The following is a 57,671-nucleotide window of genomic DNA, read 5'->3' as shown; positions in this document are numbered from 1 at the left end:
TATTTCTGTTGGCCAGCAGAAAAGGCTCAAAGGATCGTGCCAAATCTGCAGTTGAATATATGCCGTTTGGTGTTTCGATCATCCTACTGGTAAAGAGTATCTGGCCTTTTTCTTTTTGAACTTTCATCTGGTTGTAAGCCAAGGCACCATAAAGATTGCTGCTTCTTCCAATTTTTGCTATCATTTCAAGGCAGTTTTTTAAGGTATTTTTCTTCAAATTCTTCTGCAATAAGAATAATTTTTTGGCATAAGGCAGCAAGTTCAGCGGTCTGTTTTTCGAGTTTGTACAGATAGGCTGACGCTTTTTTCTCCGAAAAATTGCGGTACAGCAGTTTTACAATCTGATTATAGTTCGCCCCAGCCGACCGGAACTGGCTGTAGAATGTGGTCAGCCGCATGTAAAAATCAATTGTTCCTTTGTCTAATTTAATAGTCTTCACTTCCTTTCCAAACAAAATCGATATGATAAATTTCGCCTTATTATTCATTCCTGACGATTCATACATCGATAAAAACTCAGCATTTTCGTTTTCAGTCAGACGAAAAACATGCCTGTGTATGCTGGGATCGATTTTAGGATTCCTGCCGCCTCTGTTTGCTTTACCATTATTTTCCTGTTTCATAACAAATCCATTTTGACTTCTGCAAAAAAACCTGACTTTGGAAGGTTTTTCCAGCCCCCGGCAGGGCAAGTTGTTTTGAGGCACGAACTCAGTTTCGAGTGCCTCAAAACACAACTTGCCGTGTTCTGGCGAACACAAAAATCCGCCCTTCGGGACGGATTGAAGGTAGCAGGGAAAGACAGCCTGAAGCTGTCTCTCTTTTACCGGATATTTCGAGCAGTTTCTGCATTTGCCTGTTAATAATATTCACATTGCAAAATAAAGCACTCTCGATCTAAGCATTGCAAGTGGCCACAATGCCTAAAAATGCCTCCGAGCGCCAATTGGCTCCTGCCAAAATAAATACCTATTTATCGGCATTCCTTTGTACGTGCAACAAGGTGTACGCAGGTGATTATGCCATGATATAGTTACGCAATTATGCACATAACCGAATAGCTCAAGATCTGCATATCTAAAGAAAGATATAAAGAAATCCGCTGGTACTGGCCTATTTAAATACGCGCCTGTAGACCCTTTGGTTTATGCAAGTATGCAGATAAAATATTAACTATCTGCATAGCTGCACCGATTTCTGCGCATCTGCTTACTGAGAGGCTGCTGCAGATAACAGCATGCTTGCGCACATATATGAGTCAATAACTAAATACATTAAAAATGAAAACAAACCACAAAACAGTATTTGTCGCCTTTTCCTCCCAGAAGGGAGGCGTAGGCAAAAGCACCTTTACCGCACTTGCCGCCAGTACACTGCATTACCGTCTAGGGTATAATGTAGCGGTATTCGATGCAGACTTCCCGCAGCACAGCCTGATGAAGATGAAAACCCGCGATCTATCTATGGTAATGGAAAATGATTTTTTAAAAAAGGCCGCCTTTAGGCAGTTTACCGCCATCAACAAGAAGGCCTATACTATCTTGCAGCACAAAGCGGAAGGCGTGCTTCAGGCCGCACAAGATTTCTTAGAATCTTCACCGGTTCCTGTTGACTATATCTTTTTTGACCTTCCGGGAACTGTAAACACACCCGGCATATTAAAGGCCTTGGCAGGGATGCATCATATCTTCACACCCATAACAGCAGACCGCGTGGTTATGGAAAGCACACTTGTCTTCACCCAGCTCATGAAAGATGTTATTATGAAAAAAGGAGCAACATCAATTAAAACCATCAACCTTTTTTGGAATCAGGTGGACGGCCGCGAACGCTCCCCTCTCTATGAGGTCTATAACAAGCTTATTTCTGAGCTCGGACTCAGCCTGATGGACTGCCAGATCATGAACAGCACCCGTTTCCGCAAAGAAAGCGAAGCGGATGCCCGAACTATTTTCCGCTGCACTTTGATGCCTCCCGACCAGCGGCTGATGAACTCATGCGGTATGGACCGCTTCATAAATGAATTTTTAAGAATAACCAAATCATAGGATCATGGAAAAAAACATCAAGAAAAAAAACATACCTGAGATAAACGAAGAGATGATGATGAACCTTATGGTAGACGGGGTCCGCAAAGAAGGACTTCACATACAGCCTGAAGAGGAACCAGAGGAAGTGAAGCCATCAAAGGAACACCAGACAGCAAAAGAGCGCGGCAAAATAAAGAAGGAAGGAAATCAGGATTACGAAAGCCTATTTTTCAAAAAGCCCGCCTCCAATGCCCGCGACGGTAAAACGGTATATATCCGTCCGGATTTTCATGAGAAACTAACCAGGATTGTTCAGGTTATCGGAGAAGACAAAATAAGCATTTACGCTTATCTGGACAATCTTCTCGACTATCATTTCCAGGAGTTCGGCGAGAGGATCATCAAAAGCTTCAATGATAAATACAAACCGATATTTTAATTATGGAAACGCTGATATTAATCTGCCTGCTGATTGTAATAATCCTTTTGCTGCAGGATAAAATTACCATTCAAATCACGAAAAAGGGCAAACATGCCGCAAAAGAAACCCATCCTGAACTGCCGGATTTTATGGGACAGCCCAAAACGGCAAGAAGCCTTCTAATGCCAATAAACGCCACCGCCAGCCAAGACAGAAAGCTGGGACAGGAAATAAATAATTTTGACACAGAAATCGACCATCAGCATGTCGATATAGAAATTCCGCAGGAAGAGCAGGATGACGTTTTCAGATACCAGCCCGATCTTCTGCAGGAGGAGGAAGAATGGAGCGGTTATGGAATGCTGGCAGGGAATGACGGTTTTGCCCAAGGGGTTACCTTTGAGGAACTGAGCGCTGTAGGGATGCTGCTGGAAAAAGAGAATCTGGAGCATTCCCAAAAGGAAACAGTCATTGCATTGGTTCAAAAAATACAGGGAACCGAACTATTCAGCCTGCTGGAGAATTCCATAGAAAGCGCCTCCCGGAAAATAGCCGAGCTGCTGGACGGGAGCCTTTCTTCTGAAAAAGAATCCAGCTCTTCCTATCTGCGGAAAAATGATTTGAATGAATTTGATATTGGGGATTTTGTCTGAGGATGAAAGCCCCTTTGTCATTTTAACAAACTATTCAATATGAAAAAAATACCCTCTACAATAAACATCGAAGGAACTGAATTCATCATTAACGCGGCATGAGAGGAACTATCGGAAAAAGGTGACCCTAAAAATATCATAGCTTTCAAAGACATGTTTTATCTAGGCCACGGCTATCAATTTCATTACGATACCGCCGCTAAGAATTTAGCGGGGCTGGAATCAGGCCTCAGCTTCAAGGAAGACGGCACAGTCAAAAAGATCACTATACCCAACCTGACCCAGCTGGATCCTTCCGGTATGGCCGAAAGGTATAGGACAACTGTGGAAAACATCAAGGAAAAAACAGATTTTGAGCTCACGATACAGCCTGGAAGCCTTCTTGATCTGCGATGGAACCAAAGAAAACTGCCAATTTTAAAAATTGCCGGACATCCCTTTTTTGTAGATATAGCGGCCAACAGGCTTCGCCCAAAAGACGACTTCAAATCCAAAGGCATCAGTCTTGACCAGATAAACGGCTATTACGACCGGCTTGCTCATGCCTATATTTTTCCCTATAATCCAAAAACGCATGAATTTCAGGAAATAGACCATCTGTCAATTACGGAGCTTCCTAAAGATATCATAGTGGTAAAGTTTCCTCACCTTCAGCTGCTGGACAGGGTTGGCTGGAATGTTAAATATGGCTTTGCTCCTTTCTACTGCATTAGGGAAAAGGAATTTCAGATGCAGTTTAAAGCCCAAACACTGCCTTGGGCCCAAACCAACATTCCCACCAGCATCAAGCTGAACCTTGCGCAAAAACAAATGCATCAGGAGAATGCACATCCCCGTAAAAAGCCGCCTCCTGAACCTTTGCAAAAGAAAAGGAGAAGAAAACTCTAGACCCTCATGCCTTTCGAATAAAAAATTATAACGCCGATACGCTCAGTCTCGGCGCTTTTAATACCCAGCAAATTAGGCTTGACGCTTCTGAGTGCCAAGTAATTCCATCGAATGCAGCTTTACGGCAGGCTTTCGATTTCCAAAACACCTTTGTCGCAACAGTCCGCATAGTGCGGATAAAGCAACAAATTAAAGTGTTTAGTCATGGAAAAACAAAGAAAAAAAATCCAGCTGGCAGCAATCATTGTGCTGTCATCCTTAAAGTTATCTGCACAAGGGAACGGCACTACCGGCATCACAGAAGCCACCCAGATGGTGACTTCCTATTTCGATCCCGCCACACAGCTCATCTATGCCATAGGCGCCGTGGTAGGCCTGATTGGCGGGGTTAAAGTGTACAACAAATTCAGCAGCGGTGATCCTGATACCTCAAAAACTGCCGCAAGCTGGTTCGGTGCCTGTATCTTCCTTATTGTCGCCGCTACCATCCTGCGCTCCTTTTTCCTTTAACGCTGCGATATGGATAATTACAGCATCAACAAAGGCATCGGAAGGACCGTCGAGTTCAGAGGGCTCAAGGCGCAGTACCTTTTTATTTTCGCAGGCGGACTTCTGGGAATGCTTATACTGGTCATGATCCTATATATGGCCGGGACCAGTTCGTATATCTGTATTTTTCTTGGGGCAGGCGGCGCTTCGCTGATTGTCTGGCAGACCTTTTCGCTAAACAGAAAGTACGGAGAGCACGGGCTGATGAAGATGGGCGCCAAAAAAAGGCATCCCCGCTACATCATCTGCCGCAAGCCTGTAAGACGCGGCTTAAGGTCAGCTCCTAAACCACACTCCCTATGAGAAGCACAGCCAAAACCACGACACTGGAAAGCAGATTTCCGCTGCTGGCGGTAGAAAACAACTGCATCCTTTCCAAGGATGCGGACATCACTGCCTGCTTTGAAGTGCATCTGCCTGAACTCTACACCGTAGCTTCCCCTGAGTATGAAGCCATACACTCTGCATGGCATAAGGCTGTTAAGACGCTGCCTGACTTCACGGTCGTCCATAAACAGGACTGGTATATCAGGGAGAATTACGATCCTCGTCTGGACATGGATCAGCAGGGTTTTCTATCCAGATCCTATCAGCGCCATTTTAATGAACGTCCATTCCTGAACCATTCCTGTTATCTGTTTCTGACAAAGACCACCAAAGAGCGCATGCGGATGCAGAGCAACTTCTCTTCTCTTTGCAAAGGTGTCCTGATACCGAAAGAAATCAGGGACAAGGAAACAGTCCACCGTTTCATGGAAGCCGTCGCGCAGTTTGAGCGCATTATAAACGACTGCGGACTTGTCAAAATCAGCCGCATGAGCGAAGAGGACATTATTGGATCAGAAGACCGGCAGGGACTCTTGGAACAGTACCTGACCCTTTCACGGGAAACAGGAACGCCCCTCCAGGATATCGCCTTGGGCAGCGAAGAGGTTCGTGTGGGAAACAAAAGGCTGTGCCTGCATACGCTTTCCGATACTGACGATCTGCCCCCATCGGTATCGGCAGATACAAGATATGAGAAGCTCTCGACCGACCGCAGCGACTGCCGCCTGTCATTTGCAGCGCCCGTAGGGCTGCTGCTTGACTGCAGCCACATCTACAACCAGTACCTGTTTGTGGACAGTAGCGAGGAGAACCTTCAGAAATTTGAAAAGTCCGCCCGAAATATGCACTCCTTGGCACGCTACAGCCGCGCCAACCAGATCAACAAGGAATGGATTGAACGCTATCTCAATGAGGCGCACTCTTTTGGGCTCTCATCTATAAGGGCGCACTTTAATGTCATGGCATGGTCTGAAGAGCCGTCCGAACTCAAACAGCTCAAAAACGACTGCGGGAGCGCGCTGGCCCTTATGGAATGCAAGCCAAGACACAATACGACCGATGCAGCAACGCTCTATTGGGCGGGGATGCCCGGAAATGCAGGAGACTTCCCCAGCGAGGAAAGCTTTTACACGTTTATAGGACCGGCTTTGTGCTTTTTCACCCAGGAAACCAATTACCACGATTCGCCATCACCTTTCGGCATCAAGATGGCCGACAGGCTCACTGGCAAACCCATTCATCTGGATATTTCGGACCTCCCCATGAAACGCGGCATCATTACCAACCGCAACAAATTCATACTCGGCCCCTCGGGAAGCGGCAAGTCTTTTTTCACCAACCATATGGTAAGGCAGTATTATGAGCAGGGGTCTCATGTCCTTCTGGTTGATACCGGCAACTCTTACCAAGGTTTGTGCGAGCTCATCAAAGGGAAAACCAAAGGCGAAGACGGAGTGTATTTTACCTATACCGAGGACAATCCCATTGCATTCAACCCATTCTATACCGATGACGGGATTTTCGACATCGAAAAAAGGGAAAGTGTCAAAACGCTGATCCTCACCTTATGGAAACGTGATGATGAGCCTCCTACCCGCTCTGAAGAAGTCGCACTCTCCAATGCCGTTAGCGGCTATATCGAAAAGATCAAGCACGATGATGCGTATCCTTCTTTCAACGGCTTCTACGAGTATGTCCGTGGGGATTACCGAAGCGTATTGAATGAAAAACAGGTAAGGGAAAAAGATTTTGACATAGCCAATTTCCTGAATGTCCTTGAGCCTTATTACAAAGGCGGCGAGTATGACTACCTGCTGAATTCCGACAAGCAGCTGGACCTTCTTACCAAGCGCTTTATCGTATTTGAGATTGACGCCATCAAGGAGCACAAGATTCTCTTCCCAATTGTGACGATCATTATTATGGAAGTGTTCATCAACAAGATGCGAAGGCTTAAAGGAATCCGCAAGCTTATCCTGATTGAGGAGGCATGGAAAGCAATTGCCAAGGAAGGAATGGCAAATTATATCAAGTATTTGTTCAAGACTGTTAGAAAATTCTATGGAGAGGCCATAGTAGTCACCCAGGAAGTGGACGACATTATCCAGTCGCCCATCGTCAAGGAAAGCATCATCAACAATTCCGACTGCAAAATCCTTCTGGACCAGCGCAAATACATGAACAAGTTTGATGACATACAGGCAATGCTGGGACTGACCGACAAGGAAAAATCGCAGGTGCTTTCCATCAACATGAACAACGACGCATCGCGCCTGTATAAGGAAGTTTGGATCGGGCTTGGAGGAACGCATTCTGCAGTATATGCCACAGAAGTCAGCCTAGAAGAGTATTACGCCTACACCACCGAAGAGACCGAAAAAATGGAAGTGATGCAGCTAGCCTCTGAACTTGGCGGCGATGTCGAGCTCGCCATCAAGCGGATAGCCATAAAGCGGCGCGAGCAGGAAAATCAATAATCTAAAACACTTAAAAATCAAAACAATGAAAAGAATACTATTCATGGCGTGTGCCGCAATTATGCTTTCCGGCGCGCCATCAGCAAAAGCGCAGTTTGTAGTGACCGACCCGGCCAATCTTGCCTCAGGGATCCTCAACAGTGCCAATGAAATCATACAGACCTCCTCGACGGTAAGCAACGTTGTCAAGAATTTCAAGGAAGTCGAAAAGGTCTACAAGCAGGGCAAGGAATACTATGACAAACTGCAGGCCATCAACAATCTGGTAAAAGACGCACGCAAAGTACAGCAGACAGTGCTTCTGGTAGGCGATGTATCGGAAATGTACGTACAGAATTTCGGCAGGATGCTCAATGACCCGAACTTTTCGGCAAGGGAACTCACCGCCATTGCCAAAGGATATTCGGCGCTGCTGGGAGAGAGCACCGAGCTTTTAAAAGAACTCAAGCAGATTGTCACCTCGTCCAGCCTGTCACTCAGTGACAAGGAACGAATGGATGTTGTTGACCGAGTATACAAAGAGGTAAAAGAATACCACAGCCTGGTGCGCTATTATACCAATAAAAATATTTCAGTCAGCATCCTACGGGCTAAAAAGCAGAACAGCACCAAAAGGGTTCTTGATCTCTACGGCAGCCCGAACCAAAAATACTGGTAATATGGAATTCAATAATCTTCATGAGGTCCTTCGCTCTCTGTATGATGAGATGCTGCCACTGTCCGCCGATATGGCGGCAGTGGCAAAAGGACTGGCAGGGCTCGGAGCACTGTTTTATGTGGCCCTGAAAGTCTGGCAGGCGTTAAGCCGCGCCGCGCCCATTGATGTCTACCCACTTCTGCGCCCTTTTGCGCTGGGTCTCTGCATTATGTTTTTCCCGACCATAGTACTGGGCTCAATCAATGCCGTATTAAGCCCGATAGTTCAGGGAACACATGGCATTCTGGAAGATCAGGTATTGGATCTGAACGATCTTCAGGCAAAAAAAGACCTACTTGAGCATGAAGCGATGATACGTAATCCCGAGACCGCTTACATGGTATCAGACGCTGAGTTCGACAAGAAGCTCGACGAACTGGGCTGGTCGCCCTCAGACATCGGTACTATGGCCTCAATGTATATGGACAGGCAGACCTATCAGATAGAGAAAATAATAAAGGAGTGGTTTCGCAACATGCTGGAAATACTGTTTCAAGCGGCAGCGCTCGTGATAGACACCATCCGGACTTTCTTTCTTATCGTACTGTCCATCCTTGGACCCATCGCATTTGCCATATCAGTCTGGGACGGCTTTGAGTCGACACTCACCCAGTGGATTACAAGGTATGTAAGCGTCTATCTCTGGCTTCCCGTAGCGGATCTGTTCAGCTCAATGCTGGCCAGGATCCAGTCCCTGATTATTGAAAGGGACATTGAAATGCTTGCCGATCCCGCTTTCATTCCTGACAAATCAAACACCGTGTACATCATTTTTATGATTATAGGCATTGTAGGCTATTTTACCATTCCGACTGTGACAGGCTGGATAATCCAGGCAGGCGGCGCAGGAAACTTTTCACGCAACATCCATCAGACTGCCATGAAATCCGGAAATATCGCAGGCGCCGGAGCAGGTTCCGCCGCAGGCAACATTGCTGGAAGGCTCATCAATAAATAACTATTAAAAAATCGATAAGATGGAATTTAAAACACTTAGAAATATAGAAAACAGTTTTCGCCAGATCAGGCTCTACGCCATCGTGTTTGCCGTGCTCTGTGCATTTGTGACCGGCTACGCGCTTTGGAGATCTCACCGTTTTGCTGAGCAGCAGCGCCAGAAAATTTATGTGCTGGACAATGGCAAATCACTCATGCTTGCACTTGCCCAAGATGCCTCGATCAACCGTCCCGTGGAAGCCCGCGAGCACGTAAGGCGTTTTCACGAGCTATTCTTTACCCTTGCCCCTGACAAGAATGCCATCGAAAGCAATATGAAAAGGGCATTCAATCTTGCCGATAAAAGTGCCTTTGATTATTACAAGGATCTTTTGGAGAAAGGCTATTACAACCGGATTATATCTGGCAATGTCCAGCAGCGCATTGAAATAGACAGCGTGGTCTGCAATTTTGAGACATACCCTTACGCAGTTCGCAGCTATGCAAGGCAGATTATCATACGCTCTAGCAATGTTACCAAACGCAGCCTGGTGACATCATGCCTTCTGGTCAACTCGGTACGCTCGGACAATAATCCGCAGGGCTTTAATATTGAAAAATTTGCCGTGGTTGAAAACCGGGATATAGAAGTCATCCAACGCTAAAAAAAATCTTATGGAAGCATCATATGATTTAGAAACATTTACGGGAATCCTGACTGGCAAAGGCTACAACGGCTACTTTCATACGCAGGGTGCATACGCAGGAAAGTTAAAAGACAGCATCAGCGAATACCTTGAAAACTGCCAAAAAGGGACAGATAGTCTGCCTAAAGCAGACTTGCTGCTGACAGGCTACCTGCAATGGTCGGGTGATGACAATCCAAGTGTGCAATGCATTATGTGGGTAGAATATCTGAACGGCAAGTTTTCCCTCAACAGAATGGAGGTTGCAAGGAAAGATCAATTTGGGCAGCTTCTGAAAAAATCGGAATTGACAAACCTGTCCGTGCTTTCTGCGCCTACCGCCTCGCAGACAGTCGCCCTGGTCAATGACGAACAGCAGCAGCAAGTAGATAAACCCTCCAAAGGTTTTAAACTCTGATAACACAAACAGTAAAGGTTATGAAAAAATTAAGAGCAAATATAGACCACTGTCTGGAAGGGCTTGACAGGAACTGGGACGCAATGCCGATAAAAAGGCAGCACCAGGTGATACTGTGCTTTTTTGCAGCTTACGTGCTGCTGACGGCAGTTGTCATTTTCAACGTATGCCTTGATACGGAACACGCGAAAAATAATATGGCTGTCGAGCATATCCAAAGCCCGGCACAGCCGGAAAAAGAAAATCAGGCATCTGTAAAGGACACCCTAAAGCCAATTTTAAAAAAATAGCAATATGAAAGAAACCCAAAAAAAGGTCCGTCTTCTCTCAGAAGAGGCTGGCCAGAGCAGCAGCTCATTTGTGCCTGATGAAAAGAAGACGGCTGTCGAGCGTTTTAAAAAACCGCTAATTTTCGCCCTGATGGGAATTGTCTGCATCGGCTGCATGTACTTAATCTTTAAGCCTTCGAAGGATAAAAAACAGATTCAAGATATTGGTCTGAACGACAGCGTGCCGCAGGCAAGCGGATCTGTGCTGCAGGCAGACAAACAGAAAGCGTATGAGCAGAAAATACTCGAAGACAAAGAAGAGCAGAAAAAGAATGCATTAACGGCGCTGTCCGATTACTGGAATGAGGCCAGCGCTGGTCAGGAACAATCACCGCCCGATGGCACAGAAGATCCTAAAAATCCAGCGCTGAACACCTACCGCAGTGCCCAAAGCACACTCGGCTCATTCTATCAAGAGGATGACAGCGAAACAAAGGAACTCCGCAGGCAGCTCGAGGAGATGAAGAAGGAGCTTTCGCAAAAGGAAATTCCCCCGCCTGCCACCGTTGATGATCAGCTCGCCCTTATGGAAAAATCATATCAGATGGCGGCCAAATACCTTCCTTCAAGCTCCGATCCTGTCACTGTTGCAGGCCAGAACACTACAGTGGAAATAGGGCAATCGGAAGCAAAGAGTTTTTCGGCGCTTGTTCCTGCAATAAAAAGCAAGGTTTCCGCGCTGTATCGTGCTCCTTCCGACAGCACTTTGAATGCAAAATGGAACACAGGCAGAGGGTTTAATTCTGCAGCTTCAGTGCAGGAAACACTTAATACAAAAAACAGCGTCAGAGCCTGCGTGCACCAAACCCAGACCATCATCGGAGAGGCAGGCGTATCGCTTCGATTACTTGAACCTGCAAAGGTTTCAGGCCGTATCATAGCCGCAGGTGCAATAGTCACTGCGCATGCCAGGATTCAGGCAGGACGCCTTCAGTTGAAAATCACTTCGATCGAACTTGACGGATCCATTATTGCGGCGGATATCAACATTTACGATCTTGACGGCCAGCAGGGAGTGCCTGTTCCGTATTCTGCCGAAAGAAGCGCCCTGACCGAAATGGCGGGCAATATGAGCCAGCAGTCCGGTAGCAGCCTTATGATGACCCAGTCAGCAGGACAGCAGATGGCCGCCGACCTGAGCCGCGGGGTGGTCCAGGGCATCTCGGGCTATTTCGCCAAGAAAATAAGGTCGCCCAAAGTTACCCTTAAAGCAGGGCATCAGGTCTTTCTGGTTTCCAAAAAATAATAGCAATCTCAAATAAATTAATTATGAAAACTCATTTAAAGACATTTTTGGCTATTGCCATTTTAATAACCCGCGCAGTATTTGCATCAGCGCAGGAAAATCATATTTCAAACCTGGATTTGGGAACAATAGAGCCATACGATATGCAGGTCACTTACGATAAAACTTCCCATCTTATTTTCCCCTCCGCTATAAGATACGTGGATTTGGGAAGTGACTTTCTAACGGCCGGAAAAGCTGAGGATGCAGAAAACGTCCTTCGCGTCAAGGCAGCCGTCAGGGCTTTCGAGCAAGAAACCAACTTTTCGGTCATTACCGATGAGGGGCGCTTTTACAGTTTTAATGTTCAGTACAGCTCCGCACCAACGACTCTGAGCTATGATCTGCAACAGATGCACAATAGCGCTGAGAAAGCAACAGCCGGCGGTGTCCTTTTTGAAGAGCTAGGAAAAACACCGCCTTCGCTCGCTGCCTTGATCCTGGAAACTATTTACAAAAACAATAAACGAGTCTTAAAACACATCTCATCGGAGAGTTTCGGGATACAGTTCAGCCTAAAGGGAATCTATATCCACAACGGCAAGTATTATTTCCACACCCAGCTTGAAAACAGCACCAATGTCCCCTTTGGCATTGATTTTATGAGCTTCAAGGTTGTCGATAAAAAAACAGCCAGACGCACTGCCATCCAGCAAAGGCCGCTTATCCCGCTGCGCACTTATAAAATGATGGATGAGGTTCCAGGAAAAACCGCAGACCAGAATGTGTTTCTCTTGTACCAGTTTACAATAGCGGATGACAAGCTGCTGCTGATTGAGATTTTTGAGAAAAACGGAGGCAGACACCAGACACTCAAGATCAAAAATTCAGATCTGGTAAAAGCCAGGCTGATAAGCGATATGCACCTTAAATTTTAGTACTTGCTAAAAGTATTGAAATGAAATATATTACAGTCCAAAGCATTGCTTTGGGCTGTTTTGTTTGCTGCCCTTCTTAATCCTTTACTGCAATTGCATTGCATAACTCAATCAGCATTAGCATATTAGCACTGAACCGCAAGAGCCAAATACATATTTTGGCAATAGGGACTTAACTTCTATCGTTATGCAAAATGAAATTGACTGCTCAAACAGCTTTTATATCGAAATGTCAAAAAAAGCTCTTCCTGAAAAGGAATATCGTCTGCTTCATAAACTTCTGTTAAAAAAGCCCCCCATTAAAGAGGCGGCAGCACAATATGGTGTTACATCCCAATATGTGGAGACGCTTTATGAGAGAACATTGAGTAAAGCAAAGGCAGTGGCCGAACTGCTTTCAGAAATCAACGGGTATATTGAGAAGCTGCAGGAGCTAAAACGCGAACTAAACCCCAGTCCCGCCCAAATCAGAAAAGAAAAAACTAAAAAAGACAGGGAAAAACGCGTGACTGAAAGCCAGTATCCGTTAAGCAGAAGACTGCTGTCGGTACTCGATGCAATGGATATCGAAACCTTCGGGCAGATGGCTGATTTCCCCCTTAAGGACTTCCTGCGTATTCGGGGATTTAGAGCCAAGTGCAAAGAAGAGCTCATAGCCCTTATCGAATTTGAAAAGATGCAGTATCTCTTCAAAGGATTTCCGCGCTGGAAAAAAGAGCCTATACCTCAATTTAAATGAAAGCCGGCACAACAAAGCGGCCTTCTTTTGCTTCTCCTATGTTTGCATAATATAATCTAAGTGAAGAAGGGCGAGAGCAGATTTTGCTTTAAATAGCCTTATGGTATATTCAAGAAAAGAGACTGCCTCCTCTTCTTTAACCTTTTAGAATCTGAACAGAATGTAAGGAATTTGCTCATTTGTATGAGTCTTATAGCCAGTATATCCAGTCAGGAGAAAAGATGAAGAAAGGTTATCACTTACCTAAACCAGATAAGATGAAGGTATCATTAAAGCAGACAGTAGGGATTGATGTTGCTCAAAATGAATTAGTTGTATCACTTGGTAGAATGGATGAACAGATGAGCATTGAAATTTATGACTATAAAGTATTTCCTAACCATAAAAAAGGTTTTTCAAGTCTTGTATCGTGGGTAAATAAACAGACATCTACTACAACGGATGTACGGTACATAATGGAAGCTACAGGAGTTTACCACGAATCCTTGGCCTATTATCTTTGCAGTATTAAAAAACAAGTAAGTATTGTTCTGCCAAATAAGATTAGTAATTATGTCAGAACACTTGACATAAAAACCATAACTGACAAAAGCGCTTCACAAGCCATTTCGAGATTTGGTTTAGAAAGGCAGTTGGAAGTTTGGCAACCTCCTTTAAAAATATTCAATGATTTGAAACAGCTTTGTCGGGAACGAGAGCAGCTGGTACATGAGCGTACAATGTTAAAAAATCAATTGCATGCAGAACGTACTTCTGCAACTTCAAGTGAAAGCTCAGTCAAACGAACTAAAAGAAGAATAGCTTTTATTGATTTGCAGGAAAAAGAGATAAGAGAAGAAATCGCAGTACTTATTAAAACTGACAAAGCACTAGTGGAAAAGATGAAGATAGTATCTTCTATTCCTGGAATCGGAAGCCTAACCGCTGTAACAATTATTGCCGAAACTAATGGATTTGAGTTAATAAAGAATAAAAGACAGTTGGTCAGTTATGCTGGATTAGATCTCAGGGAGAAGACATCGGGAACTTCTGTGAAATCCAAACCCCGAATATCCAAACGCGGTAACAGGAATTTAAGGAAAGTAATGCACTTTCCTGCATTGGCTGCAATAAGGACGGATGAACGGTTCAGAAATATTTTCCTAAGAATAGTTTCAAAGCACGGCATTAAAATGAAGGCAATTGTAGCCATTCAAAGGAAATTACTGGAATTAACATACATACTATGGAAAAATAATGCCTATTACGATCCATGTTTTGATTACTGTCTTGGTCCATCAGTAGCAATAACAGTATAAAAAAGTATTAAAACTATTTTTTTTAATTAAAAGGGTATTGGCTTATTTGCTAATATCCAAGGATTCTATATGCTGAATTTAAAGAAATATTCTTTCAAATACATAGATTTATCCAAAAAAAACCAGTTAATTTGACGGACTTATAACACTCAATTTATTAGGCTAGGTTAGTTATTATTGGTATATTGCGATATTTAATTTTTTCATCTTAATATGCAGGATAAAATCAATTTTAGAATTTTCAAAGACTTTGTACAATCGAGCAATTTTGGAGGTTTTCTCCTTTTTTTATGCGTTATAATTTCATTGATAATTGCAAATACATCACTAGCAGTTCCATTACAAAATTTATTGGACACAAAACTTGGTTTTGAAAATAAAACCATTCATCTCAATTACTCTATCAGTATGTGGGTCAACGATGGATTGATGGCCATCTTTTTCCTCTTGGTGGGATTGGAAATAAAAAGAGAAATAGTCGAAGGTGAACTTTCCTCGCCAAAAAAAGCTGTTCTGCCGATCATTGCAGCTATTGGTGGAGCTGTTGTACCCGCTTTAATATATTTAGGTTTTAATTCGGGAAGTGAGACTGGTGGCGGATGGGGTATTCCAATGGCCACCGATATCGCTTTTGCATTGGCTGTTATTTCTCTATTGGATAAACGGGTGCCAAGCAGTTTGAAAATATTCCTGGCCGCATTGGCAATCGTAGACGACCTCATTGCTATTTTAGTCATTGCGATATTTTATTCAGAAGGAATTGAATTTGCTTACCTTGGACTGGCTGGAATAGGAATGATAATCCTGATAGTTATGAATCGCTTTAATGTGAAAAATCCTTACCCGTACCTAATTCCTGGTGTGTTTATATGGTACTTTGTACATCATTCCGGTATTCACGCCACTATTGCTGGAGTATTGGTAGCGATGACTTTGCCTACAAATGATACTGAAGCAGAATCACCTTTAGAAAGACTGGAACACGCTCTTGTAAAACCTGTCAATTTTCTTATTATTCCCATTTTTGCATTTGCCAATACCAATATCACTATTCAGAGGGAAATGATTGAAGGATTGACTTCTCCTTTAGGATTAGGGATTTCTTTGGGACTGATTTTCGGTAAACCAATCGGCATTGTGACAACTTCTTTTATCTGTTCTAAATTGGGTATCGGCCAATTACCTGAAAACAGCAAAATGTTACATATGGTGGGATTGGGATTGCTGGCAGGAATAGGCTTTACGATGTCTATTTTTATATCGATACTATCATTTGATAATCACATTTTCATTGAGGAGGCAAAATTATCTGTTCTGATTACCTCATTAATTGCAGGTATTTTAGGATATGTAATTTTAAACTTCTCAGGCAAAAGAAAAAGTTGGAAGACTGAAAGGTAGATTTCAGCTTTCTTGTTAGATTAAATGGGGTTAAATCTTTATTATGATATGACTTGCTCTATGGGATGCAGCAAAATGTTTATAGCCTCTTGAAGCTCCGCTTCATTAGTTTTCAGAAAGGTTTGTAATTTTAGCTCTTCATCAATTAGTTCAAGGCATACCGTATTTTTGGATGGCGGCAATTCAGATACATTATATACTATATTCCCCTTCCCCAGATAACCTGCACTGGCATTAAAAATATTTGCCTGATGTATTTTTTGTTCTTTAGCAGCTTTGAGCAATTGACTGCTTAAATTATTATTCCACAGCTTTTGCCAGAAGGACAATTTGTTGGACTTCTGACCGTATTTGAAATAGATCCTTAATAATTGGTACTGTTGCATATCGCTTTGAATTTTTATTTTAGGCTGGAAATGGTCTTATCCGAATAATTGCTAAAACGGCTGTGCTTGGGCTCGCCTATTTTCTGTCTGCCGTAAATGCTGTTATGTCCTGAAAACAGGTAAGACACCACGCAGGCAATAGCCACATAAATACCGCAGTCTGCGCCAAACAGCTCAATTCCCATGAGCATACAGGCCAACGGCGTATTAATAGCCCCGGCAAACACGGCAACAAAACCCATACCCGCCAATAGCCCTACCGGCAGTGGAATGACTAAAGACAGGGCACTGCCCAGTGCTGCACCGATAAAGAACAAGGGTGTAACCTCGCCTCCCTTAAAGCCTGCCGCAAGTGTGACAATCGTAAAAGCCATTTTAAGAGCAAATTCATACGGAGGTAACTGCACTTCGAAAGACTGCACAATGACAGGAATGCCTAATCCAATATATTTAGTAGTACCAATAGCCAGCACAGCCAATGCGACAATAATACCGCCCGCAAAAGGACGCATCGGCGGGAAGGTTATGTGTTTTTTAAATTGATTTGCTGTCCAGTGAATGATTTTGCTGAAACAGGCCGCACAGAGACCGAATAAGACACCAGCTATAATGCTGTATAGAACGGGCAAAAAGTCGAGTTCAGGCACAATGCTGATATGATAATGAGTATGCTTCGCCTGCCATAGATGGGTAGTCCAATCTGCAAAAATGGCTGAAGCAAAAGCTGGGAATATTGCATTATAACGGATACGACCAATAAGAAAAACTTCCAGCCCAAAGACTGCTCCGGCTAACGGTGTTCCGAAAACAGATCCGAAACCTGCGGCAATAGCAGAGATGATAAGTATCGTACGCTCTGAAGAAGAAAGCCTAAAAGGTTTGCTGAACTGGTCTGCAATGGCACCTGCCATCTGCAGTGCTGTCCCTTCACGTCCTGCTGAACCGCCGAAAAAATGTGTGACCATCGTTCCGAGGTAAACAAACGGAGCCATACGGAACGGGATTACTTTCTGAGGCTCGTGTATGGTGTCTATCAAAAGGTTATTTCCTGCTTCGGCATCCCTGCCGTAATAATAGTACAAAAGACCGATAAGCAGACCACCAATAGGAAGCAGCGCAATGAGCCATTGGTGGCTTTCCCTGAAATTGGTAGTCCAATCCAGTGAAATCAGAAAACCTGCCGATGCTGAACCGACGGCAAGCCCTATGACCAAACTAATACAAAGCCATTTGAATACATACGGGAGTGCCGGATAATTTCTGAAAAATACTGTGAATTGAAGTGAGGCTGTTTTAGAAAAGGAACGCTGATTTTTTGACATAAAATACCTGATTAAAATGGATTACATTTAATTTAATCAGGCGTCATCAGCTTTTTTAAAAGCGGTTGGGTAAGGAAGAACACCATTTCCTTTTGTTGATGCAAATGTATAAAATATATTCAGATTTGCACTACTTACTATTGGAAAAAGTTATGGCCTGCATTAGCAGTAACGTATTTAAATTTGAAATAACACATATCCTAATAAGGAACCGCCCAAAACTACAACAGCACTATTTAATTTTTTGTATCCAAAAGTTATTGCAATGCTTAAAACTGCAATTAACATCGTCCTCCAATCGGTAATGGTTTCTTTACCCATTTCATAGCACACAGCCATAATTATGGCTACCGATGCAACATTTACAGCATCTAAAAAGGATGATAATCCTTTAGAATTTCGTAGCTTTTTCATTAAGGGATTAAGCAGTGCTACAAAAACAAATGAGGGAAGAAAAATAGCAACAGTTGAAATAAAAGCACCTGAAAGCCCATTGATTTGAAAGCCAATAAACGTTACCGACGAAAAAACAGGACCAGGTGTGAACTGACCTACCGCAATGGCATCCATCAATTGCTGTCTTGTGAGCAGACCTGTTGCTACCAATTCTGTATCTAAAAAGGCAAATAGCACATATCCGCTCCCATAAAGTATGGAGCCAATTTTAAGAAATGTCCAAAACAGTTTGGCATTTGTCGCTGTCCAAAAAGTTGTCTGTGTAATTTGAAGTAAGTTAAACGGAACAATACTTTGCAAAGTATCATTTTGCCTGTTCTGAACTGTGTGCCATCCAAATGCTAACAAACCTGCACCAAACATTAAATAAATTTCATTAACTCCAAACACCGCCGCTAATAAAACAGTAATACCAATAAGACCTAAATTTATGGATTTGACAGATTGTTTTGCCAATGGATAAATTGCAGCCAGAATAATGGCTATTATAGCAGGTTTGATACCATAGATAAAAGGTTGTACTTCGGGTAGCTGTCCGTAAAGGCTATACAAATACGCTAAAATTCCTGTTATTAAAACGGCAGGCAGAATAAAGCATAAACCGGCTGTCAATAAGCCTTTCCAACCACCTTTATCATAGCCAATATGAATAGCCATTTCCGTGCTGTTAGGTCCCGGAATAAGGTTGGTAGCACCTAGTAAATCCAAAAAGTGCTGTTCACTCATCCATTTTCGTTTAACCACCACTTCATCCCGCATCATGGCAATATGTGCTGCTGGACCTCCAAACCCTATAATCCCCAACTTACTGAAAACTTTTGCTATTTCTTTTAAGGTTACATTCTCTTCCATTTAAACTATCTTAATTCGACTTCATCTATTTGATTTAATGTGTCCGGATTAAATACTTTCATTGTTATTTTTTTTCCCTCCACATAAAACAGGCACAGTGCATTTTCCACGCTAAATGACTGGGTATGCTTACTCCATGGCAATACTTCCTGACCATAATAAGGAGCTCCTGCTGCACCATTATTGATTTGATAGATTGGGCGCGATACGTTAAGTTTTTTATGCGGATAATTCTCGGGGTAAATTGGCATATCAGCGGTAAGTTTTAACCAGTTATAGTTATGTTCATCTCCTGTAAGCATCCCCACCACTTTCTTACTTTCATTAATCAAAATATCTAAATATTCATCTCTGCGTTCTATAATTCCTTTATCAACGGGCTTTCCTCCAATGTAGGGTCTTTTTTCGTTGTTACCGCTGTACCACATCACATCTTTACTGTGTCCTCCATTAGGAAATGCAGGAGTATGTTGTGTAAGAAAAATATGGTCAATATTCTTGTCTCTTTCCAACTTTGAGATCGTTTCACGAAGCCATTGAAGTTGGTTATCCATTAAATACCCATGCAACCCTCCGCTGGAAGCCGTTTGATTAGCAATGGAAGGTGCATACCAGTAATTGCTATTAAGGACAATCATCGCCACGTTTCCGTAGGTATAATAAAACACATTTTCCTTATAGGAAGGGAAGTCTATATTTTTAGGGTCAGGGTCATACTTGTTATCATCCTCGCTATCTGGACCATTTTCTGGATTTACAAATTCCTCTGCAAAAAGTGCTTCTGCTGATTGGGTCTCATAAGGAAAAGCATCAATAAATGCCTGTTGCTTGCCGTTTTCATCTTTAAAAATAAGACCTAATGCTTCATGATTACCCATACCTATATAAAAGGGCATGTAGTGCCAAAATGGTTCAATGGATTTTTTCCAGTTAGAATATTCCAGTCTCTGCTGTTCTTTGCTGCTCAAATAGCCGTTAATCATATCACCGGTGAATTGCATAAAGCTCACGTCCTTCATGTGAGCAAGTGCAGCCATTTTTTTCATTATATAGGCGTTGGCTCCAAGGATTTTCCGTTCACCTCCACCTGTAGCATGGCGGCTGTCGCTTGCATAACCAAATACGAACGCTTCTCTGCTGCCTTTAGATGGTGCAGTTTTAAGATGATACGATTGCGATTGTATCCCATATTTTACCTTATAGTTGTGCTTTGTATTTGGGGTAAGTCCTGCTATATTCCAGCGATGCAGCGTTGTTTCGTGCTCATCTTTATAAACTTTGCCATTGATTTCAATTTCGGCCTTTACGGGATGTGTGGTTTTGCACCAGATTACAGCAGAGTTATCAGTAAGCATATTTACAAAAGGTCCTTCATAAATTGCCGGTATGACTTCAAATGGTCCTTCACCTTTTAAAGCAATTATGCCATCAAACAAAAGCATACCTTGCTCATCAGCAATTCGGTAGCCAAGGTTCAGGTACCCATTTTTCTTCCAGTCTACAAAATCATACGGATACTTGAAATCCTCTTTTATATTGAGCTCTATTTTACCGTCTTCAATTTTGACGGTTTTTCGATATACGGGAAGGGGATGCGGAACTTTTCCGTAAGGGATTAAGCCATAGGTTACCGTTCCTTTTAAAGTCCCAAAATCCATCTGAACTCCATTTTCAGTACCTTTCGGTTTACCAAGAAGTTGTTCGGTCGTTAGCGGATTTTTAAATTCTTCTGCAAAGTATTTTTCATCCTTATCTTTAAAATATAACCTTCCATTAGTATCATAGCCCAGGTTACTGTATGCCGCAGGAATTTTAGGAAGTTGCGCCATTGCTGTTGTAGCAAACACCAACGCAATAGCAGAAAATAGTATCTTATTCATATAAATTGTCTAAAATGATATGTTATATTTAAGTGATTGAAATTGTCCTATTTATTTAGGAGTATTTGTCAAACTATCTATAGACCAACGACCTCCACCTTTTATCAATAGAAAGATACTCCCCAAAAGCATCGCCCAGTCTGTACGGCTTCCATGCATCATTTCCCAAAATCCTTTTTCTGCTAAAACCTCTGATTTAGTTGTTGCAATAGCAACGAACATAATAATGATAAGAGGAATGCTCGCCAATCTTGTCAGAAGTCCAATAAGAATTAAAAATCCACAAACAATTTCAAAGCTGCCAACGAAACTGCCCAAAAACTCAGGATTAGGCAGACCTATTTTTGCAAAACGTCCTGCACCTAAGGTGTCTGCAAATAAAAACTTCTGTATTCCTTCCGAAAGAAATACGGCACCTACCATCAGTCGAATAAGTATGGTAGTTTTTGATTGGTCTGTCTTAGTTATTTTTTGAAACATAATGATTAAATAGTTTTATGAATTTTGGATTGAATGTTTTATATAGATGGGCTACCACCCCCGCAAAAAGCATACTTAAAATAGCTGGAACTAAAATGTCAGTTGGATAGTGTACGCCTAAATAAACCCTGCTCAAACTGACAAAAATTGCCCATGGGATGAGAATAATTGGGAGCCATTTCAGATTTTGTTTAGTTAATATGGTTAAATAAAATGCCAAAGCAAAGACATTGGCAGCATGAGAAGAAATAAAACCGAACTTGCCGCCACGATAATTGTTTACTATATGTAGCTCACCTTCCAATGCTGCATTATGACTTGGACGCAGCCTTTCAAATAGAGGTTTAAATATGCCGGAAGCCAGCTGATCACTCATTGTGATGAGCAAGGCGATTAGTAAGATCATCAGGATAGCATCCTTTTTATACTTCCAGACAAGCAAAATTATTAGTGCAACATAAAAAGGAAGCCAAGTGTATTTGCCGCTGGCAAACCACATTACTTCGTCCCAAAATTCATTATGGCTTCCATTTACCCATAATAGAATATTTGTATCTATCTGTTTGATATCTTCAAGCATTATTTTCTGATGGGTGATTGTCTTTCTACAGGAGTTTTTACAGTAAAAAAAGGTACTTTTTCCATTGCATGACAGCTAACGCAACTATTGGTAAGCATTTGGAAGTTCTTATTAAAAACAACTGTATCTCTTTTTTTTAGAGCCTCATTCATTTGAGGGAGTGTAACGGTTAAAAAATGTTGTGCGGAAGATTTCCGTTTTGGTCTTCTTTCCAATCCATTTTCTAACGCCTTTTGGATTTTTTCCAATTGATAATCAGCATACTCCCAGTTTTCGTCTTGTCCTGCCCAATATAATTCCTGATAACGATATCCGGTTTCAACCATTGCCATGTCAAATCCACGAAATTGATTTTCTATCGTTTCAAGTTTCTCCTGCTCGTTTCCTTTTATCCACTGTCCTTGAACAGCTTCGTGTTTTTGATTACAAGCTGAAAAAAAAGAAAGTATAAATAAAAAAGTCAAATATTTCATAACCTGTATTTTACGCTATACAAATTTCGTACAATACAAATTATCACATACGGTATATTTGAAAATAAAACGGTATGATTTAGGTATTCCGGAAGGTTTGTGGCGTAAGACCTGTGTACCGTTTGAAATACTTTACAAAATGGGAAGTGTCATTAAAATTCAGACTGTACGCTATTTCAGAAACACTACCTTCTGTATAAATCAATTGCCTTTTTGCCTCACTGATGATATGCTCAGCAATTACTTCTGCTGCTGATTGGCTTAGTGTTTTACGACAAATAGCATTTAGATTTTGTGGTGTCGTATGGAGTTTTTCTGCATAGTGAGCAACATTGTTTCGAAGGTCGTTTGTTTGGTTGAGCAATTCCCTGAAAACTGTAATTACATCATCGGTTTTACTCGTTTTATTAGTCAAAGGTTTTGCTGAAATCAATATTTTAGCAAATAGTGCTTTTAGTAATCCTTCGGTGACGGTAAAGTCTTTTTCTGTAGTGAGCAGCTGAAATATAGTATCTATACTTTCTGTTTCTTTCAGATAGATGCAACTTAATTCGCTGAGTTTGGATAAAAGACTTTTCAGCTCACTGTCCATCGATTGGTCGAGAAATCCCTTCTTTAAAAGCAGAACAAAGCCGTCAGGTGTATCTGTCATATCCCAATGATGTACCTGTTCTTTACGAACAAAAAATACGGTGGGTGGCTTAATTGAAAATGAAGTATGGTCGATGGTGTGGAAACCGCTTCCTTCTCTTAAATAAATAATTTCAAAATAGCTGTTGTGTTTGTGCGGTTCGGTCTTGCGAATTTCTTTCCGGAACGGTGCAGCTTTTAATAATGCTGCCGCTTCAATTTTGGTTTTTATGAAAATAGAATTTTTCAATTTGCTGGAGCTTCTATATTGTCTTTATAAAATTAATTATAATACCTCTTCTTTAACCACAAACTTGCCCTAACCAAAAGTATCAGAACAGGAACCTCAACCAGTGGGCCGATAACGCCAACAAATGCCTGTGGCGAATGAATACCGAAAACCGCTATAGATACGGCGATTGCCAATTCAAAATTATTACCTGTAGCAGTAAAAGCGATTGATGCGTTCTTGTCGTAAGGCAGTTTCAATAATTTATTGATAAAGAAGCTCACGAAAAACATCAATACAAAATAGATGATTAAGGGTAAGGCTACTTTTATCACATCCATTGGTAACGCTACTATTTTGTCGCCTTTCAAGCTAAACATCAATACGATAGTAAAGAGTAAAGCATACAAAGTAATAGGCGATATTTTGGGTATGAATGTTCTGTTATACCATTCAATTCCTTGGGTTTTGACTAAAAAATAACGACTTAAAAAACCTGCCAAAAACGGAATTCCTAAGTATATCAATACGCTTTCTGTTACGTCTTTCATAGATACATTTACGTTGAAATTAGCTAAACCTAATTTACTCGGTAATACATTGATGAAAAGCCAAACCAAAACACTGTAACTCAATATCTGAAAGATACTATTTAAAGCAACCAACATAGCGGTATATTCTCTGTTGGCTTTTGCCAAATCACTCCATACAATAACCATGGCGATACACCTTGCTAAGCCTATCAGTATTAAGCCTGTCATATAATCTGGTTCGTTGCGTAAAAACAAAACAGCTAATCCGAACATTAATACTGTACCGATTAGCCAATTCAACAATAAGGATATGCCGATTACTTTTTTGTCCTTAAAGGCTTTTGGTAGTAAGGAATAATCCACTTTTGCCAATGGTGGATACATCATCAGTATTAATCCTATTGCTAAAGGAATATTAGTAGTACCTACTGACAAACTGTTTGTAACATTGGAAATTGTAGGAAGGAAATAACCCAATCCTACACCTAATGCCATGGCAAGAAATATCCATAAGGTCAGGTATCTGTCTAAGAATTTTAGTTTTGGTTGCATAGGTTATCGACTGATTTTTGAAAAGACATAAAACATTTCGCTTGCTATGTGTAAACTCCTTTCTGCATATACCATTGATTGCTCCGGTGTATTATCTGAAATTTTAGGATCTTCAAAAGTGATGGGTATTCTTTTTTCCGCTCCTGCTATAAAAGGGCAACCACCGTCTGCCTGAGAACAGGTCATAATAGCTGCGAACGCTGAAACTGGATTAAAAGGGCTATCGTATTTTTTGGAAAAACCGATTATTGGTAAAGCATTTTCACTGTACTTTATAGCATATACAGGATTATGAGTGTCTGCAATTTTGAAGATATTAAAACCCTGATTAGTCAATGTTTCTGCCACTTTCGGAAATAGTGCTGTTTCTTCCGTTCCGCCGGAAAAGCAATGTACATTGGCAATATCGAAGTACGCACTTGCGACCTGTGCCCAAACCTGGGACAAATGGCTTCTGCGGGAATTATGGGTGCAAATGAAGTTGATATTTATTTGCTGCTTATGAGCTGTTTTTTGCTGTACAAAATCGATCAGCGGCTGTAATATAGTTTTACGTTCTTCGCTAATGTTTCGCTTTTGTACTTGTTCGATTGTTTTTGATAATGCTGAATACATAATGGGGGATTTAATTTTTACGGAAACTACAGAACACGAAATTCTGATTGGTATCAAATGGTGTCTTGTGGTCAACGGTTATACAATTGATTTTCTCAAAGGCGTTTTCAAATAATTCCGACAAGCTACTATCCGAATATTGCTTGATGTCTATGCCACTACATTTTGTGGGACCTTGTTCAGAAAAGGTTCCCATCACTAAAATGCCATCCGGGGCAATTGCTTTGGTCGTAGTATGTATATAATTTTCTATTTCGTGGTTCTCCATTAGGAAATGAAACGCTGCCCTGTCGTGCCAAAAATCGTATTGCTGCGTGGGTACAAAATCTGAAATATCTGAAATAATCCAGTGTACCTTGTTGGCTTTACTGCCTAATCTTTCCTTTGCCCGTTGGATAGCGGCATTGGAAATATCCAATACGGTAATATCGACATAACCTAAATCAAGTAGGTAGTCAACCAAAAAGCTGTCTCCACCGCCAATATCAATAATTTTTGCACTCTTCGGTAAGTTGAATTGATGAACAAAATTTAATGAAGTTTCTGGATTGGGCTGATACCAACTCACTGTTTCTAAAGGTTTACTCTCGTAAATATTTTCCCAATGGGATTTTCGATTGAAATGTTCCATATTTATTTTATGATTAACAACATCCACCACCTGGCGTGCAAGTATTGGTTTGATTTACGTTCAATCCTATTAAATTTTTCTTTTGTTTTTCAGATGGAATACCGCAAGCATCTTCTGCCAAACAAGCTGTAGTTTTGTTTTTCAGCACAAATGTTTTTCCGATGAACTCTAAATCATATTTTCCAATGGTATTGCTTTGGTATTCCACTTCAATTTCGGCATCTTCCATACCTAACTTCTCTTCCGAAAGTTTTATGATGTTTAAAAGTTTGGTGGGTTTTAAGCGATGTTCAAAATCGTTAGCATCCCATAATTGAAAATTGATAACTTTTTCGGTGCGAACTACGCCACCGCAGTCAATAAAATTTTTAGTTATTTGCCCCACTTCGGTAACGTGGAAATGTTCGGGTACAAAAGTTCCATTTTCTAATTGGAATTCAACATTATCCAATGTTGGAAGGATTTCTTTGATTTCTGATAGTTTCATAGTTTTTATTTAATTGTCATATTGCTTTATTGCGATAAATATATTCAAAAAAATACTCAACAGCATTTATCAAATCCTACATTATCTACAAAGAAAATATTGAGTTCCTTTTTAAGCTGCTGCCAAACGTTCTCATCAATACAATAACAAACGCTTGTCCCTTCTATTCTTCCCTTAATTATGCCAATGTTTTTTAATTCTTTCAAATGCTGCGAAATTGTAGCCTGTGCCAGTCCCAATTCCTCTATTAAATCATTACAAATACAAGCATTCTGCTTAATTATGTATTGTAGAATAGCTATGCGGGCAGGATGTGCCAACGCTTTTAAAGAAGTGGCTAAGCTGTTTTGCTCCTCTGTAAATATTTCAGTTTTTGTTAGGCCCATTTTATCTCAATTATATCGCAATATTACGATATTAAATTAAAGTAATCAAATAATGCCTATTTTTTTATTGTAGAAAATTTTAAAACTTAAATTAAAATATTTGGTTTATAACACAGAATCTTTTCTTTGGCCGCCCCGGAAAGAAAAGAAGCCCGCCAATACAGCAAAAGGGATTGGGCATCCCTTAAAAAAAACGCAGCGGGTTTGGTAAAATAGCGGGAACTGCATTTTGGCAAAGGCGCTCCACCGCTTTAAACGCAAAAAGACGCTCCGCCCGAAAGGAAGGAGTGTCTTTTTGCCGCCCGATTTCGGGCTTATCCAACCGCAATGGGCTGAGAGCGGAAATCTTTCAGATTAAGAAAAAATCCCCTGTTTGCAGTCATGCCCTCTCGAAAGAGATTCCATAAAAGCGAGCATCCCATCTGCGCCAAAGCCGAATTTATAAACAGATCCTGTTTTTCGAGCGCCTCGGCAAGCGAACAGCTTGGCGCATCATCCTGCTGTTCGGACTGATTTAAGAGTTCGCCAAATTCCTCTGTCACAAACGGCAGGCATCCCACGGCTTCAAACTTTTCTGACTTTGGCTGTTGTATCTCCCCCACCGTGGAGAGTATGACCTGCCCCGTATACTGGCTGTTGCCAAAATCCATCCAGTACCTCGGGGCGTCCCTGTGATGCGCGCGGTTGCTGTCCTTTAAAATATCGGCAATTTCAAAACGGGACTTTGCGCTGTCGGTACAAGTGATATAAATACTGGCTTTCGCATTTTCGGGCAGTTTCCCATAGCTGTCCTTTTCAAATTTAACCGTTTCCGCTTTCCAGTTTGTGCCCGTAAAGCGGTTGGCTCGGTTGATAAGCGCCACGGATTTGTAAAGCCCGACCTCGCTGTGCGCAAAGCGCTGTCTGCCGAGGTTGGCATTTGTGATAATATCATCATCCCATAGTCGCACCAAGAGCCCCGCATGCCCAAGAGCCGTGAGGCTGTGGTTCATTTCCATAAGTGCGGTAAGCACTTTTGACCCCGTACCGCCCGCCCCTATCAGGTTCACGGTAATGGGATTGGTCGGGCTAATCAGGTACGGGTCTATAAAATGGATTTTGGTTTTATCTGTTCTCATGGCAATAAGTTTTTAAGTGTTATGTGGCTTCTTTTCAAAATCACTATGGGAAAAGTTCTGCCCGATGCGACAAGGTCTTTCCAAAGGCTCACGCAATTGCCTTTTACAGGGCTGTTCTCACCCATAAGGTGGCTGAAATAGCTTTTGAAGAAATAATGCTCCCACGCCTTTGTAAAATGCTCAACGCAGGAAGATTCTTTTATATCAATGCTTACTGACCCCATGCACACCCTACCGTCATCGTAGATGTTTAAAAACGGCGCATGATAAAGCGGTGTTTTTTCCGTTGGTCTGCGATTGCCCGTAAGTGCAAAAACACGCAGGCTTCTTTTGTCCGCCTGCCAGACCATGGCGGGTACAAAAGCCTCACCGCAGGGAATGCCCAAGCCTTCTATGAAATACAGCGGTCTTTTTTGTGATTTGGTATGCCATATCACGAAACTTTTTTCCCTGCTTGGATTGATATGCAGAATGTTTGTCGGCAGAATTCCGCTAGATTGCAGAAAGGTGGTCTGCTTCTGCTTTTCAGTGCTGAGCGCCTTGGCAAGCCCCTCAGCTTCACGCTCCGTAAGCGGATGGGCATTAATAGGCATGCCGTTTTTATCCATATCAAAATGCTCGACATACACCTCTTTATCTAAAGTATTGCTTTCATAAAAAACAAGGGCTGATTTCGGGCGGTAGAGCGTTCCAAAGTTTCGGGTTATATCAGTTAAAGTATTCATTTTCGTTGTTTTTATAGTTATACAGCAAAGGGCACATATCATCCAAAAGGGCAAAAAGTCGGCTTTCAAAATCAAGGCTGTCCTCTGTCAGCTCATTTCCGTCAAAACATTTTATAATTGTCGGCTCGTCCATTGCGACATACTCGTTGAATTCATTGTTGATGCTCTCCTCAATGCTTTCATACAGCCATCCTCGGGTATGCGAGATAAAGGATATATACTTTTCCATGCTTATGCCCTCCTCTTCCGTTTCTGCGTCTTCATCTCCGCCATTAATGGGTGCATTTCGAAAAATGCTCTCGTTGGGATATTCGCTGAACAAGGCAAAAGCGCTTTGGGCGATATCCAAACACTCTTTGTCAAAGGCATTACGGCATTTGAAAGCATTCAGCCGTTTTTCAAAAAAAGTCAGGTTCATCACGCTGAAAATCTTCTGCTGTATGCAGTCTCCAATAAATTCCGCCTTGTCAAACTCACCGATGTACCTTTCGTTTTCCTCCCTGTCCTCTTCCTGCTCCGTCCATTCCCTATGCATTTCATAGAGCCAGTACAGGTAGCTTCCCTGTTCCCTGTAATATGGAATCCCTGCCACATGGTATAGATAAGCGCAGACCGATAAAAGCAGTTGCGCATTCTTCTTTCGTTTTGGGGCTTTGAGCATCTGATATATCGGCTGTATCGGGATATAATAAAGCGTTGTGCCTGTATGGTATTTTTCCTCACATGTCAGATATGTTTTCTCTTTGTCCTGCAAAACCCGCAGTTCGGAAAAATTCCCTACGCTTTTTTTGAGCTTTTCCTGCAAATCCCATAAAGCGACTGCCGTATTGTATGGGAAGCCTAAATGTCGTGTCGGCATCGGCTTAATGCCGTAATGCTCTGCAAGACTGTTAAGGGATATATAAAAATCTTTCTGCATTTTTGCAGATTCCTTGCCAGCCTGTACCGCTTTATTTTGTTGCAGTACAGGCAGGAAAGAAACCTTTAGAAAACCATTGGGAGCATCCCCGCAGGAACTGACCTTGATTTGTCCTTCTGCACCTCGCCAGCGTCTTTGGGTCTCTGCATCCAATGCATGAACCCTGCGAGCTGTGCGTGAAGCTGTTTTTGCCTTTTTCCCTCGGGCAGTTTCACTGTTCCCGATATTATGTATTTTTGCATAATTCATGGCTTTAGATATTTGGTTAGCCCTTTGTTCCCATTACCGTTTCAAATCGGTACTCTACCGCATCGTCCCTGATGGCAGGTGCGGATATTTTGGCTGTGGTCAGTATGGGGTAAGTCGACGCATAGAAATTCAGCACCGCCTCGGTGCTCCATCGCGGTTCGGGGTCGGAAAGTCTGATTTCCTGCCCCTTGTCTTTGAGTATAAATACCCTCTGCAATTGTGTCGATAGTATCATGACTGCTGTATTTTAGTTAATATTGCTGCTCTTCGGGGTCTTCTTCCCAATAATCCGCCTCCTCGTTTTCTGTTTCCTCTTCGTCAGTCTGCTCATCTTCCCCAGTATAGCCATGCTCGGGGAAAAGCGCTTCCCGTTGCGGTTCAGGCGATGTCTTCTCTGATGCACTGCCGAAAAGGTCTGGTGCAAATTTCGCAGACAGTTCAGCTTTTCTTCTGCGCAACTGCTCTGCTTTTAAAGGGAACTCGTGGATTTCGGGCACTTTCATCCATGCCTCGCGGAATTTCCCTTCCTTTTCAAGCTCGTCCGCCTTTGCCATGGCATCATTGAACTTTTTGTCCTTGGCTTCGGCTTCCTTCTTTTGGTTTTCTGCTTTCTGCTTCTCCATGGCAGACTGCTTTTTGGTATTTTCAAGCTGTTTCATATAGCCTTCCATATCCACCATAAGACCCGATGCGCTCTGCATGGGCGTGGTGATATTCTCAAAAAAGCCTTGGTCGAGTTCCTCTGCCGTACCGCGCAGGCTCAGTGGCGGGATGTTGTGCTTTGCGCTGTCCCCGCAAACATCGTTCTGTAGCATCACAAGCACTACAAGCCTGTCCTCTGTCGCTTTGGCAACGGTAATGTGCAGATCCCCTATAATGTCCATCTGCGCTATCTGATTGAAAAAATTAGTGTTCATTTCGTTTAAATTTTAATTGTTTCTTGTGTTGTTTCTGCATTTATCTGCTTTTTAATCCCGATGGGAATAGATTTCTAAGGCTGTCCCATTTGGCAACAGCCTTTGGTCTTTCGCCTGCCTAGTTAAGATTTAGGATTTCCGCTCCGTCCGTCTTGAAAGCCATGCATAAATCAAACGCCTTCTGCGCTTTTTCCTGAGCTGTGCCTCCCATGACAATCGACTGAAGTTTTGCCTCTCCGTCCCTGTATCTTCGCACATTCTGATAGTAGCCCGTCACGGCGTTGTAAGCCCCGAAAAGCGTGCCTTTAGTGGTCTGCATCTGCTGTGCCTCGCTTGCCATAGCGTAGGCGAAAGCATCCTCTACGGTATTTTTGAAGATGGCGGATGCCTCGTTCTCCGCACCTTTTCTGATTAGTTCCAAGGTTTCCTTATTTGGGCATAAAGCCAACTGTATAAGCTTTTTGACTTCCCTGTCCGCAATCTTTACTTGAGACCAATTATTGAAGATGCCTTCAAGCTGTGCGCTTAGCCTGTCGGCAAGCCCCATCACTTTATGGGCATCCTCAAGTCGCTGTTTAGCCCCTGATGTATGGCGGATGCGCACCACGTTGCTCATTGAGCGAATCGAAGCGTTAAGGGTGTTCTGGCATACGATGCGGATGGGCGTGAATGCCGCCGTGATGCTACCGCTTCCGTCATGCGAGGTGGTAAGAAAAATGTATTTTTCGCACACGTCATCCCCTTTTCCAACACGGATATAATCAGGGAGCTTTGCTGTAATAAATATGCGTTCCCCCTGCCCGAGCGCTCCTGCCGTTTCGTAGAGTATCCCGTCGCCCCCGCCCACAATGGCATCAAAGAAGCTGAACGCCTCGCGGTTCTGCACGATATGGTAGTCCTTTCCTACCACGCCCAAAACGGCATTGCTGTCGGTGCGTATGGTGGCAAAGCAGTCAGGGACTGCCAGTTCGGAGCTTCCCACTTCAATGCCCTCACGGGTGACTAAGATTTCAGAGCCTTTGGTGTAAAGCGGACTTTTAGCCACCTGATAGTCAAGCCCTGCATATTTGATGGCTTCCGCGCTTGTCGGGTACTGTTCTACTGTCTGTCCAAGCCCGTGCCACGCTTTTTCCTTCACGCTGAAAAAAGAATACTTTCCTGTTTTGCTGTTATAGTTGATATTGTGTGCCATGATGCATCTATTTTAGATTTATAACTATGTTCTGTTTTTACCGCCGTCACTTAAAACGGCAGGTCTTCTTCAGGCTCTTTCAAATCGGGCTTGCTGTTCTCTGCCTGCACCGAATCTTTTCCGCTCTGCGCTTCCTGCGCTGTTCCCGCTTTTCTGCCTCCTCCGTGCAGTTTGATATTCGATGCATTGAAGTTCAGCCCCGCTCGCGGTTCTCCGTCACTGTTCTTCCACGCCCTTGCACTTACCATTCCTGTGAGCTCCACCACTGTGCCCTTTGTAAGCCACTCGGCAACCCTTGGGCTTATCCAGTAGGCGCAGTCGAAAAAGGTGGTCTGCTCCACCCTGTCGCCTTTTCTGTTTTTGTAGCTCTCGTTGATGGCTACTGAAAAATTTACCACCTGTCTGCTGTCCGACAATGTGCGCACCTGCGCATCCCTTGTCAATCTTCCTGTAATGTTCATGATTCTGATTTTTAAATATTTATACCCACTTAATTATTCTATTACTTAATAGTTTCATTTATTCATTTATATGCTTTTATACTTTTATACTTTTATACTTTTATACTTTTATTCTTTTATTCTTTTATTCTTTTATACTGTGATAATCTTCTGCTGTACATTTTAATCTTCCTATTAAAGCCCTGCACCCCGCAAAAGCCTCGCTCAAAATTTCCACGCCTAAAATGACCTATAGAAAAAAATAGGACTCCGCAAACTGCAACGCCAAACCCAAAACCCCGCCACTAACCGCCTTTTCATCTTCCCGCACGCCCCTGCTTTACCCGTCTCTCCTTTAAATTTATTCCTTCCCGCATTTAATAGCTTCGCCCCGCCCGCATTTTAGCTTTCTTTTGCCATCCCCGCATTTCCTTTTCGCTTTTGCTCCCCCCTGCATCCCCGCCCGAATTGGTCTGCACCTCTTATTTTTATTTTTTTACTTATTTTTTTTTTCAGAAATTTTATTCGGCAATGAGAGCAGGCGCTTGTTTTGTTTCACAACTTCTGTTTTCCAATATTTCAATCCTTATTTCTGACATTTTTTTTATTCGTCTAAAGAGCCGCAGTATGCTGTGTTTTGTTTCATGAGCATAAAAAGGTGAGTGTCCGCCAAAAGCACGGCTCTGCCTGAAAATACTACCCGCAGGGATGGAGATTTTCAAGGCAGACCAAAGGCCCGGCCTTGCTTTTGGAAAAGGGCACGGACTACCTTTGCTCCTGAAACAAAAAACAGATGCATACGGGGACTTTGATAAAAACTAAATGGGAAGCAATCTGGATCAGAGGAATAAATTAGCAGTCAGGAAGAAAAGCAGGCAGTTGAGGGTGAATTTGAAAAATAATCATCCAAACCTTATAGCAAGGTGGAAATCAACCAGTAGAATTAATTAGTGAAACTACTGCAGCACAGCGAAAAAGATTTGGTATTTATTATTATATTCGCTTAAAAAGCAATCGAATGACACAAAGAATGTTTAAAAAAGGTAGCATTGGTGCCATTTAATGGTTTGCATATATTAATTAGATCTAATTACAATGACACCAAATTGGCAAACTACATTCAAAGATTTTCCTGAAATTCCATTAAAAAAAAGATGGAAAAAGGATTCGTTGACGTCTTTAGAACAAGAAATTGCATTAAAATATGTAAAACAAGAACCAGTTTCTCAAGATGAAGAAGATACTTTCAAAGAAATCCTAGAATTTTATAAAGTGTTAGATCAAAAATTAAAAGATTTTGATTACACATCATTATCTGAAAGTGAAAGAGAATTATTTAAAGGATATATTCTATATGCATTTAACTATCTACCGACTGTTTCTAATAATTTAGCAATTTTCACAACTTATCGGATGGTTATAAATGAATCTGTTTTAGGTAAAAATGAAAGAATTAATAACATAAAATACCTAAAGCACCCTCCGTTTGAAATTATTCAAAAAATAGGCCGTTATAATAGAGCAAATTCAACAAAAACCAATGTTTTTTATTCTTCTGAATCAATTGATACAAATCTTAAAGAATTAAAGCCTCCAGTTAATAAACGAGTAACTGTTGGAGTCTGGCGTCCAAAAACTAATCGCAAATTTCGTTCATATGCAATTTCGCACGGAAAAGAAGCTATTATAAATAACCTTGGAGCTGCCAAAGCAACTAAAGCATTTGAAGAAATTAAACCATACAACTCACCTCTTTTTATCGAATACGTTGAAAATTTTTTAAATTTACTTGGTCGTGAATTCTCCAAAAGTGTTTTAAACCATTTGGAATATCTAACCAGCTCTATTTTAGCTGAACAAATACTTCACGGTAAAAAAAGTGATGATTCAGAAAGTTTTGAATGTATTATCTACCCGAGTGTTGGTAATAATTTTAAAACGGACAATATAGCAATGCGCACTGATGTGTTTGAGAACAACTTTTATCTTGAGAAAATAATTGAGTTTGAAATTACGGAGGCCTTTTATGATGAACCATCTGTAGCTGACGAAGCTGAAGAAATTACATTGGCCGATATTACTAAAGTTTTCATTACAACTAAAATTGATAATGATGGTAATATTCAATGGTAAAAAAACATCTGCTAACAATCTTTTCAAGGGATTGAGAAAAAGACTAGATTGAAAGATGGATTGTATTTGAAATTTTTAATAATGAAAAAAATCGTCTCTTTAATATCAAACCTCTTGTAGCGCTAAGAAGTTATCTACAAATTATAAAGATTGATAAATGAAACATCACGACAATATCCCTGTTTGGGATGTACAAATTTCAGTTTTTGGACCAGTTTCCATAGAACAAACATTTGAGCTAAATGTACGGAAGGATTTAGAGCACCCGGAAGCTTTTTATAGTAATGTAAGAGTGCAACATAGCGAAAATGGTTTTGATGCAATAGTAACAGCGTTTGCACCCAATTCAGAATTAGCAGAAAGTGCCGCAGTTCTCTGGTTTGGGCGTATGCTTGATTTTCTTACCTTAAAGCTGGATTTGCCATTACAATTAGATTTAACTGAAAATTTTTTAGTTCAAAAAAATTTTCATAGAGTAAAAAGAAAAATAGATGTTGATGATTTTAGGTACGCATTTAGGGAATCAAGAATTTTCAGTATTGAAGAGACTGTTTATTCTAGAGCTCTAAGTTGGTATAGAAAGGGAAAATATACTCAAGATCCCTTTGATAAGTTCTTGGCATTTTGGAATTCAATTGAAGCCGTTGCTAGTTATTACAATCCTAATAAAAAAGCTTGCGAAGGCAAAGGAACAATATGCCACATTTGGGAAAGTTTTAAGCATATTTGGGGCGAATGCGCGGATTGGGAATTTATAGGAGGTCAAACCCATTGGATCGATGAAGGAAATAAGATCAGAAAAAACATTGCTCATGGAATAATTCCAATAGAAATTGATTCTATTCAAACAATAATGAACAAAATTCCAGAAGTAGAAAAAGTAGCCCACAAATTTCTTCATGATTGGTTTAGAGTTGTTAGGCCAAAAATGACTCCTAAGTTGATGAATAAGTTAAGATAAAATTGTTTATTACAACGGTTTGAAGTAATAAATGGTTTTTATTAAAAGGAAATCTTTCTTCGCGATTTTTTTTAAACAGAATATAATTATTTCACTGGCTACATTATAGCGTAAAGCCACAGAAAGTTTTACGCAGTTTATCAGACGATAATCTTTTAATTTGAAATTAAAAACAGAAAATTATGAAAAATCTATTTTACACTATATTTTTCACTTTATTTTTTTCTGCATGTAATCAAAGCCCATCACAAACCGAGAAAGATTACATCGAAAATTTAGAAAAGAAAAATGCTGAATTAGAGAAAGAATTACAGCAAATACGCGAAAATCCAAATGATGAAACAAAAAAGAACAAAGCTGACAATGAAAGCTATTTTTCTATAGGATCAACAGAAGATGAGGTTCTTGAAGCTATGGGTGATCCTAAATCATTAGACAAGGTTGGTCCATTTAAAACATATTATTACGGATTAAGTTATATTAGATTTAAGGATGGAAGAGTTGAAAGTTATGATAATACTGACGGAAATCTAAAAATAAAATTAAAAAAATAATGTCCTGCTTATTTAAACTGATCACGACAGCGATCTTGCGCGATAGGTGCATTTCCTTAATGGGACGGAAAGTACTAAACTAGAATTTAGTTATTTTTTAGACTTAATCTTAAAAGGTTATTAGTGATGCCTATCTGCGAAACGTTAGCCATAGTTTTACATATTCGCTTCAAATCAACTCCGAAAGCTAACCATAGGGAAATACTGCAAAAAAATTTTAGTTAGAATTTATGATACAAGCACATTTCAAAGACATCAGAAATAAAATAATTGAACAAATTGGATCTTCTAAAGAGGAAATACTAATTTGTGTAGCTTGGTTTACAAGCAAGGAGATTCTTGGTAAGTTAATTGATAAAGCAGAATCTGGCTGTAAAATAAAAATTATTATAAGCGACCATTTTGAAAATAAGCGACTCAGTTTTAAAGAAATTCAAAACAAAAATGGTTTAATTAATATTCTGTCTGCAAATTCAGGTAGGTTTCTACACGATAAATTTGCTGTTTTTGACAAAAAAAAGGTCTTATTCGGCTCTTATAACTGGACAAATTCTGCTGAATTTTTCAATCACGAAAATATAATTATAAGTGACGATGAAACTTTATTGAAACAGTTTTTAGGTAGATTTAAGCATCTTGAAACAATTGCAGTAAATTATGAAATTCAGAAATTATCAAATATTACTAGTATTGACTCAGAATCTAAAGAAGAAGAATTTGAAAAAATAGAGAATGAATTGCTAAATGAACTTCTGCGATCTTTAGATGAATCGTTAAAAGCAGGTGCAAAAATCAATAAAACAACTATAACTGACATGCTATTTAGATATGGTGCAATTGGAACTGCGAGAAAACTTATGAAAGACGGAGCTGAAAATATTCAATCAGGTTTACTAAAAATGTATGAAATCGAGCGATTGGACCTAACATTCGAGAACATTATATTAAAACCTAGATATAGGGTTCTATTTAACGATGAGACAATTAATAAAGCAATCGAAAAACTTGAAAAATTAGGTTACAAGAACTATGTTTAATCTGCTGCAAGAGAATTAGGCATTTGGCATAATTTGAAAATATTCCTGTATTTGGCTGTTTTAGAAAATATGGATTAATTTAACCCGAAACCTTTTGTAGCAAGGGACGGCGGTGGCAATGCCAAGAGGACACTCGGCGCAACAGAAACAAAACAATTATTATTAAGAAATAGAATTGATGACAATAACTCCGACTCAAAATACAATAAAACTAATCGAACTATCAAAAGTAAAACTAACTATCCCTGTTTATCAACGTCCATACAAGTGGACAGAGAAAAATGTAATGCAGCTTTTGGGAGATATTTTTGAGTATGTAATCATTAAAAATAAAAATTATAGAATTGGAAATATCATCTTACACAGTGAAAGTTCAATAAACAATGTAGTTGACGGACAACAGCGCCTAACAACAATTTCGCTTTTATTAAAAATATTAGACGAAAGTTATGACGGATTACTATTAAACGAAAAATTCAAACACAATATTTCCAAGAATAATATTGCCTATAATTACCGCATTATTGACAAATGGATAATGACAAAATTTGAAAGCAGCGACGAAAAGAAAGCAGATTTCAAAAATAAGATTTTGAATAAATGCGAATTTGTTCTATTTACAGTTTTCAGACAAGACGAGGCTTTTCAGCTTTTTGACTCTCAAAATGCAAGAGGCAAAGCCCTTGAACCTTACGACTTATTAAAAGCATTTCATTTGCGAGAAATGGATCTTGACAGTGAAGAAGAAAGAACAGAATGCGTTGAGCGCTGGGAAGCATCTGTTGATGAAGGATCTTTAAAACCAATACTTGGCAATCATCTTTTCAAAATTCGCAAATGGAGTAAAAACGAATGGAAGTACGATTTCACTAAAGATGAAATTGAAGAGTTTAAAGGAATTTCTGTACATCAAAAACAAAAATACCCTTATGAAAGTGCAATGAGGATGTTAGATGGTTTTATAAAAAGTACTTACAATGATCATTCTTTGCGTAGCCCACAAATTGCACAAACGTTTCCTTTTCAAATCACAAGTCCGATAATTAACGGTAAACGCTTTTTTGAATATGTTGATTTTTACATTATCCAACGTGGGAAATTATTTGATTACGGTAAAGAGGATACTGTAAAAGGAGAGATTCCGGAACTTAAAAAATTCTACCGAAATTATTGCTACAATTATTATGGCTGGTGGCGAAGCGGAGATGAAAAAGTGAGAAATCTTTACGAAAACATTTTATTAGCATTCATTGATAAATTTGGCTACGTTGATGATTTTGAAAATTTCTACAAAGCATTCTACAAACTTGCCTACAATATCCGCTGTACAAAAAGCAGAGTTACGGTAGAAGCAGTAATGAATAGTTCTGCCCAACAAAGTTTTAGCAAAATAATTGATTCGGTAAGTCCTGATGCATTTAAATACTATCAGTATAAAACTTACAAGATAGAAGATATTGCGGTGAAAGGGATTGAAAAGATTGTAGAATTTATTAAAGAAGGAAACTAAGATGGCTCATAATGCAAAAAATATAAAGGAGATTTTAGAAAATGACGTTTATGTCATCCCTCGCTACCAAAGAAATTACGCATGGGGGAAAGCAGAAATTTCCCAGTTAATAAAAGATATTGAGGAATTTTTCCCAAAGGAAAACAATCAAAATAAATCATATTATCTTGGTTCCTTAGTCTGCTTCAAAAGAGAAGATGGAAATTTTGAACTCATCGACGGACAACAGCGGCACACAACTATTACGCTAATAAATCTAGTTTTGAAAAATTGGACAGATGAAAGTAAAAATGCAGTTTGCGTTCCAAATCTAAAATTTGATTCACGAAAAAAAATACAAAATTACATTGAAGGTTTGTACAAAGCAGAATCAGAATCTTTTCTAAAACAGGCTAGCGATTTAAACATCTCGGGTACCGGAAGTCTTAAAGATGCCATTGAAATAATTCAAGAAGAATTAAGAGAAAGGGATGTACAGAATTTTGCAAAGGATTTTTACGAAAATGTATATCTATTTCGTGTGGAAGTTCCAGAAGATACTGATTTAAACCATTATTTTGAAATAATGAATAACCGCGGCGAGCAGTTAGAAAAACACGAGATAGTAAAAGCTCTTTTAATTGGAGAGATAAAAAATGAAGATAAAAAAGTTGCAAGACAAGAACAAGAAAAGTTTGCTAAAATCTGGGATGCCTGTTCAGATATGAACAATTATGTGTTCCTAAATTTTGACAAGCAAAATAGGGATAAACTTTTCACTAACGAGAGTAAGATTATCGGAACAAACTTTGAGGATATTTATATAAATGAAAATAACGATACGGACGAAGAACTATCCCTGCTGCAAATCATCACAGAATATAATATTCCAACAGACTTTCCCAAAGAAGAAAAATTCATTAAAGACAAATATAAATCCGTTATCGACTTTCCCAATTTTTTACTGCAGGTCCTGAAAATTAAAAACGATAAGGTCTCACTTGACGATAAAAAACTTTTAGAACAATTTAATGAAAACAAGCCTGAGGCGAAAGAATTTATTTTCGATTTATTATACTATAGAAGTATGTTTGACAGAATTGTCATCAAACAGGACTTAACTGATTCTGATGAAAGCAAACAAAATTGGGGAATTAGAAAGTTAAACAGCGATTTTGAAACAACAGTAAAAACTTTTGAAAATGATGAAGAGCTGACAAAACTTCAAGTAATGCTTTATTATTCAGATTCTACAAACACTTACAATAATTGGCTGCAGGTACTTCTGAAAAATACGGATTTTGATGCTGGCAAATATCTAGAGAAAGTTTGGAGCATTGCCAAAGTTAAATTCAATAAGGGCAGATTATCCTATCCAGAAGTTAGTATCTTCAATTTTTATTTTATTGACTTTCTGCTTTGGAAACTTTATAAGGCAGAGGAAGTTAACGAAAATTTGGAACCACTAAAAACTAAAATTGACAATTTAAAAAGTCACTTTCATAATTTCAAATTCAGACAGATAAGTTCAAGAGAGCATTTGTTTTCGCAAGAACATGCAAAACGGTATTCTATTGACGAAGAAGTTTACAATGGAATTGGAAATTTGTGCTTAATCTCCAGTTCTCAAAATTCGGCAGGCAACAAAGAAAATCCAATCGACAAAAAGAAAATGTTTCTGCACGATAATTCAAGCTTGAAACGGTTGGTAATGTTTGAAAGCTATGAGAATGATAAATGGGAAACTGAGCAGATCAATGAACATAAGGCATGTATAGAAAATTTAATTAGAGAAATGGTGAAGAATTAAAAAAAAAGCCTGATACTGCCAAAAAGCGTTTGACTTAAAAGAGCGGTAAGTGGTAATCTGAACATTTTACCCCACTTCAACTTTTGTGATGAATTGACAATTTTATACTCAGGTACCTGCGGCCATCTATGATGTATGAAATAAAACATATGACCTTTACACACCGTGATCGCAAAAGCGCAGACAACTGAAAAATATTAAATAACCAGAAAGTATAAAAAATAATCGTGTTTTCAATATTTTGCACTATACATTAAACCTAAATTTATGTTTGAAAATGATAATTTAGACTGGAAAAAATACGAAGTCGTTACCAAATATATTTACGAGACTCTCGGTAAGGAATCAGGCGTTAAAATAAAGGGCTATGGAAACGGATGTAAGGTGAAAGGTAAATCCGGAGTAAGTCATCAGATTGATGTATTGACTTCCTATTCCGATGGCATTCATGCCTATCAGACGGCAATCGAATGCAAATACTGGCAGGAAAAAATAAACAAGGATATTGTTATGAAGGTAGCCGAGATAATTGAAGATGCAGGAATTAACAAAGGAGTCATAGTTTCAAAAAAAGGTTTTACGGAAGACGGAATCAATTATGCCAAGTACAAAAACATAGGGCTCGTAGAACTGCGGGAAGCAGAGGAAAAAATATATTTCCAAGACAAATCAAAAGCTAATTCCGTGGATGTTTCTGACTTCAAATCCACCTTGCTTCGTCCTGAAATATTATATGCCACTATTGACCTTGTCGATAAAGTTGAGAAAGAAAGGGAACAAATAAAGATATCTCAATCTCTGATTGTTTTATCAGATGGCACTCAGATTCCATTTGAACACTATGCCAATATGTTTAAGAAAGAACTGCATATTCAAAAAAAAATATTCCAAACCATAACAAAGAGCTATGAACTTCCCGGGGCAAGCCTGCTAAATAAAAGAGATAATATCTCAGTTAAAATTAGAAGCGTCGTTTTTACCGGAGTGTTGATCCAGAGAAATGCTGACCTAAAGTTTTCACTTGTAGATCAAGTATGGCTTATAATGAAATCAATCTTTGAAGAAAGGTCATTTATCATTTCTAAAAATGGTGTCATATCAGAAAACAAATAAAAGGATCGCAAAAAATTTAGTACCCGATTACAATTCAATACTTCATTTTTTTCCGACTCACCCTACGCCCCTGTTCTTTCTTTTTGGAGTATATATATTCTTTAAATTCATGACGCGAGAGAGATTTCATTAAAATCTCTTTTTCCATAATTGCAAAATGTGCAGAGAGCTGTTTTCTAATAGATTTGGAATCCATTCCTTCCCGATAGGCTTTCATTGATTTAGAATAGTAACGCTTTTTTGATGCCTTTACGGCATAAGAAAGGAAATTCCTTTTTCCTAAATGTGAATATCTTTCAAAAATCTGCTTTTTTAGAATTTTATCCCTCTTTGATTTATCACTGTACGCCATCATTACAGTCTTTACAATCCTGCCCTTCATTTTCCTGAAATAGCGGGAAAGGCTTCCTGGTCTGATATAAATTGAAACACCATTAAACTCAAAACCGAGGTACTGCAGATTCTTATAATACTGCTGCTCATTCTGGACAGTGAAAACCGGAGCAAATCTGTCAATTTTCTTTTGGTTAAATCCTCTGACCTTCCCAGATAATGCAGGCCTGAAATGGATTATTTCAGTTTTTTTTGCCTGAATAACCAGCTTATACGCCGCTATTTCGTTAAGAAGGATTTCATTGATATGGGCCGCTTTTTCAGAGTCGCAGATTATCAGAAGATCATCGCAGTAGCGCCTGTACGTAAAATCCAGCTCAATGCTGAGATTAAATATTTTTTCATCAAAATCAATCAGATAAACATTCGACAGCAGTGCGCTCATAGGTGAGCCCTGCGGTATTCCCCGGAAACTTTTTTCACCACTTGGGGAAATTTTTGGAATATTGACCGTCAAAAGATTTCTTTTTCTGAGCAGATCAAACTTATTGCTGAACGTTGGACCGGCAGCATTGTCAGGTATCAGATCCAGAAGTGAGTTCCAGTGTGGCGCTGTTTTTAAATCTATTTTAAAATGCTTCAATATACTGTCTCGGCTGATATAGCTGTATTTTGTGAGGGATCTGAAAATTTTATATTGATCCTTTGCCAGCTCCTGAGTGTTTAATATTTTACACCATTTGTTTTTTAAAATCGCGTGGTCAATATTATCAAAATAACCGGTAATATCAAGTGCAATTGCAGTGCAGTGTCCATTAGCCGAGGCTTTTTTTCTTACAGCTTCAAATGCTTCTTTAGCAAACTGTATATTACATTTCCCGTCAAGATCGGACCTGTAGGCCAGCACGCATTCGCTAAAACCTTTCTCGTGGATATACTCTTGGTATTTTTCGCTCAAAGCAAAAGAATAAAAACCATAAATATAAGAGTCGAAATGCGAAGCGAAAGCAATTGGTCTTATTTTAGTTTCCAGACCATACATTTTTTCGTTTTCTTGAAATCTGAATCTCGGGGTCTTAGTAAGTATTTTTACAAAAGGGAGAAAAGAATGCTTTTCCATAAGCACTCTGTTTGACACAAGCTTTTTGATGTCACTGCTGTTTTTAAAAAAATTAAAATAAGGATCTAAATGGGGATAAGTTTTAAGCTCAAAACTCTCTTGGCTTTCTGCAGTCTTCGCCACATAACGCTCCCATAAATCCTCATTAAAAAGTAGTGTTTGATTCATTATTTTTTTATAGGGACACCAGCAGGAAAGCAGTATCAGTCATTAACCTTACCTGCTGATGTACAATGTTAAACATTGCTTGGCAGACGACCGATTTCCATCGTCTTGGGGTTTACACCCATTCATGCCTTAATCCTCACATTGGCTGATAGAATTTTGTTCTCAGCACTTCAGATTGGCTTTTTAATTCCAACCTTTCCAAGATTACCGGCAGTCTGACTGAACTGCTTTTGTGTGCCTTGAAACCTTGCAGAAATGTTTTACACCTGCTCGGACATACCAGACGGAGCCTGGGAAATCTTACAAACAATAGAAATGTTATGAAAGCAACTTTAGTCTTGACAGCATATCTGATATTTCGTATCTTAGTGGAGTATTTCTTTCCCTTTGGTACAGAAATTGCAGTATATGTCATGAATCACATTCTGCCTGTCGCGATAGGCAGAATAGTCAACTTAAACATTCAACCCTTCGGACTCTTCCGAAGGCACTTATCTAACTCAAAATCTATGCCATAGATTCCCTGCGTCAGTATAACGTTCCATAAATATCAGTTTTAATGGAAATATATTGATTTCTAAAATATTTTTCAGACAATTTCCTGACATCTCTGACATATTCATGACAGTTTTGTTATTGATATGCAGGGTAATGACAATTTCTACTCGAGCTTTTGTGAAAAAAATATGTAAGTTAGAACATAGCCCCGATAGCAGCGGAAATCCTTCTGCGCCGGTGTCCGGCGCAGAAGATTGGAGCGGATAGCGGGAGAAGCTCCAAAAAAAATAAATCCAAAAAATAAATCCAAAAAATAAATCTAAGAACCAAAACCAAAACCAAAACCAAATACCAAAACCTAAAACCAAACCCAAAAACAATACTATATAAACACTTCAACAAACAAACAAACAAACAAACATACATCCAGTCCGGTGATTGCCAGGCCCGCTGAAAAAAGCGCAGCGGCACCTGCAAAAAATCCGCCCCCGCTCCCCTGCATCCCTTGACAGCACACGGATTTTTGCCTAAATTTGCCCCATGAACCCCGAAGAGATAAAAAGATATTTTGACGCCAATCCCCCGCCGCAGACGGTGGACTGGAAGCCCTGGGCAAGAATCACCGACTCGCAGCTGTTTTTAAAGAGCTGCTATACAGGCATACGCACCTTCAGCGGTACCTTGGACATGTGCCCCGCGTGGTGGCACCTGAGGGATTTCTACCTGCTGGTGAAGAAGACCCAGCAGGCAGATGCTGCAGATCCGCAAGGGGAAGAGCAGACTGCCGACTGAAAATCATAACCGGCCGGGATTCCAGAAAGCTAAAAGAAACATACTTAAAAACAGCTTTCAAAAAAAAGCAATACGGGATTTTACAATCGGATCTGAGATATCATCCGCACAAATAAATGGCAGCGAGCCTGGCAATCGCAAACATGCCTCCTGCAAATAATCCGACACAAAGCAGCAATATCGCAAAGAAATTATCCTTTGGCGGTTTTTCGCTCTTAAGCCCTATGCCATCAAACAAGGGTTTGAGGGACTTTTTGCAGAAATAGACAAACCACACCATTAAGACGGCCATGATAAGGTAAGCCGAGAGCCTGTTTCCCTTAATATTTACATTTATGCTGAAAAGACAGGTGATGACCACAAAAAACAGCATGCTGAACATAAAGGCCGCTATGCCCAGAATATTCCTGACTGCCGCATAGGCATATCTTTTGGAAGTCTCTTCATCATAGTGAAGATGATAATAATAGTTATTAAGCAGTTTTTCGTAAAAAAAAAAGCAATTTAGGCTTCATTCCCTAATATAATTTTAATTGGTTAAAATTACTGGCATCTGCCCAAAAAAGCAAATGGCAGCAACGCTTTATATTGATTAATTACAATAGGCGGCTCCTGCCAAGCCGGACATGATTGATAATGGTCCAAATGAAGGGGAATGCGGTCCAGGCACCTGCGCCGCAGCACCTAAACCTGCAGCATTCAGCGTATCGGCATCAGTCCATGGATCCGACTGCAACTGCCTCTAATACAGAGACAACCTTTCGGCTCCACCGATTGCAGCGCCAATTCCCATACCTGTTTTAGCAAAACCTATTGAATCCGAGACCCTAGCCCCGATAGAAGCGGAAATCCTTCCGCGCCGGGGTCCGGCGCAAAAGATTGGAGCGGATAGCGGGAAAAAGCTCCAAAAAAATATTATCATATACAATTATCGTTCCCTAAGCGTAATTCGGATATCCTGCTGAGGCAAGCAGGAATTTATTGCTGCTTTTTTTAAAACTGCTCCAGTCCATTTCAAATACTTTCTGCAGCAGGTCGTTCAGCCCCTGAAAACTGCTGGGTTCCACAGCGTACAAATCAGCGCCGAGTTTATGGCAGAGCTCGATATTGTCAGGGCTTTTGCTTGTGGAAAGCATGATGATCTTCACTTCTTTCAGGGCATCTTCCCTGCTGCGGATTTCCGCAAGGCAGTCAAATCCATTTTTGATGGGCATATTGATATCCAGAAAAATCATATCAGGCAGGCGGTCTGCGGTCTTCTCAAGGGTATTGAGCAGTTCCTGTCCGTCACAGGCGGCCTTTACGGCAGCCGGCAGGTTTAAATCCTCGAGGGCATCTAAAAACAGCATTCTGTCGTCTTCGTCGTCATCAGCTATAAATATAACTTTCTGGGATTTATGTAGTTTGGACATGGACTATATTTTTTTGCAGTACAGAAGACAAGAATCTAAGAATCTGCAAAAGTCTATATAGCCATATAAATCTTTGTAAATCGATAAACGATTGAATTATAACCGTGAAGCGGTTAATACCTCTCAAATATACAAATTTTACCCAAATAAAACAGTAAACAGCGCTTTACAATTGACTATAATTAAACGATTTGTACATTTCAATAGGAAAAATTCAAAAACCAACAGCAGTATTTCTAAAATTAGCTGTGACTGGTTTACAAAAAGCATCCTCGCTGAAAATTCTGAATAAAGCATCTTATCAATAAAAAAGCGGTTTTTCGTATGCCCTGAAAAATAAGGATTTTTGAATTTTGTTATTATTTGGAACATTAAATTTTTAAAAATTGTTACTACCTGTACTAATTTTGATAAGCATAAAATGATCAAGATTATGAACCGGGCAATTGTACACATCGACATGAACACGTTTTTCGTCTCCTGCGAAAGACTGATTAATTCTGAACTTAACGGAATACCGCTTATTATCGGCGGCGGGGACAGGGGCGTTGTGGCGTCCTGCTCCTACGAAGCCCGTAAATTCGGCGTGCGTTCGGCCATGCCCATACACATGGCCATGAAGCTCTGCCCTCAGGCCAAAATCATGAAGGGCGACATGGAGCTCTACTCGAGGCTCTCCCATGACATCACCGAAATCATCCAGGAAAAGGCGCCCGTGGTGGAAAAGGCCAGCATCGACGAGTTCTATCTCGACATCACCGGCATGGACCGTTTCTACGGAAGCTACAAATGGACAGATGAGCTGGCGCAGCGAATCACAAAGGAAACGGGCCTGCCCCTCACCTTTGCCCTTTCGGTCAACAAGACCGTATCGAAAATCGGCACGGGCGAAGGCAAGCAGAAGCAGAACCTTGAAATCCCGGAGCATCTGGTGCAGTCCTTCCTGAACCCGCTCTCCATTAGAAAAATTCCGATGGTCGGACAGAAAACCTTTGAGCTCCTTTCGAGAATCGGCATCCGCACCATCCGCACGCTCTCCGAAATGCCAGCCGAGTCCCTGCAGCAGATGATCGGAAAAAACGGCACCGAACTCTGGAAGAAAGCCAACGGCATCGACAACACGCCTGTGGAGCCATACACGGAAAGAAAGTCCATTTCCACCGAGCACACCTTCTCCCAGGATACCATTGATATATTGAAACTCAGCAGGATCCTGCAGGGAATGGTTGAAAAGCTGGCCTACGAGCTGCGCGCCGAAGAGTGGCTCGCTTCAACGGTGACTGTCAAAATACGCTACGCCAACTTCGATACCGAAACCAAGCAGTCCAGAGTCCAGTACACCTCGGCCGACCATATCCTGAACCAGACGGTGACGGATCTCTTTGAGAGGCTCTACCAGCGCCGCATGAGGCTGCGCCTTATCGGGGTGCGCTTCAGCGGGCTGGTCAGGGGAACCTATCAGATTGACCTGTTCAATGATACCGAGGAAATGCTTGCCCTGTATCAGGCCATGGACAGAATGAAGAACCGTTACGGCTTTGATGCCGTGATGCGGTGCGCCGGCGCATCGTTCAAACCCAATAACAAAGACGAAATTCTAAAACGTAAAAAATAAATCATGCTTCTCAACTGCCACTCTTTTCATTCGCTCCGCTACGGCACTATTCCCCTGGATGATCTGATAAGACAGGCAGGAGAATGCGGCATTACCGCGGCAGCGCTGACCGATATCAATACCGTAACGGGCATTTATGATTTCATAAAAGGCTGCCAGGCCCTGGGCATAAAGCCGCTCGTTGGAATCGAATTCCGCTGTGCCCACCGCCTGCGCTATATCGGGCTTGCCAAAAATGCGGAAGGTCTGGCCCAAATGAACCGGTTTCTCACCGGCCATAATTTCTCAGGCGCTGCGCTGCCTGAAAAGGCGCCCGCTTTTGATTCGGTGTATTTTATCTATGCTCTGGAAAATGCCCCTTTGGAACTCAGCGAAAATGAATTTATAGGCATTCGGCCCGACCAGCTCACGAGGCTTATCATGCCCGAGCTTAAAAAGAGGATTTCCAAAATGGTTATCCTGCAGCCCGTGGTGTTCCGCACCAAAAGGGAATACAATCTGCACAGGATCCTGCGCGCAGTTGACCTCAATGATCTGCTGTCCAAACTCACACCTGAGGACTGCTGCAGGAAATCGGATGTGATGATTCCTGAAGCGGAACTTATTGCCTTGTATAAAGACTATCCCGAGATCATCGAAAATACCCGATATATCATTGGGCACTGCAATTTCGAGTATGATTTCCAGAGCCCGAAAAACAAAAAGCATTACACCAAAAACAAAGCAGGAGATATTGCCCTTCTGACCACTCTTGCCGAAGAAGGCCTTGTCTGGCGGTACGGACGCCATAACCCTGAAGCGAAAGCCCGCGTGGAAAAAGAGCTCAAAGTGATCAACGATCTGGAATTCAGCGGCTATTTCCTGATCACCTGGGATATCATACGCTACAGCAACAGCCGGGGCTTTATGCACATCGGAAGGGGAAGCGGCGCCAACAGCATCATCGCCTACTGCCTTGGAATAACGGACATATGCCCGTTGGAGCTTGATCTGTATTTTGAGCGGTTTCTGAACGAGAACCGCAAGAGCCCTCCCGATTTCGATATTGACTGGTCGTGGCAGGAAAGGGATGTCATTTTGAAATACATCTTCGACCGCTACGGCTATGAGAATGTGGCTTTCTGCGGCACGAACGTGGAATTCAAGTACCGCTCCATATTCCGCGAAGTCGGCAAGGTATTCGGACTTCCGAAAGACGAGCTTGACCTGCTGGCCAAAAATCCCATGAAATTCCATGAGCCCAATTCCATTGTAAAATTGGTTCAGGAATACGGCATGATGCTGGAGAAATATCCCAATATGAGAAGCATGCATTCCTGCGGGATTCTGATCTCCGAAGAGCCCCTTACCGACTATACCCCTCTGGAAATGCCTCCGAAAGGGTTCCCCATTGTGCTTTTTGACATGCATACCGCTGAGGATATCGGTTTTGATAAATTCGACATCCTGAGCCAGCGCGGCATCGGGCATATTGATGATACCGTGAAAATAATTGAGCAGAACAGAGGACTGCGCATCAATATCCGTGACACGAGACTCTCCAAAAACGAAGAGTCCGCAAACGTGTATCTGGCGGAAGGGAGAACCATCGGATGCTTTTACATCGAGAGCCCCGCCATGCGCGGGCTTTTGCGCCGCCTGAAATGCGACAACTACAAAACCCTTGTGGCCGCCTCATCCATTATCCGTCCCGGTGTGGCGCAGTCCGGTATGATGAAGGAATACATCTTCCGGCATAACAACCCGTCAAAATTTGAGTATTTCCATCCCGTATTCGAGCAGCAGCTGGGGGAAACCTACGGCATTATGGTCTATCAGGAAGACGTGATCAAGATTGCACTTCATTACGGCGGGCTCTCGGCCGCTGACGGAGATATCCTGAGGCGCGCCATGTCGGGCAAGGGACGCTCAAAAGCGGCGCTTCAGAAAGTAAAGGATGATTTCTTTATCGCTGCAGCCGCAAAAGGGCATCCCGAAACGCTGAGCCGCGAGATCTACCGCCAGATCGAATCCTTTGCGGGCTATTCCTTCTGCAAGGCGCACTCCGCATCCTACGCCGTGGAAAGCTATCAGAGCCTTTACCTCAAGGTGCATTACCCTATTGAATTCATGGTGGCCGTGATCAACAATCAGGGAGGGTTTTACCGCACTGAAATCTACGTGCACGAAGCCAGAATGGCCGGCGCGGTTATCCATACGCCCTGCGTTAACAGAAGCGATTATCAGACTTCGCTTTACGGCATCGATATCTATCTGGGCTTTATGCACCTGCAGGGCCTGGATTCCAAACTCTCGCAGTTCATCGCCTATGAACGCGAAAGAAACGGCCTTTATAAATCGCTGGAAGATTTCATAAACAGGGTGCCGATGGGAATTGAGAATGTAAAGGTGCTGATTTTTATAGGCGCATTCCGCTTTACAGGCAAGACCAAAAACCAGCTGCTGGTGCAGGTCAGCCTTCTGATGAACAATTTCAAGCCGGAAAACCGCGGGCTGATGCTGATCCGCGAACCGGCAAAAGAGTTTAAGCTGCCTGTTCTGGAGCGTTCGGTTTTTGAGGATGCTTTTGATGAGATCGAGCTTTTGAATTTTCCCATATCCTGCACCGTTTTTGATCTGCTTAAGACCAGACACCGCGGAGATGTGATGGTACGTGATCTTTTGAAACACCATAAAAAAGAGGTCCGCATGCTGGCTTATCTGATCTCGACCAAGCAGGTCCCGACAAAAAGGGGCAATATGTATTTCGGGACATGGATCGATCATGAGGGCGCTTATTTTGATACAGCCCACTTCCCGGACAGTCTTGCCAATTATCCTTTTCAGGGAGGCGGATGCTACCTGATGCGCGGAATCGTGGAAATTGACTATCATTTTCCTACAATCACCGTTTCCAAATTAACAAAAATGCCTTTCATCCCCGATCCCAGATATTCGGATTCGGACAAGAGGTTTACCACCCAGCATAATATCAAACAGGATGTCAGCAGCACCCACCGCCAGCCTTATCCGCAGGAGCATGAAATCAATCTGCCGCGCCACAGAATGAAATTTTAGGCATTTATTTATGTAAAGTCCTAATTATGAATTAAATTTGATAGAGAAGAATAAAGAAAACAAACAGAAAAAACAGCATGAAGCACATCAGTCTGGTGCTGTTTCTTTCCCGAAGCATCCTTTTTCGCTGCTGGTTTTCTCTTAAAAGCCTTTCAATGCGCTTAATGTCTATTGGGTATGATTCCATAAGATCGTTTTGTCAAACTTAAGCGCAATGGAAAACACAGAAGCCCTTTTAAGGGCATATTTGTGTCAGTATAAGACATTTTAAACAGCCCTAAAAACGAAATTTATGTGCTATTATACCCAGCAGAATGCCTCTATAGAAGATCTCAAAAGACGATTTAACGCCGAGCTCGATAATGAGGAGACCTACCTGCAGTCTGACTTCATAAATGGGTTTTCCCATCCCAATATTCCTGTCATACTCAATTCCTCTCCGCATCTGATCACAACGGATTATACATGGGGCCTGCTGCCGTCATGGGCAAAGGATATCGAGTTCAGGAAAAACACGCTCAATGCAAGGATTGAAAGCATAGACGAAAAGGCCTCCTTCAAAAATATCACCCATAACCGCTGCCTGATAATCGCCTCTGCCTATTACGAGTGGCATTGGAATGACCAGAAGGGAAAAAGCAAGGACAGATACCAGATCAATTCCCAGGATGATGAAATCTTTACTTTTGCAGGCCTGTATTCCTCATGGACAGATCCTGTGACGGATGAGATTAAAAATACCTACACCATGGTGACCACAAAAGCCAACGATCTGATGCAGTACATCCATAACCATAAGCTCAGGATGCCTATTATGCTCAAACGCCAGGATGAATCCGCATGGCTGGACCAGTCGGTGAAAATCGAGGATTTCGCTTTTCCCTATCAGGGAAACCTGATCGGCTTTCAAATCTAATACAGACAATGCTATGGAAATCGATAAGTTTAACGGGGTCACAAACGGGGAATTTATAGACTACTTTAAGATTGACCTGCACTCCAGAATGGAGATCTTGAGTTACACCTATCCCCATGAACTCCTGGATGAAGACAGCGGCTTTGGCGAGCATGTCCAAAGGTGCATCGCGCTGCTTAAGGACTATATGATCCAGTGCCGCAGGGATTCAAGAGAGGCCGAAAGGGAAATGGAAAAACGGGCGCTGGAAAACGCGGAAAGCGGCGTTAAGGAAACCGGCTGCCAAAAGGCTTCTCCGGCACACGAAACCCCTGATGAAAGAAGGGAAAGGCTGCGGCTGGAAAGCATCGAGGACCAGCAGCAGTCCGAACTCAGATACGGGCAGTTGAGAAGCGAAATAGACAAGCTGATCGACGAGCATCGGGTAAATGTAAAAATAATCTACGTTGAGCTGTGAGATCCCATTTCTATGGCTGCGGAATTGAAATTACCCCTACTGGCTTTGCGCCTCCAATACTGCCATGGTTTTATCATCCAACTGGCCGCTATAATATTTTTCCAATACTTTCTGGAAAACAGGATCTGCGCCGGGAATCAGGCTGAACAGGGTCATGCAGGACTTGAGCTTGCGCTGGTCAGGCCTGCCGAAAACTTCCAATGCGCTTTTACCATCCAGCGCCAGAACCGCTTCTGAAATTTCGACCAGCCGTTTTCCCAGTACGGGATCATTCAGATACTGCACGGCTTCAGTAAGGTCCTTCAATCCAAAATATATGTTATAGTCCGTAAATCCCAGGCCTCTGATCTGGGGAAATACAAACCACATCCAATGGCTCTGCTTTTTTCCTTTTTTTATTTCATCCAGTGCCTGCTTATGCACATTTTCCTGTGCCCGCAGAAATCTTTCAATGCCTTCATCCAAATCCATAACTGATTGCTTTTTCAAAATGCTTCCTGGTACATCAGCTCGATGGTCACTTCCCTTTTCTCCAACCCCTCTTCAATGAAGACTGAAGCCCATCTCGGCTCGAAATTTTCAACAAGGAACCTGTACCCTTCAAGGATTTCCTGGGCAGTGCTTTGCCCGTCGATCCCCAGGTTCTTCCCATAGGCGATGATGCGGTAAAAAACGCCGTTTTCCAGAAGCGCATCCTGTCCGTCGGCTGTATTATCCGGCGCCGGTCCAAAACAGAAAATTTCTGTGCCTCTGAAACCCAGCAGTCCCGCCAAATGGCTGCGCACGGATAAAAAAAGGGCCTCGTCACTCAGGCCGTAAGGCACGTCCAGATCTCCGGCTCTGACCGTAAGCGCAAAATCTTCAAAATGCAGTTCCATAAATCGAAAATTATGAGATCAAAAGGCCGCCAACTGTTCTGGAAATCCTGGCAGAAAATCCGAAATCCGAAATCAGTCCAGTATGCCTTTTCCGAAAATCTTCTCCACCTGAAAAATATAGCTCTCCAATATCGGGCTGGACAGAAAAAAACGGCTCACTGCCGCGGCTTTCACATCCTGCTTCTGATTCTCGAACGAGCGCTGCAATAATGCCTTATAGTCCTTAAGCTGGCTCTCGTCCAATATCCTGCGCAGTTCCCGTTCCGTGTTCACAAACGATTTGAGCATCGGAAAATCATTATGGTTATCGTTTTCATAGTTTTCAATTCCGGACCTGACCTCCTGAAATTCCCTTTCGAAAAGGCCCAGGACTCCCTCCACGTTATGCCCGTAAAAAATATAGGGCATCAGACCGGCTTTATATTTCGCATAATGCTGCGGCGAAGATGCCGGACTCGCCAGGTACTTTTCAAAGGTCTGGATGCGGTAAATATAGTCCGCCTCAAAAACATTAGGGTCCTGATAATCAATTGCCATGCTTTACTTTATTTATTGCTGCCTATAAAATTAGCCATTTTTTTTAATTCCTGCCCCTAAAAAAACGATCTGTCCGGTAATTTAAATTCGGCTGTTTTATATACGCTGTTTAGTCCATGCCTTTTTCTGCGGGAAATCAAAAAAAGCTATGCAGATACTGGCGGCTCAAAATCCGCTTACTTTCTTTTTTTGGCTGATTCCACCAAAAATTCCGAAGATACGGACGAATATTCGTATATTCAGCCATCATTTTAGTATTGGCTGTAATACGGAAAACCGTAACCTCGAGATTATTATACGGATATATTTACAGAATAAATTTGCTGCTGTGCTTCTGACAGCAGACAATAATGCCAAGAAAACTTAATTCTTGATCTTATTTCAAATCGCATATAAAACTTTAGTTCAGAAGGATATATTTTATTAACGTAAAAAAGTTTAAATGAAAAAAGAAGCGCTGTTGCCCATATTGGCCGTATTAATGTCTTGCAGTTCGAAACCGGGCTATGGCAAATTGGTTGAAACCACTTATAATTTAAATGAAGGGGCAGTTAACCGGATCATGAGCTCGGATACCGCTTCTGCAGATTACATTGAAGTTGAAAAACAGGGAAATATTTTTATATTTGAAAACAAACATAATACCATATTTAAGGTTTCAAAAAATCCTGCCAAAATTGAAATTATAGATGCTCAGGACAAAACTTCCACCTACATGGAAGGCAGAGGCTATAAGATTACAGCTAAAAAAAGCGGCGATACTTTAATTGTCCGTTTTTTCCCCACCAGATCTACGCCGGCATCGGTGTTTAAATTTGGAATTGAATATAAATTTTACAAGTAATACCATGAATGAACTAATCTGCCACTTTTTATCTACGCTTACTGATCAGGAGATTGTAAATCTGTTTAATGGATGCATTTCGGCTCCGAATCCTGATAACGCCTATGCCTTAATTTATAATTCAGCATACCCGCAGTTTTATTTTACGGATACCTTCAACCAGGACCTCAAACTAAATTCCCATTATATGGTGGTTGGACTGTTTTATCTCCATGAGATTAACGACCTGTCTGCACTAAAGGCAAAAATACAGTCATTAAAAACAAAATGGTGCGGTTCATAAATGCCGTGAATCTTTCTGTTTTTTTTTACTGGGTTACTGAAACATGACACCATTATTACGCCAGGCCTTTTGAAGATATGAAATCTTCACGGATTATATAAGCTGTAGAAGAAGCGCTCTGATCGATCAGCTTGTCCAGCAGTGCAATAAAATCATTCCTTAATCTGGCAGATGCCGTGATTTCCTTTCTCCTGCGGCCGTCATAATAGGTCTGGATAATAATTTTTTCAAGATAAAAATCCCAGTCTTTATTTCCGGGCCACTCTTTTTTAATGCGTTCGGCCAGCCAGCTGACAGCGTCAGGCATTAATTCCTCAAATCCAATGCCGGCAGTTAATCTCCCGGCGGACTCAAGGTCTCCCCCCTTCAGTATAATGGTTTCAAAAAAATGCTTTTTATTTTCTAGGGGATTCCAATCTAAATGCGTTAAGAACAATATGCGATGGTTGAATAGAAAAGGTTTGTCAAAAATAAATGCCTGAGCCGTCAAAATCTTATGGCTTAAATAACTCCATAAAATCCAGAAATTTGACGCTTTGGATCCATCATTTAAAAACTGGTTTACCACTTCTTCTAGGCACTTAACGGTAAATTCATATCTTTTATTTCTATATAAGGTTTTTGCGCCATCTGCGAAAGCCCAGTCAATTAATGCTTTAAAGCACTCAATTGCAGCATCTTCACGCTGGCTGAGCAAAAACAGGGCAAATTTTTCTTGAAAAAACTGCTGCAGGGAATGATGAATCGTGTCGTCATATGGATCGTAATCTTTTGCAAAGGTTTCAAAAATGTAATTTAAGACATTTTTGAAATAGTCCTGCAGGATCTTGAGTTCTGTTTCAGCCGGCACCAGTTTCAAGGCTTCAAACAGCCAGTCCCCTGCATTTGTCTGATAATCGGGAATTGCAATATATGCGGGAGCCGCTTCTTGAGTGACTTTATCCATAATGGCATCAAAAGATGCTCTGTATTGTTTTAAGGCTTCATTAAATTTAATATGTCCCGCAATGCGGCCTTTGGGTTTATAATGAGGATTTATTTTTAAGTTTATTCTGTAAAATGACTTTTTTATAAAATAAAAGATATTTTTTTTATAGGATCTATATGCGCTTAAATGTTCCAGCCTGTGTTTAAGATGGGAGAATTTTGAATATTCTACAATACAGCATACACAGTTTAATACAAAACCGGGATCATGCTTCCATAGGCAGCTGTTAATTGAAGCCCGCAGGGAATCGTGCTCGGATCTTTTATGAAAATGCGTTAAGTAATAAAGAATATTCTGCTTGTACGTCTTTTTTTCCGTCTCCTCCGACTTGAGCATCAAAATTGGAATTACAGAAAAGGCAGCTTCTGTCTCATACACCGTGTGTCTTGAATTCATAAAATCCAGCTCCAGCCTATTTTCGAAGAGTTCGTATTTAAACAGCTCGTTTACTTTAGTTTCACACCATTCTTTTTCTGCTGCGCTTAATGATGAATAGAAATCCCTGATTCCCATTGCTGCCAACAGCACAGGCTGCTTATGCATTTTGGAGATGTTTTTATTATCTTGGGCATCCAGAGATATTTTACAGAGTTCCGCCCATTTTTCATAACTATCCTCTTCAACGGCTTCATGCTTTAATTTCTGCATGCACCAGTATGCCGCATAAGAAACGGTATGGTTCTCTTCCTGCATTATTTTATTATCCTCGACAACCTTTTGTAAGTCATCTTCCAATTCTGTTTCTAATAGATATCCGTTTTCAACTTCTTTTACTATTCTAAATTTTCTGCGGTCGATGCGCGCAAGTGCAAAACGCCAGTTTTGGTCTGTCGGGTTTTCCAGATAAAAATCATCTATGATTTCAAAGATTTCAGTTTGAAACTCTCCAAAACTCAAGTTCATAACCAAATCTTCAATGCTCTTGCTTCTATGATTGAGTTGTTGGAAATTCTGCAGCTGCAGATGACGCAGCTGGCGGTGCTTTTTATAGCTCAGAGGACTGTAGGCTTCTGATTCTTTAAGGCATCTGTGGAAATCCAAATGGTAAATCTCCCTTATTTTCAATAGAGGAAAAATTCTTCTTCCGGCAAGATCCATATGCTCATTAGCGACACTTATAAGCACCGCCGACCCCATGACGCTGTTGCATCTGCTTAAAAAAGCCTCAAAAATGTAGTCCCAGGAAGCCTTCAAAAATTTAGTATACTGGTCATGCTTGTTCTCTTTTATATCTCGGCCGATCTGCAGCAGATAGCACTCGGCTGCCATTAGGCATGATTTCAGGACATCAGGCGAATTAAAATAGGTTCCCCTGAACATCATCCATAATGAAGGGCTGGCATGCTGTTTAATCTCTCTTCCGTCTGGCATTATAAAGGTTATCTGCGAACGGTGGTCAGCAGGATGCAGAAATTCATTGTCTCGGCCGAAATCGGACCTGATATAGGAATCGGCAGCATGATTTAATAGCTTTACTAAAAAATCTGCAGTTGCAAACGGCGAATACAGCAGAAGGTTCAATATAGGCGTTTCATAAGGGCTCCCAGGGGAATAATGTCTTTCTGTGCTCCTTCTGAACCCGAAATCCTGTTCACTGTGCATCATCGATCGGTGATAGGGCCCCAGAATGGACTGCCTCTTCATTTCCGCAATCTGCTCAGGAGTCGGCGGATAATAAAACCATTTGCTTTCTGCAATTTGAATGACAAGTTCAGGGTAATTTTTGCATATTTTCTGACCTTCGTACCCGTCAAGGACATATTCTAAAATTTTATCATAGAGATTGCCGATTTCAAAATCATCGTCCCTGTTTTTATTACTAAATGCATCCTCTATTAATGATTTCAAATCATCTTTGACAAAATCGGACAGACGGAAAAGCATTAATATTCCATTTTCAAGATTCTCGGTTTTAGCACTTCCCTGCTCAGGTGAGCCGCCTGATGTAAAATTACTGTAAAACCATATTAAAATTTTAGCCGCATGCTCTGACTCGGCAGGAAACGGTCCGTTTTTTTTCAAGCCTTTCTCCCACTGCAGCAGCATTGAAAGTATCAACTTCATCTGGGACTGCAGCAGATTCAGGTTTAAGAAAATAAATTCAATGAGATTGCCCCATACTTCACCATAGGGAACCAGATTTATATTGTGATATACCTGAGTCCTTTTGTCCACATCAAACGCATTTAGGAGGGAAAAATCCGGCTTCTGGCAGGCAACCCGAACTAAAAAAATTATCCTTCTGAAATATTTAAACCCATCCAAAAATAGAAAATCCTTGTTCTCACGCAAAAAATCACCGCTGTCGTGCGACTGCATAACGGCGACTAAAATTTCATCCTTCCAGTAGTTTTGGATTGCCGCATCGTTAAGGGTTGATTTTACAAGCCGGCCGGCAGATCCGTCCGCTGCCTGTATTTTTTCTGATATCCATATTCTGAAGGCTCGTCGGACTGCTGGAGCGGTTCCTATTGCATCATAAAAAACGCCGTAATTGTCCTCTTGGGCAATGTATTGCAGATAATTGCTGTCAATATGCCTTGTCAGTGCCCAGTCCTCATAGATGTCATGAGCTGCCGCGAAGCTTCTTCTGTACACCGGTTCGGGATCAA

Annotated in this window: 58 protein-coding genes and 1 riboswitch (2 of these 59 cut by a window edge); of the genes, 30 read left to right on the top strand and 28 right to left on the bottom strand. The window is 41.2% G+C overall.

Annotation, left to right across the window (positions count from 1 at the left end; translation table 11 throughout):
* Together mobB and mobA are read right to left on the bottom strand one after the other, a co-directional pair.
* Positions 1-184, bottom strand: the beginning of a protein-coding gene (mobB, locus tag P0R33_RS22785; protein WP_276173389.1) for a conjugal transfer protein MobB. 1,103 nt of this gene lie to the left of the window's left edge; 184 of the gene's 1,287 nt are visible here — the first part of the coding sequence; it begins with the start codon at positions 182-184; the stop codon falls past the left edge of the window.
* Between the two features lies 1 nt (position 185).
* Positions 186-623: a conjugal transfer protein MobA gene (mobA, locus tag P0R33_RS22780; protein WP_276173388.1), complete on the bottom strand. Its 438-nt coding sequence runs from the start codon at positions 621-623 to the stop codon at positions 186-188.
* Between the two features lie 657 nt (positions 624-1,280).
* Here mobA and P0R33_RS22775 point away from each other — a divergent pair.
* The 17 genes from P0R33_RS22775 (at position 1,281) to nhaA (ending at position 16,012) form a co-directional block, all read left to right on the top strand.
* The gene (locus P0R33_RS22775) at positions 1,281-2,048 is read left to right on the top strand and encodes a ParA family protein (RefSeq protein ID WP_276173387.1); all 768 of its coding nucleotides are present in this window, start codon (positions 1,281-1,283) and stop codon (positions 2,046-2,048) included.
* Between the two features lie 4 nt (positions 2,049-2,052).
* Complete coding sequence (locus tag P0R33_RS22770; RefSeq protein WP_276173386.1) at positions 2,053-2,469, top strand: DUF3408 domain-containing protein; 417 nt, start codon at positions 2,053-2,055, stop codon at positions 2,467-2,469.
* Between the two features lie 2 nt (positions 2,470-2,471).
* Positions 2,472-3,104 (top strand): conjugal transfer protein TraD, encoded by a 633-nt coding sequence (locus tag P0R33_RS22765; protein ID WP_276173385.1) that lies wholly within the window; start codon positions 2,472-2,474, stop codon positions 3,102-3,104.
* Positions 3,105-3,257: 153 nt separating this feature from the next.
* Positions 3,258-3,992 carry a hypothetical protein gene (locus P0R33_RS22760; RefSeq protein ID WP_276173384.1) on the top strand — a complete coding sequence of 245 codons (735 nt, stop codon included), beginning with the start codon at positions 3,258-3,260 and terminating at the stop codon, positions 3,990-3,992.
* Between the two features lie 204 nt (positions 3,993-4,196).
* A complete protein-coding gene (locus P0R33_RS22755; RefSeq protein WP_276173383.1) occupies positions 4,197-4,502 on the top strand; it encodes a DUF4134 domain-containing protein in 306 nt (101 codons plus the stop codon).
* Between the two features lie 9 nt (positions 4,503-4,511).
* Positions 4,512-4,844: a DUF4133 domain-containing protein gene (locus tag P0R33_RS22750; RefSeq protein WP_276173382.1), complete on the top strand. Its 333-nt coding sequence runs from the start codon at positions 4,512-4,514 to the stop codon at positions 4,842-4,844.
* The gene (locus tag P0R33_RS22745; protein WP_276173381.1) at positions 4,841-7,345 is read left to right on the top strand and encodes a TraG family conjugative transposon ATPase; all 2,505 of its coding nucleotides are present in this window, start codon (positions 4,841-4,843) and stop codon (positions 7,343-7,345) included. Before P0R33_RS22750 ends, P0R33_RS22745 begins: the two co-directional genes overlap by 4 nt.
* Before the next feature lie 25 nt (positions 7,346-7,370).
* The gene (locus P0R33_RS22740; protein ID WP_276173380.1) at positions 7,371-8,003 is read left to right on the top strand and encodes a DUF4141 domain-containing protein; all 633 of its coding nucleotides are present in this window, start codon (positions 7,371-7,373) and stop codon (positions 8,001-8,003) included.
* A 1-nt stretch (position 8,004) separates the two neighbouring features.
* On the top strand, positions 8,005-9,000 hold the full coding sequence (gene traJ / locus P0R33_RS22735) for a conjugative transposon protein TraJ (protein ID WP_276173379.1): 996 nt from the start codon (positions 8,005-8,007) through the stop codon (positions 8,998-9,000).
* Between the two features lie 19 nt (positions 9,001-9,019).
* Positions 9,020-9,643, top strand: coding sequence for a conjugative transposon protein TraK (gene traK, locus P0R33_RS22730; protein ID WP_276173378.1), 624 nt, complete (start codon positions 9,020-9,022; stop codon positions 9,641-9,643).
* Positions 9,644-9,653: 10 nt separating this feature from the next.
* Positions 9,654-10,082, top strand: a complete 429-nt coding sequence (locus tag P0R33_RS22725; RefSeq protein ID WP_276173377.1) for a hypothetical protein — start codon at positions 9,654-9,656, stop codon at positions 10,080-10,082.
* Between the two features lie 20 nt (positions 10,083-10,102).
* Positions 10,103-10,372: a nitrogen regulatory IIA protein gene (locus P0R33_RS22720; RefSeq protein WP_276173376.1), complete on the top strand. Its 270-nt coding sequence runs from the start codon at positions 10,103-10,105 to the stop codon at positions 10,370-10,372.
* Between the two features lie 4 nt (positions 10,373-10,376).
* Positions 10,377-11,657 (top strand): conjugative transposon protein TraM, encoded by a 1,281-nt coding sequence (traM, locus tag P0R33_RS22715; protein WP_276173375.1) that lies wholly within the window; start codon positions 10,377-10,379, stop codon positions 11,655-11,657.
* Positions 11,658-11,680: 23 nt separating this feature from the next.
* Positions 11,681-12,574 (top strand): conjugative transposon protein TraN, encoded by an 894-nt coding sequence (gene traN, locus P0R33_RS22710; protein WP_276173374.1) that lies wholly within the window; start codon positions 11,681-11,683, stop codon positions 12,572-12,574.
* A gap of 187 nt (positions 12,575-12,761) precedes the next feature.
* On the top strand, positions 12,762-13,313 hold the full coding sequence (locus tag P0R33_RS22705) for a hypothetical protein (RefSeq protein WP_276173373.1): 552 nt from the start codon (positions 12,762-12,764) through the stop codon (positions 13,311-13,313).
* A 257-nt stretch (positions 13,314-13,570) separates the two neighbouring features.
* On the top strand, positions 13,571-14,611 hold the full coding sequence (locus P0R33_RS22700) for an IS110 family transposase (RefSeq protein WP_276173372.1): 1,041 nt from the start codon (positions 13,571-13,573) through the stop codon (positions 14,609-14,611).
* A gap of 213 nt (positions 14,612-14,824) precedes the next feature.
* Positions 14,825-16,012 (top strand): Na+/H+ antiporter NhaA, encoded by a 1,188-nt coding sequence (nhaA, locus tag P0R33_RS22695; protein WP_276173371.1) that lies wholly within the window; start codon positions 14,825-14,827, stop codon positions 16,010-16,012.
* Positions 16,013-16,053: 41 nt separating this feature from the next.
* On the opposite strand, the gene P0R33_RS22690 is transcribed toward nhaA, so the two are convergent.
* The 20 genes from P0R33_RS22690 to ssb form a co-directional block, all read right to left on the bottom strand.
* The gene (locus P0R33_RS22690) at positions 16,054-16,398 is read right to left on the bottom strand and encodes a DUF190 domain-containing protein (protein WP_276173370.1); all 345 of its coding nucleotides are present in this window, start codon (positions 16,396-16,398) and stop codon (positions 16,054-16,056) included.
* A 14-nt stretch (positions 16,399-16,412) separates the two neighbouring features.
* The gene (locus P0R33_RS22685; protein WP_276173369.1) at positions 16,413-17,720 is read right to left on the bottom strand and encodes a voltage-gated chloride channel family protein; all 1,308 of its coding nucleotides are present in this window, start codon (positions 17,718-17,720) and stop codon (positions 16,413-16,415) included.
* A 30-nt stretch (positions 17,721-17,750) separates the two neighbouring features.
* Positions 17,751-17,819: riboswitch (Fluoride riboswitch) on the bottom strand.
* A gap of 78 nt (positions 17,820-17,897) precedes the next feature.
* Positions 17,898-19,028: a chromate efflux transporter gene (chrA, locus tag P0R33_RS22680; protein WP_276173368.1), complete on the bottom strand. Its 1,131-nt coding sequence runs from the start codon at positions 19,026-19,028 to the stop codon at positions 17,898-17,900.
* A gap of 5 nt (positions 19,029-19,033) precedes the next feature.
* Complete coding sequence (locus P0R33_RS22675; RefSeq protein WP_276173367.1) at positions 19,034-20,908, bottom strand: metallophosphoesterase; 1,875 nt, start codon at positions 20,906-20,908, stop codon at positions 19,034-19,036.
* A gap of 51 nt (positions 20,909-20,959) precedes the next feature.
* Complete coding sequence (locus P0R33_RS22670) at positions 20,960-21,388, bottom strand: DoxX family protein (RefSeq protein WP_276173366.1); 429 nt, start codon at positions 21,386-21,388, stop codon at positions 20,960-20,962.
* On the bottom strand, positions 21,369-21,968 hold the full coding sequence (locus P0R33_RS22665; RefSeq protein WP_276173365.1) for a phosphatase PAP2 family protein: 600 nt from the start codon (positions 21,966-21,968) through the stop codon (positions 21,369-21,371). Before P0R33_RS22665 ends, P0R33_RS22670 begins: the two co-directional genes overlap by 20 nt.
* A complete protein-coding gene (locus P0R33_RS22660; protein WP_276173364.1) occupies positions 21,968-22,441 on the bottom strand; it encodes a hypothetical protein in 474 nt (157 codons plus the stop codon). The genes P0R33_RS22665 and P0R33_RS22660 overlap by 1 nt, the downstream gene beginning before the upstream one ends.
* Before the next feature lie 79 nt (positions 22,442-22,520).
* Positions 22,521-23,321: a helix-turn-helix domain-containing protein gene (locus P0R33_RS22655; RefSeq protein WP_276173363.1), complete on the bottom strand. Its 801-nt coding sequence runs from the start codon at positions 23,319-23,321 to the stop codon at positions 22,521-22,523.
* A gap of 32 nt (positions 23,322-23,353) precedes the next feature.
* Positions 23,354-24,385 carry an ACR3 family arsenite efflux transporter gene (gene arsB / locus P0R33_RS22650; RefSeq protein ID WP_276173362.1) on the bottom strand — a complete coding sequence of 344 codons (1,032 nt, stop codon included), beginning with the start codon at positions 24,383-24,385 and terminating at the stop codon, positions 23,354-23,356.
* 3 nt (positions 24,386-24,388) lie between these two features.
* Positions 24,389-25,000, bottom strand: a complete 612-nt coding sequence (locus P0R33_RS22645; RefSeq protein WP_276173361.1) for a protein-tyrosine-phosphatase — start codon at positions 24,998-25,000, stop codon at positions 24,389-24,391.
* Positions 25,001-25,010: 10 nt separating this feature from the next.
* Entirely contained in the window at positions 25,011-25,631 is a 621-nt protein-coding gene (locus tag P0R33_RS22640) for a class I SAM-dependent methyltransferase (RefSeq protein WP_276173360.1), read from the bottom strand.
* A 13-nt stretch (positions 25,632-25,644) separates the two neighbouring features.
* Positions 25,645-26,118, bottom strand: coding sequence for a DUF6428 family protein (locus tag P0R33_RS22635; protein WP_276173359.1), 474 nt, complete (start codon positions 26,116-26,118; stop codon positions 25,645-25,647).
* Positions 26,119-26,174: 56 nt separating this feature from the next.
* Positions 26,175-26,504 carry a metalloregulator ArsR/SmtB family transcription factor gene (locus P0R33_RS22630; RefSeq protein WP_276173358.1) on the bottom strand — a complete coding sequence of 110 codons (330 nt, stop codon included), beginning with the start codon at positions 26,502-26,504 and terminating at the stop codon, positions 26,175-26,177.
* Positions 26,505-26,818: 314 nt separating this feature from the next.
* The gene (locus tag P0R33_RS22625) at positions 26,819-27,622 is read right to left on the bottom strand and encodes a PRTRC system ThiF family protein (protein WP_276173357.1); all 804 of its coding nucleotides are present in this window, start codon (positions 27,620-27,622) and stop codon (positions 26,819-26,821) included.
* Entirely contained in the window at positions 27,619-28,347 is a 729-nt protein-coding gene (locus P0R33_RS22620) for a PRTRC system protein B (protein ID WP_276173356.1), read from the bottom strand. Before P0R33_RS22620 ends, P0R33_RS22625 begins: the two co-directional genes overlap by 4 nt.
* Complete coding sequence (locus tag P0R33_RS22615; protein WP_276173355.1) at positions 28,331-29,515, bottom strand: hypothetical protein; 1,185 nt, start codon at positions 29,513-29,515, stop codon at positions 28,331-28,333. The genes P0R33_RS22620 and P0R33_RS22615 overlap by 17 nt, the downstream gene beginning before the upstream one ends.
* A gap of 16 nt (positions 29,516-29,531) precedes the next feature.
* Entirely contained in the window at positions 29,532-29,750 is a 219-nt protein-coding gene (locus P0R33_RS22610; protein WP_276173354.1) for a PRTRC system protein C, read from the bottom strand.
* Between the two features lie 16 nt (positions 29,751-29,766).
* A complete protein-coding gene (locus P0R33_RS22605) occupies positions 29,767-30,432 on the bottom strand; it encodes a PRTRC system protein E (RefSeq protein ID WP_276173353.1) in 666 nt (221 codons plus the stop codon).
* A 118-nt stretch (positions 30,433-30,550) separates the two neighbouring features.
* Positions 30,551-31,624, bottom strand: coding sequence for a DUF932 domain-containing protein (locus P0R33_RS22600; RefSeq protein ID WP_276173352.1), 1,074 nt, complete (start codon positions 31,622-31,624; stop codon positions 30,551-30,553).
* A gap of 50 nt (positions 31,625-31,674) precedes the next feature.
* Positions 31,675-32,085, bottom strand: coding sequence for a single-stranded DNA-binding protein (gene ssb / locus P0R33_RS22595; RefSeq protein ID WP_276173351.1), 411 nt, complete (start codon positions 32,083-32,085; stop codon positions 31,675-31,677).
* A 1,074-nt stretch (positions 32,086-33,159) separates the two neighbouring features.
* Between ssb and P0R33_RS22590 the strand changes: the two genes are divergently transcribed.
* The 7 genes from P0R33_RS22590 to P0R33_RS22560 all read left to right on the top strand — a co-directional run bounded on the left by P0R33_RS22590 (position 33,160) and on the right by P0R33_RS22560 (position 41,161).
* Positions 33,160-34,197, top strand: a complete 1,038-nt coding sequence (locus P0R33_RS22590; RefSeq protein WP_276173350.1) for a hypothetical protein — start codon at positions 33,160-33,162, stop codon at positions 34,195-34,197.
* A 157-nt stretch (positions 34,198-34,354) separates the two neighbouring features.
* Positions 34,355-35,158, top strand: a complete 804-nt coding sequence (gene mauJ / locus P0R33_RS22585; RefSeq protein ID WP_276173349.1) for a methylamine utilization protein MauJ — start codon at positions 34,355-34,357, stop codon at positions 35,156-35,158.
* A 182-nt stretch (positions 35,159-35,340) separates the two neighbouring features.
* Complete coding sequence (locus tag P0R33_RS22580; RefSeq protein ID WP_276173348.1) at positions 35,341-35,712, top strand: hypothetical protein; 372 nt, start codon at positions 35,341-35,343, stop codon at positions 35,710-35,712.
* Positions 35,713-35,942: 230 nt separating this feature from the next.
* Entirely contained in the window at positions 35,943-36,749 is an 807-nt protein-coding gene (locus tag P0R33_RS22575; protein ID WP_276173347.1) for a phospholipase D-like domain-containing protein, read from the top strand.
* A gap of 178 nt (positions 36,750-36,927) precedes the next feature.
* Entirely contained in the window at positions 36,928-38,259 is a 1,332-nt protein-coding gene (locus P0R33_RS22570) for a DUF262 domain-containing protein (protein WP_276173346.1), read from the top strand.
* A gap of 1 nt (position 38,260) precedes the next feature.
* The gene (locus P0R33_RS22565; protein WP_276173345.1) at positions 38,261-40,048 is read left to right on the top strand and encodes a DUF262 domain-containing protein; all 1,788 of its coding nucleotides are present in this window, start codon (positions 38,261-38,263) and stop codon (positions 40,046-40,048) included.
* A gap of 267 nt (positions 40,049-40,315) precedes the next feature.
* The gene (locus P0R33_RS22560) at positions 40,316-41,161 is read left to right on the top strand and encodes a restriction endonuclease (protein ID WP_276173344.1); all 846 of its coding nucleotides are present in this window, start codon (positions 40,316-40,318) and stop codon (positions 41,159-41,161) included.
* Positions 41,162-41,195: 34 nt separating this feature from the next.
* Here P0R33_RS22560 and P0R33_RS22555 read toward each other — a convergent pair whose 3' ends face one another.
* Positions 41,196-42,782, bottom strand: coding sequence for a reverse transcriptase/maturase family protein (locus tag P0R33_RS22555; RefSeq protein WP_276173343.1), 1,587 nt, complete (start codon positions 42,780-42,782; stop codon positions 41,196-41,198).
* Positions 42,783-43,820: 1,038 nt separating this feature from the next.
* Between P0R33_RS22555 and P0R33_RS22550 the strand changes: the two genes are divergently transcribed.
* Positions 43,821-44,072, top strand: a complete 252-nt coding sequence (locus tag P0R33_RS22550) for a hypothetical protein (RefSeq protein WP_276173342.1) — start codon at positions 43,821-43,823, stop codon at positions 44,070-44,072.
* Positions 44,073-45,010: 938 nt separating this feature from the next.
* Here the strand turns inward: P0R33_RS22550 and P0R33_RS22545 are convergent.
* Complete coding sequence (locus tag P0R33_RS22545; protein WP_276173341.1) at positions 45,011-45,484, bottom strand: response regulator; 474 nt, start codon at positions 45,482-45,484, stop codon at positions 45,011-45,013.
* Between the two features lie 433 nt (positions 45,485-45,917).
* On the opposite strand from P0R33_RS22545, the gene dinB reads away from it, so the two are divergent.
* The 4 genes from dinB to P0R33_RS22525 all read left to right on the top strand — a co-directional run bounded on the left by dinB (position 45,918) and on the right by P0R33_RS22525 (position 51,529).
* Positions 45,918-47,099: a DNA polymerase IV gene (gene dinB, locus P0R33_RS22540; RefSeq protein ID WP_276175678.1), complete on the top strand. Its 1,182-nt coding sequence runs from the start codon at positions 45,918-45,920 to the stop codon at positions 47,097-47,099.
* A gap of 3 nt (positions 47,100-47,102) precedes the next feature.
* On the top strand, positions 47,103-50,156 hold the full coding sequence (dnaE, locus tag P0R33_RS22535; RefSeq protein ID WP_276173340.1) for a DNA polymerase III subunit alpha: 3,054 nt from the start codon (positions 47,103-47,105) through the stop codon (positions 50,154-50,156).
* Between the two features lie 292 nt (positions 50,157-50,448).
* Positions 50,449-51,072, top strand: coding sequence for an SOS response-associated peptidase (locus P0R33_RS22530; protein WP_223705925.1), 624 nt, complete (start codon positions 50,449-50,451; stop codon positions 51,070-51,072).
* A gap of 13 nt (positions 51,073-51,085) precedes the next feature.
* Positions 51,086-51,529, top strand: a complete 444-nt coding sequence (locus P0R33_RS22525) for a hypothetical protein (protein ID WP_223705926.1) — start codon at positions 51,086-51,088, stop codon at positions 51,527-51,529.
* A 36-nt stretch (positions 51,530-51,565) separates the two neighbouring features.
* Here P0R33_RS22525 and P0R33_RS22520 read toward each other — a convergent pair whose 3' ends face one another.
* The 3 genes from P0R33_RS22520 to P0R33_RS22510 all read right to left on the bottom strand — a co-directional run bounded on the left by P0R33_RS22520 (position 51,566) and on the right by P0R33_RS22510 (position 52,944).
* Entirely contained in the window at positions 51,566-52,000 is a 435-nt protein-coding gene (locus tag P0R33_RS22520) for a DUF1810 domain-containing protein (protein ID WP_223705927.1), read from the bottom strand.
* A 14-nt stretch (positions 52,001-52,014) separates the two neighbouring features.
* Positions 52,015-52,407 carry a hypothetical protein gene (locus tag P0R33_RS22515; protein WP_223705928.1) on the bottom strand — a complete coding sequence of 131 codons (393 nt, stop codon included), beginning with the start codon at positions 52,405-52,407 and terminating at the stop codon, positions 52,015-52,017.
* Positions 52,408-52,479: 72 nt separating this feature from the next.
* Positions 52,480-52,944, bottom strand: coding sequence for a hypothetical protein (locus tag P0R33_RS22510; protein ID WP_223705929.1), 465 nt, complete (start codon positions 52,942-52,944; stop codon positions 52,480-52,482).
* Between the two features lie 442 nt (positions 52,945-53,386).
* Between P0R33_RS22510 and P0R33_RS22505 the strand changes: the two genes are divergently transcribed.
* Positions 53,387-53,788 (top strand): hypothetical protein, encoded by a 402-nt coding sequence (locus P0R33_RS22505; RefSeq protein ID WP_223705930.1) that lies wholly within the window; start codon positions 53,387-53,389, stop codon positions 53,786-53,788.
* 338 nt (positions 53,789-54,126) lie between these two features.
* Here the strand turns inward: P0R33_RS22505 and P0R33_RS22500 are convergent, their stop codons facing one another.
* Positions 54,127-57,671: the 3' portion of an ATP-binding protein gene (locus P0R33_RS22500; protein WP_223705931.1), read on the bottom strand. The gene runs 1,579 nt beyond the window's last position; only the last 3,545 of its 5,124 coding nucleotides appear in the window; the start codon falls outside the window, past its right edge; it ends in the stop codon at positions 54,127-54,129.

The organism is Flavobacterium sp. YJ01 (assembly GCF_029320955.1).
Lineage (GTDB): Bacteria > Bacteroidota > Bacteroidia > Flavobacteriales > Flavobacteriaceae > Flavobacterium.
This window is presented reverse-complemented; position numbering and strand designations above follow the sequence as displayed.

What these genes read in the sequence shown, in the direction of transcription:
- P0R33_RS22545 (WP_276173341.1), bottom strand. Translation starts at nt 45,484, where the DNA reads ATGTCCAAACTACATAAATCCCAGAAAGTTATATTTATAGCTGATGAC.
- P0R33_RS22620 (WP_276173356.1), bottom strand. Translation starts at nt 28,347, where the DNA reads ATGAATACTTTAACTGATATAACCCGAAACTTTGGAACGCTCTACCGC.
- P0R33_RS22555 (WP_276173343.1), bottom strand. Translation starts at nt 42,782, where the DNA reads ATGAATCAAACACTACTTTTTAATGAGGATTTATGGGAGCGTTATGTG.
- P0R33_RS22700 (WP_276173372.1), top strand. Translation starts at nt 13,571, where the DNA reads ATGAAGGTATCATTAAAGCAGACAGTAGGGATTGATGTTGCTCAAAAT.
- P0R33_RS22580 (WP_276173348.1), top strand. Translation starts at nt 35,341, where the DNA reads ATGAAAAATCTATTTTACACTATATTTTTCACTTTATTTTTTTCTGCA.
- P0R33_RS22660 (WP_276173364.1), bottom strand. Translation starts at nt 22,441, where the DNA reads ATGAAATATTTGACTTTTTTATTTATACTTTCTTTTTTTTCAGCTTGT.
- P0R33_RS22630 (WP_276173358.1), bottom strand. Translation starts at nt 26,504, where the DNA reads ATGGGCCTAACAAAAACTGAAATATTTACAGAGGAGCAAAACAGCTTA.
- P0R33_RS22605 (WP_276173353.1), bottom strand. Translation starts at nt 30,432, where the DNA reads ATGAACACTAATTTTTTCAATCAGATAGCGCAGATGGACATTATAGGG.
- traK (WP_276173378.1), top strand. Translation starts at nt 9,020, where the DNA reads ATGGAATTTAAAACACTTAGAAATATAGAAAACAGTTTTCGCCAGATC.
- P0R33_RS22575 (WP_276173347.1), top strand. Translation starts at nt 35,943, where the DNA reads ATGATACAAGCACATTTCAAAGACATCAGAAATAAAATAATTGAACAA.
- nhaA (WP_276173371.1), top strand. Translation starts at nt 14,825, where the DNA reads ATGCAGGATAAAATCAATTTTAGAATTTTCAAAGACTTTGTACAATCG.
- P0R33_RS22530 (WP_223705925.1), top strand. Translation starts at nt 50,449, where the DNA reads ATGTGCTATTATACCCAGCAGAATGCCTCTATAGAAGATCTCAAAAGA.
- P0R33_RS22640 (WP_276173360.1), bottom strand. Translation starts at nt 25,631, where the DNA reads ATGGAACATTTCAATCGAAAATCCCATTGGGAAAATATTTACGAGAGT.
- P0R33_RS22765 (WP_276173385.1), top strand. Translation starts at nt 2,472, where the DNA reads ATGGAAACGCTGATATTAATCTGCCTGCTGATTGTAATAATCCTTTTG.
- P0R33_RS22690 (WP_276173370.1), bottom strand. Translation starts at nt 16,398, where the DNA reads ATGCAACAGTACCAATTATTAAGGATCTATTTCAAATACGGTCAGAAG.
- P0R33_RS22510 (WP_223705929.1), bottom strand. Translation starts at nt 52,944, where the DNA reads ATGGCAATTGATTATCAGGACCCTAATGTTTTTGAGGCGGACTATATT.
- P0R33_RS22670 (WP_276173366.1), bottom strand. Translation starts at nt 21,388, where the DNA reads ATGTTTCAAAAAATAACTAAGACAGACCAATCAAAAACTACCATACTT.
- P0R33_RS22600 (WP_276173352.1), bottom strand. Translation starts at nt 31,624, where the DNA reads ATGGCACACAATATCAACTATAACAGCAAAACAGGAAAGTATTCTTTT.
- dnaE (WP_276173340.1), top strand. Translation starts at nt 47,103, where the DNA reads ATGCTTCTCAACTGCCACTCTTTTCATTCGCTCCGCTACGGCACTATT.
- P0R33_RS22740 (WP_276173380.1), top strand. Translation starts at nt 7,371, where the DNA reads ATGAAAAGAATACTATTCATGGCGTGTGCCGCAATTATGCTTTCCGGC.
- P0R33_RS22590 (WP_276173350.1), top strand. Translation starts at nt 33,160, where the DNA reads ATGACACCAAATTGGCAAACTACATTCAAAGATTTTCCTGAAATTCCA.
- P0R33_RS22505 (WP_223705930.1), top strand. Translation starts at nt 53,387, where the DNA reads ATGAAAAAAGAAGCGCTGTTGCCCATATTGGCCGTATTAATGTCTTGC.
- P0R33_RS22685 (WP_276173369.1), bottom strand. Translation starts at nt 17,720, where the DNA reads ATGTCAAAAAATCAGCGTTCCTTTTCTAAAACAGCCTCACTTCAATTC.
- P0R33_RS22675 (WP_276173367.1), bottom strand. Translation starts at nt 20,908, where the DNA reads ATGAATAAGATACTATTTTCTGCTATTGCGTTGGTGTTTGCTACAACA.
- P0R33_RS22705 (WP_276173373.1), top strand. Translation starts at nt 12,762, where the DNA reads ATGCAAAATGAAATTGACTGCTCAAACAGCTTTTATATCGAAATGTCA.
- traM (WP_276173375.1), top strand. Translation starts at nt 10,377, where the DNA reads ATGAAAGAAACCCAAAAAAAGGTCCGTCTTCTCTCAGAAGAGGCTGGC.
- traJ (WP_276173379.1), top strand. Translation starts at nt 8,005, where the DNA reads ATGGAATTCAATAATCTTCATGAGGTCCTTCGCTCTCTGTATGATGAG.
- P0R33_RS22565 (WP_276173345.1), top strand. Translation starts at nt 38,261, where the DNA reads ATGGCTCATAATGCAAAAAATATAAAGGAGATTTTAGAAAATGACGTT.
- P0R33_RS22520 (WP_223705927.1), bottom strand. Translation starts at nt 52,000, where the DNA reads ATGGATTTGGATGAAGGCATTGAAAGATTTCTGCGGGCACAGGAAAAT.
- P0R33_RS22525 (WP_223705926.1), top strand. Translation starts at nt 51,086, where the DNA reads ATGGAAATCGATAAGTTTAACGGGGTCACAAACGGGGAATTTATAGAC.
- P0R33_RS22755 (WP_276173383.1), top strand. Translation starts at nt 4,197, where the DNA reads ATGGAAAAACAAAGAAAAAAAATCCAGCTGGCAGCAATCATTGTGCTG.
- P0R33_RS22645 (WP_276173361.1), bottom strand. Translation starts at nt 25,000, where the DNA reads ATGTATTCAGCATTATCAAAAACAATCGAACAAGTACAAAAGCGAAAC.
- P0R33_RS22745 (WP_276173381.1), top strand. Translation starts at nt 4,841, where the DNA reads ATGAGAAGCACAGCCAAAACCACGACACTGGAAAGCAGATTTCCGCTG.
- P0R33_RS22570 (WP_276173346.1), top strand. Translation starts at nt 36,928, where the DNA reads ATGACAATAACTCCGACTCAAAATACAATAAAACTAATCGAACTATCA.
- ssb (WP_276173351.1), bottom strand. Translation starts at nt 32,085, where the DNA reads ATGAACATTACAGGAAGATTGACAAGGGATGCGCAGGTGCGCACATTG.
- P0R33_RS22720 (WP_276173376.1), top strand. Translation starts at nt 10,103, where the DNA reads ATGAAAAAATTAAGAGCAAATATAGACCACTGTCTGGAAGGGCTTGAC.
- P0R33_RS22625 (WP_276173357.1), bottom strand. Translation starts at nt 27,622, where the DNA reads ATGAGAACAGATAAAACCAAAATCCATTTTATAGACCCGTACCTGATT.
- P0R33_RS22770 (WP_276173386.1), top strand. Translation starts at nt 2,053, where the DNA reads ATGGAAAAAAACATCAAGAAAAAAAACATACCTGAGATAAACGAAGAG.
- P0R33_RS22515 (WP_223705928.1), bottom strand. Translation starts at nt 52,407, where the DNA reads ATGGAACTGCATTTTGAAGATTTTGCGCTTACGGTCAGAGCCGGAGAT.
- mauJ (WP_276173349.1), top strand. Translation starts at nt 34,355, where the DNA reads ATGAAACATCACGACAATATCCCTGTTTGGGATGTACAAATTTCAGTT.
- P0R33_RS22775 (WP_276173387.1), top strand. Translation starts at nt 1,281, where the DNA reads ATGAAAACAAACCACAAAACAGTATTTGTCGCCTTTTCCTCCCAGAAG.
- P0R33_RS22610 (WP_276173354.1), bottom strand. Translation starts at nt 29,750, where the DNA reads ATGATACTATCGACACAATTGCAGAGGGTATTTATACTCAAAGACAAG.
- P0R33_RS22760 (WP_276173384.1), top strand. Translation starts at nt 3,258, where the DNA reads ATGTTTTATCTAGGCCACGGCTATCAATTTCATTACGATACCGCCGCT.
- P0R33_RS22665 (WP_276173365.1), bottom strand. Translation starts at nt 21,968, where the DNA reads ATGCTTGAAGATATCAAACAGATAGATACAAATATTCTATTATGGGTA.
- chrA (WP_276173368.1), bottom strand. Translation starts at nt 19,028, where the DNA reads ATGGAAGAGAATGTAACCTTAAAAGAAATAGCAAAAGTTTTCAGTAAG.
- P0R33_RS22560 (WP_276173344.1), top strand. Translation starts at nt 40,316, where the DNA reads ATGTTTGAAAATGATAATTTAGACTGGAAAAAATACGAAGTCGTTACC.
- traN (WP_276173374.1), top strand. Translation starts at nt 11,681, where the DNA reads ATGAAAACTCATTTAAAGACATTTTTGGCTATTGCCATTTTAATAACC.
- P0R33_RS22615 (WP_276173355.1), bottom strand. Translation starts at nt 29,515, where the DNA reads ATGAATTATGCAAAAATACATAATATCGGGAACAGTGAAACTGCCCGA.
- mobA (WP_276173388.1), bottom strand. Translation starts at nt 623, where the DNA reads ATGAAACAGGAAAATAATGGTAAAGCAAACAGAGGCGGCAGGAATCCT.
- P0R33_RS22550 (WP_276173342.1), top strand. Translation starts at nt 43,821, where the DNA reads ATGAACCCCGAAGAGATAAAAAGATATTTTGACGCCAATCCCCCGCCG.
- P0R33_RS22635 (WP_276173359.1), bottom strand. Translation starts at nt 26,118, where the DNA reads ATGAAACTATCAGAAATCAAAGAAATCCTTCCAACATTGGATAATGTT.
- dinB (WP_276175678.1), top strand. Translation starts at nt 45,918, where the DNA reads ATGAACCGGGCAATTGTACACATCGACATGAACACGTTTTTCGTCTCC.
- arsB (WP_276173362.1), bottom strand. Translation starts at nt 24,385, where the DNA reads ATGCAACCAAAACTAAAATTCTTAGACAGATACCTGACCTTATGGATA.
- P0R33_RS22750 (WP_276173382.1), top strand. Translation starts at nt 4,512, where the DNA reads ATGGATAATTACAGCATCAACAAAGGCATCGGAAGGACCGTCGAGTTC.
- P0R33_RS22725 (WP_276173377.1), top strand. Translation starts at nt 9,654, where the DNA reads ATGGAAGCATCATATGATTTAGAAACATTTACGGGAATCCTGACTGGC.